Origin of the sequence: Paenibacillus sp. FSL R5-0378 (genome assembly GCF_038009285.1) — a bacterium.
GTDB lineage: Bacteria > Bacillota > Bacilli > Paenibacillales > Paenibacillaceae > Paenibacillus_AQ > Paenibacillus_AQ favisporus.
Genome location: NZ_JBBPAY010000001.1, coordinates 3,759,366 through 3,817,036, shown reverse-complemented (window position 1 = coordinate 3,817,036; position 57,671 = coordinate 3,759,366). Strand labels below are relative to the sequence as shown.

47 protein-coding genes (1 of these 47 only partly in view) are annotated in these 57,671 nt (G+C 53.9%); 9 read left to right on the top strand and 38 right to left on the bottom strand.

The features are described 5' to 3' along the window. Nucleotides 1-185 precede the first annotated feature (185 nt). The 10 genes from MKY74_RS17835 to MKY74_RS17790 all read right to left on the bottom strand — a co-directional run bounded on the left by MKY74_RS17835 (nt 186) and on the right by MKY74_RS17790 (nt 12,074). A complete protein-coding gene (locus tag MKY74_RS17835; RefSeq protein WP_076167114.1) occupies nt 186-1,646 on the bottom strand; it encodes an MDR family MFS transporter in 1,461 nt (486 codons plus the stop codon). Between the two features lie 151 nt (nt 1,647-1,797). After that, on the bottom strand, nt 1,798-2,535 hold the full coding sequence (gene pyrH / locus MKY74_RS17830) for a UMP kinase (RefSeq protein WP_076167116.1): 738 nt from the start codon (nt 2,533-2,535) through the stop codon (nt 1,798-1,800). A 694-nt stretch (nt 2,536-3,229) separates the two neighbouring features. Beyond that, nucleotides 3,230-5,551: an alpha-xylosidase gene (gene yicI, locus MKY74_RS17825; protein ID WP_076167118.1), complete on the bottom strand. Its 2,322-nt coding sequence runs from the start codon at nt 5,549-5,551 to the stop codon at nt 3,230-3,232. Nucleotides 5,552-5,592: 41 nt separating this feature from the next. Continuing rightward, complete coding sequence (locus MKY74_RS17820; protein ID WP_244169174.1) at nt 5,593-6,432, bottom strand: carbohydrate ABC transporter permease; 840 nt, start codon at nt 6,430-6,432, stop codon at nt 5,593-5,595. Next, the gene (locus MKY74_RS17815) at nt 6,429-7,355 is read right to left on the bottom strand and encodes a carbohydrate ABC transporter permease (RefSeq protein ID WP_076167121.1); all 927 of its coding nucleotides are present in this window, start codon (nt 7,353-7,355) and stop codon (nt 6,429-6,431) included. The genes MKY74_RS17820 and MKY74_RS17815 overlap by 4 nt, the downstream gene beginning before the upstream one ends. A gap of 24 nt (nt 7,356-7,379) precedes the next feature. Then, on the bottom strand, nt 7,380-8,603 hold the full coding sequence (locus MKY74_RS17810; RefSeq protein WP_167372833.1) for a sugar ABC transporter substrate-binding protein: 1,224 nt from the start codon (nt 8,601-8,603) through the stop codon (nt 7,380-7,382). Nucleotides 8,604-8,712: 109 nt separating this feature from the next. Further along, nucleotides 8,713-9,768 (bottom strand): LacI family DNA-binding transcriptional regulator, encoded by a 1,056-nt coding sequence (locus tag MKY74_RS17805; protein ID WP_076167125.1) that lies wholly within the window; start codon nt 9,766-9,768, stop codon nt 8,713-8,715. A 321-nt stretch (nt 9,769-10,089) separates the two neighbouring features. After that, on the bottom strand, nt 10,090-10,485 hold the full coding sequence (locus MKY74_RS17800; RefSeq protein ID WP_076167127.1) for a VOC family protein: 396 nt from the start codon (nt 10,483-10,485) through the stop codon (nt 10,090-10,092). Nucleotides 10,486-10,720: 235 nt separating this feature from the next. Further along, nucleotides 10,721-11,518 carry a helix-turn-helix transcriptional regulator gene (locus tag MKY74_RS17795; protein ID WP_076167130.1) on the bottom strand — a complete coding sequence of 266 codons (798 nt, stop codon included), beginning with the start codon at nt 11,516-11,518 and terminating at the stop codon, nt 10,721-10,723. A gap of 124 nt (nt 11,519-11,642) precedes the next feature. Then, entirely contained in the window at nt 11,643-12,074 is a 432-nt protein-coding gene (locus MKY74_RS17790) for a winged helix-turn-helix transcriptional regulator (RefSeq protein WP_076167132.1), read from the bottom strand. A gap of 178 nt (nt 12,075-12,252) precedes the next feature. Here MKY74_RS17790 and MKY74_RS17785 point away from each other — a divergent pair, with 178 nt between their 5' ends. Then, nucleotides 12,253-13,470, top strand: a complete 1,218-nt coding sequence (locus MKY74_RS17785) for an MFS transporter (protein ID WP_076167134.1) — start codon at nt 12,253-12,255, stop codon at nt 13,468-13,470. Between the two features lie 138 nt (nt 13,471-13,608). After that, the gene (locus tag MKY74_RS17780; RefSeq protein WP_076167137.1) at nt 13,609-14,451 is read left to right on the top strand and encodes an aldo/keto reductase; all 843 of its coding nucleotides are present in this window, start codon (nt 13,609-13,611) and stop codon (nt 14,449-14,451) included. Between the two features lie 107 nt (nt 14,452-14,558). Here MKY74_RS17780 and MKY74_RS17775 read toward each other — a convergent pair whose 3' ends face one another. The 5 genes from MKY74_RS17775 to MKY74_RS17755 form a co-directional block, all read right to left on the bottom strand. Then, nucleotides 14,559-15,353, bottom strand: coding sequence for a spermidine synthase (locus MKY74_RS17775; RefSeq protein WP_244169175.1), 795 nt, complete (start codon nt 15,351-15,353; stop codon nt 14,559-14,561). Between the two features lie 32 nt (nt 15,354-15,385). After that, nucleotides 15,386-16,105: a YebC/PmpR family DNA-binding transcriptional regulator gene (locus MKY74_RS17770; RefSeq protein ID WP_076167139.1), complete on the bottom strand. Its 720-nt coding sequence runs from the start codon at nt 16,103-16,105 to the stop codon at nt 15,386-15,388. Between the two features lie 98 nt (nt 16,106-16,203). Next, on the bottom strand, nt 16,204-17,154 hold the full coding sequence (locus MKY74_RS17765; RefSeq protein ID WP_076167141.1) for a glycoside hydrolase family 43 protein: 951 nt from the start codon (nt 17,152-17,154) through the stop codon (nt 16,204-16,206). A gap of 233 nt (nt 17,155-17,387) precedes the next feature. Continuing rightward, nucleotides 17,388-17,804 (bottom strand): VOC family protein, encoded by a 417-nt coding sequence (locus MKY74_RS17760; RefSeq protein WP_076167142.1) that lies wholly within the window; start codon nt 17,802-17,804, stop codon nt 17,388-17,390. A 260-nt stretch (nt 17,805-18,064) separates the two neighbouring features. Beyond that, nucleotides 18,065-18,985: a DMT family transporter gene (locus MKY74_RS17755; protein WP_076167144.1), complete on the bottom strand. Its 921-nt coding sequence runs from the start codon at nt 18,983-18,985 to the stop codon at nt 18,065-18,067. 104 nt (nt 18,986-19,089) lie between these two features. On the opposite strand from MKY74_RS17755, the gene MKY74_RS17750 reads away from it, so the two are divergent. Next, nucleotides 19,090-19,986 carry a LysR family transcriptional regulator gene (locus MKY74_RS17750; RefSeq protein WP_084203728.1) on the top strand — a complete coding sequence of 299 codons (897 nt, stop codon included), beginning with the start codon at nt 19,090-19,092 and terminating at the stop codon, nt 19,984-19,986. 30 nt (nt 19,987-20,016) lie between these two features. Here the strand turns inward: MKY74_RS17750 and MKY74_RS17745 are convergent, their stop codons facing one another. The 5 genes from MKY74_RS17745 to MKY74_RS17725 form a co-directional block, all read right to left on the bottom strand. Further along, a complete protein-coding gene (locus tag MKY74_RS17745; protein WP_076167148.1) occupies nt 20,017-21,414 on the bottom strand; it encodes a helix-turn-helix domain-containing protein in 1,398 nt (465 codons plus the stop codon). Between the two features lie 26 nt (nt 21,415-21,440). After that, nucleotides 21,441-23,183 carry a cache domain-containing sensor histidine kinase gene (locus tag MKY74_RS17740; protein WP_076167150.1) on the bottom strand — a complete coding sequence of 581 codons (1,743 nt, stop codon included), beginning with the start codon at nt 23,181-23,183 and terminating at the stop codon, nt 21,441-21,443. A gap of 111 nt (nt 23,184-23,294) precedes the next feature. Further along, entirely contained in the window at nt 23,295-24,815 is a 1,521-nt protein-coding gene (locus MKY74_RS17735) for an ABC transporter substrate-binding protein (RefSeq protein WP_076167153.1), read from the bottom strand. A gap of 39 nt (nt 24,816-24,854) precedes the next feature. Further along, entirely contained in the window at nt 24,855-25,754 is a 900-nt protein-coding gene (locus MKY74_RS17730; RefSeq protein WP_076167155.1) for a carbohydrate ABC transporter permease, read from the bottom strand. 73 nt (nt 25,755-25,827) lie between these two features. Continuing rightward, entirely contained in the window at nt 25,828-26,697 is an 870-nt protein-coding gene (locus tag MKY74_RS17725) for an ABC transporter permease (RefSeq protein WP_244169230.1), read from the bottom strand. A gap of 327 nt (nt 26,698-27,024) precedes the next feature. Between MKY74_RS17725 and MKY74_RS17720 the strand changes: the two genes are divergently transcribed. Next, complete coding sequence (locus MKY74_RS17720; RefSeq protein ID WP_076167160.1) at nt 27,025-27,876, top strand: alkaline phosphatase family protein; 852 nt, start codon at nt 27,025-27,027, stop codon at nt 27,874-27,876. A gap of 15 nt (nt 27,877-27,891) precedes the next feature. Next, nucleotides 27,892-28,869, top strand: a complete 978-nt coding sequence (locus MKY74_RS17715) for a metallophosphoesterase family protein (protein WP_076167163.1) — start codon at nt 27,892-27,894, stop codon at nt 28,867-28,869. A gap of 63 nt (nt 28,870-28,932) precedes the next feature. On the opposite strand, the gene MKY74_RS17710 is transcribed toward MKY74_RS17715, so the two are convergent. The 5 genes from MKY74_RS17710 to MKY74_RS17690 form a co-directional block, all read right to left on the bottom strand. Continuing rightward, nucleotides 28,933-30,198: an MFS transporter gene (locus MKY74_RS17710; protein ID WP_076167165.1), complete on the bottom strand. Its 1,266-nt coding sequence runs from the start codon at nt 30,196-30,198 to the stop codon at nt 28,933-28,935. Nucleotides 30,199-30,472: 274 nt separating this feature from the next. Beyond that, nucleotides 30,473-31,012 (bottom strand): superoxide dismutase family protein, encoded by a 540-nt coding sequence (locus MKY74_RS17705; RefSeq protein WP_076167168.1) that lies wholly within the window; start codon nt 31,010-31,012, stop codon nt 30,473-30,475. A gap of 185 nt (nt 31,013-31,197) precedes the next feature. Beyond that, nucleotides 31,198-32,286, bottom strand: coding sequence for a Gfo/Idh/MocA family protein (locus MKY74_RS17700; protein WP_076167171.1), 1,089 nt, complete (start codon nt 32,284-32,286; stop codon nt 31,198-31,200). Between the two features lie 15 nt (nt 32,287-32,301). Continuing rightward, nucleotides 32,302-33,249, bottom strand: a complete 948-nt coding sequence (locus MKY74_RS17695; protein ID WP_076167173.1) for a helix-turn-helix domain-containing protein — start codon at nt 33,247-33,249, stop codon at nt 32,302-32,304. A gap of 38 nt (nt 33,250-33,287) precedes the next feature. Beyond that, nucleotides 33,288-34,289 carry a Gfo/Idh/MocA family protein gene (locus tag MKY74_RS17690; RefSeq protein WP_076167175.1) on the bottom strand — a complete coding sequence of 334 codons (1,002 nt, stop codon included), beginning with the start codon at nt 34,287-34,289 and terminating at the stop codon, nt 33,288-33,290. Between the two features lie 322 nt (nt 34,290-34,611). Between MKY74_RS17690 and MKY74_RS17685 the strand changes: the two genes are divergently transcribed. Then, entirely contained in the window at nt 34,612-35,229 is a 618-nt protein-coding gene (locus MKY74_RS17685; protein WP_076167178.1) for a DedA family protein, read from the top strand. Nucleotides 35,230-35,301: 72 nt separating this feature from the next. Then, nucleotides 35,302-35,838, top strand: coding sequence for a phosphatase PAP2 family protein (locus MKY74_RS17680; RefSeq protein ID WP_244169176.1), 537 nt, complete (start codon nt 35,302-35,304; stop codon nt 35,836-35,838). 110 nt (nt 35,839-35,948) lie between these two features. On the opposite strand, the gene cysI is transcribed toward MKY74_RS17680, so the two are convergent. From cysI to MKY74_RS17645, 7 genes are all read right to left on the bottom strand, one after another. Beyond that, entirely contained in the window at nt 35,949-37,673 is a 1,725-nt protein-coding gene (gene cysI, locus MKY74_RS17675) for an assimilatory sulfite reductase (NADPH) hemoprotein subunit (protein WP_076167181.1), read from the bottom strand. Nucleotides 37,674-37,710: 37 nt separating this feature from the next. Further along, complete coding sequence (locus MKY74_RS17670) at nt 37,711-39,567, bottom strand: assimilatory sulfite reductase (NADPH) flavoprotein subunit (RefSeq protein WP_076167184.1); 1,857 nt, start codon at nt 39,565-39,567, stop codon at nt 37,711-37,713. Nucleotides 39,568-39,809: 242 nt separating this feature from the next. Beyond that, nucleotides 39,810-40,964, bottom strand: a complete 1,155-nt coding sequence (locus MKY74_RS17665; protein WP_244169177.1) for a serine hydrolase domain-containing protein — start codon at nt 40,962-40,964, stop codon at nt 39,810-39,812. A 443-nt stretch (nt 40,965-41,407) separates the two neighbouring features. Then, nucleotides 41,408-43,678: a glycoside hydrolase family 3 protein gene (locus tag MKY74_RS17660; RefSeq protein WP_244169178.1), complete on the bottom strand. Its 2,271-nt coding sequence runs from the start codon at nt 43,676-43,678 to the stop codon at nt 41,408-41,410. 29 nt (nt 43,679-43,707) lie between these two features. Then, nucleotides 43,708-46,008 carry a beta-glucosidase gene (locus MKY74_RS17655; RefSeq protein ID WP_076167188.1) on the bottom strand — a complete coding sequence of 767 codons (2,301 nt, stop codon included), beginning with the start codon at nt 46,006-46,008 and terminating at the stop codon, nt 43,708-43,710. After that, on the bottom strand, nt 46,005-47,303 hold the full coding sequence (locus MKY74_RS17650; protein ID WP_076167191.1) for an MFS transporter: 1,299 nt from the start codon (nt 47,301-47,303) through the stop codon (nt 46,005-46,007). Before MKY74_RS17650 ends, MKY74_RS17655 begins: the two co-directional genes overlap by 4 nt. Before the next feature lie 171 nt (nt 47,304-47,474). Next, nucleotides 47,475-50,006, bottom strand: coding sequence for a GH39 family glycosyl hydrolase (locus MKY74_RS17645; protein ID WP_076167193.1), 2,532 nt, complete (start codon nt 50,004-50,006; stop codon nt 47,475-47,477). Nucleotides 50,007-50,253: 247 nt separating this feature from the next. Here MKY74_RS17645 and MKY74_RS17640 point away from each other — a divergent pair, with 247 nt between their 5' ends. Then, nucleotides 50,254-50,952: a hypothetical protein gene (locus MKY74_RS17640; RefSeq protein ID WP_076167196.1), complete on the top strand. Its 699-nt coding sequence runs from the start codon at nt 50,254-50,256 to the stop codon at nt 50,950-50,952. Nucleotides 50,953-51,058: 106 nt separating this feature from the next. On the opposite strand, the gene MKY74_RS17635 is transcribed toward MKY74_RS17640, so the two are convergent. The 3 genes from MKY74_RS17635 to MKY74_RS17625 all read right to left on the bottom strand — a co-directional run bounded on the left by MKY74_RS17635 (nt 51,059) and on the right by MKY74_RS17625 (nt 54,563). Next, the gene (locus MKY74_RS17635) at nt 51,059-51,958 is read right to left on the bottom strand and encodes an NAD(P)/FAD-dependent oxidoreductase (protein ID WP_076169429.1); all 900 of its coding nucleotides are present in this window, start codon (nt 51,956-51,958) and stop codon (nt 51,059-51,061) included. Nucleotides 51,959-52,014: 56 nt separating this feature from the next. Continuing rightward, complete coding sequence (locus MKY74_RS17630; protein WP_076167199.1) at nt 52,015-53,409, bottom strand: MATE family efflux transporter; 1,395 nt, start codon at nt 53,407-53,409, stop codon at nt 52,015-52,017. A gap of 239 nt (nt 53,410-53,648) precedes the next feature. Then, nucleotides 53,649-54,563 carry a CPBP family intramembrane glutamic endopeptidase gene (locus tag MKY74_RS17625; RefSeq protein ID WP_208629243.1) on the bottom strand — a complete coding sequence of 305 codons (915 nt, stop codon included), beginning with the start codon at nt 54,561-54,563 and terminating at the stop codon, nt 53,649-53,651. Between the two features lie 338 nt (nt 54,564-54,901). Here MKY74_RS17625 and MKY74_RS17620 point away from each other — a divergent pair, with 338 nt between their 5' ends. Then, nucleotides 54,902-55,696 (top strand): SDR family NAD(P)-dependent oxidoreductase, encoded by a 795-nt coding sequence (locus MKY74_RS17620; protein ID WP_076167201.1) that lies wholly within the window; start codon nt 54,902-54,904, stop codon nt 55,694-55,696. Nucleotides 55,697-55,805: 109 nt separating this feature from the next. On the opposite strand, the gene MKY74_RS17615 is transcribed toward MKY74_RS17620, so the two are convergent. The 3 genes from MKY74_RS17615 to MKY74_RS17605 all read right to left on the bottom strand — a co-directional run. Beyond that, nucleotides 55,806-56,591 (bottom strand): arylamine N-acetyltransferase family protein, encoded by a 786-nt coding sequence (locus MKY74_RS17615; protein ID WP_076167204.1) that lies wholly within the window; start codon nt 56,589-56,591, stop codon nt 55,806-55,808. Nucleotides 56,592-56,830: 239 nt separating this feature from the next. Then, the gene (locus MKY74_RS17610) at nt 56,831-57,574 is read right to left on the bottom strand and encodes an SDR family NAD(P)-dependent oxidoreductase (RefSeq protein ID WP_076167207.1); all 744 of its coding nucleotides are present in this window, start codon (nt 57,572-57,574) and stop codon (nt 56,831-56,833) included. A 42-nt stretch (nt 57,575-57,616) separates the two neighbouring features. Beyond that, on the bottom strand, nt 57,617-57,671 hold the 3' end of the coding sequence (locus tag MKY74_RS17605; protein ID WP_208629271.1) for an SDR family NAD(P)-dependent oxidoreductase. 701 nt of this gene lie beyond the right edge of the window; only the last 55 of its 756 coding nucleotides appear in the window; the start codon falls outside the window, past its right edge; its stop codon occupies nt 57,617-57,619.

Genomic DNA, 57,671 nt, shown 5'->3' with positions numbered 1-57,671 from the left:
TAGAACCTCGCTAATATCTATGAAAACTACGTCTGATTAACAGAAAGAATCCGCTCCCTCTTCGGGAGCGGATTCTTTCTGTGCAGCGAGATGCACCACCATGCAGAAGGAACATAAGTCCCTTCACTCACGGCTATGTAATTGGATAACCGGACGGAAACATGGCTGGGAGGGGCATCAACCGCTTAGGATTCAGCAGGACCTTTGGTCCGTTTGAAGAACAATGCCAGAATCAACGCTACGATGGAGAAGCCAAATCCGATGACAAACGCGTTATGCACGCCGGCTACCATCGCTTCGGCCATTTGCCCAGGCGCGGTTGGATCCGAAGAGCCCTTCAGGAAGCTGGCTTGGCCGTTGGACATGACGCTGATAAAGAAGGCCACACCAATCGCACCCGCCACCTGCTGGAGCGTATTCAAGATCGCCGTACCGTGCGGATAATACCGGGCTGGAAGCTGGTTCATGCCGTTTGTCTGCGCCGGCATCATGATCATAGAGATGGAAATCATCATGCAGATATGCAGAATGAGCAGCGTGACTTTGCTCGTTTCGACCGATACCTGCGTAAAGAACCACATAATGATCACCAGAGCAGCCGTTCCCGGAATGATCAGCGCCCGCGGACCGAACTTATCAAACAGTTTACCGGTAATCGGCGAGATCAAGCCGTTGAGCAAGCTCCCCGGTAGCATCAGCAGACCGGAAGCGAACACCGTCATGCCGAGTGCACCCTGAAACAGGAACGGCAGCAGCGACATGGAGGAGAACAGCGTCATCATCATAATGATCAGCATGATCGCCGTCAGGGTAAACGCCGGGAATTTGAAGGACCGGATATCCATTAAAGGATCTTTCAGCCGGAGCTGACGAATCACGAACAGCAGCAGGGCAACCGCGCCGACAATAATGGTCCAATACACTTTGGGATGCGACCAGCCCGCTCCACCTTCACCCAGACTGCTGAAGCCATAGACGATTCCGCCGAATCCGATCGTTGACAGAATGATCGACAGAACGTCCACTTTGGGTTTGGTAGGCTGCGAGACATTTTTCAAATACACAAACGCGATGATGATCGAAATGATGGCAAACGGCAGAACTAAGTAGAACAGCCATCTCCATTCAAACGAATCGAGAATCAATCCCGACAACGTCGGTCCGATCGCTGGAGCGAACATAATAACGAGACCGATACTGCCCATGGCGGCTCCGCGTTTTTCCGGCGGATACAGTATCAGGATCGTATTCATCATAACCGGAAGCATCAAACCGCTACCTGCGGCCTGAAGCAAACGGCCGATCAGGAGGAATTCAAAGCCAGGGGCAAAGGCACAGACAAACGTTCCCACCGTGAAAATGATCATGGCTCCCAGGAACATTTGCCTCGTCGTAAACCACTGGACCAGCAGCGCTGATGCGGGAACCAGAACGCCGACGACCAGCATGTAGCCTGTGGCCAGCCATTGCAGCGTAGAGGCCGAGACTTTGAGCTCAACCATCAATTCTGGGAAAGCGATATTGAGCAGCGTCTCATTTAAGATGGAAAAGAACGCTCCCACAATTAATGAGACTAATATAGGCAGCTTCTTGATATGGCTGATATCAGCCGGTGCAGATGCAGCTGCGGCACCTGATGGATTCATATATTCTCCCTCCTGTTTCATGCAATATGTCTATATTTGGCATCAGCGAGCCTATTTTACCACATAACTTCATGAAAATGTTTCTTATAAATTGCTTTTTTTAAATGATTTATTATTTTAGTCATTTAAGTATTATTCCACCGTTTAGAAGTTACTCATAAGCCAGTACAGAATCGCGGCTGATGATCGTACCTTGATGCTTCCCTTCGCACAATTCTCTCATTGAACCCGGCTTGTCAAAGTTGAATACATGAATAGGCAGATGGTAGTCCCGGGCCAGAATAAAGGCCGATTGATCCATGATTTTCAGATCGTGCCGGATAACGTCGTCATAGTGCAGCGACTTGAATTTTCTGGCGGAGGGATCCGTCTTCGGATCGGCGCTCAGCACACCGTCCACTCCCTGCTTGGCAACGAGAAGCGCGTCGCAGTTCACCTCGATCGCCCGCTGCACCGAAGGGTAGTCGGTCGTGACGTACGGCTGGCCGTTACCGCCGGCGAAAATGACGATATAGCCTTTCTCCAGATGGTGTATGGCGCGCAGTCGAATATACGGCTCGGCCACCGAAGCGATGGGGAGCGAGGTCATGACCCGGACCTCCTTGTCCGTCTTCGCTTTGAGAACACCACGCAGCATCAGGCTGTTGACGACGGTGGCCAGCGTGCCGATATTATCGGCCTCCGCCCTTTCGATGCCCCAGGTTTCCGCCATGTTTCCCCGGAATATGTTGCCGCCGCCGATGACCAGGGAAACCTCCACTCCCATAGACACAACGGATAAAATTTCGTCCGCAATATGCTCCAGCCGGCCCGGATCAAAGCCGAACTGGCTCGTTCCTGCCACCGCTCCGCCGCTTAGCTTAATTAACACTCTTTGGTACGCCGCCATGGATCAAACACTCCTTTCGGTTCCGAAAAAATGACTATCGTGATACGCCCACTTAGATAAATAAGCTTCCTCAGTGTTGATTTCGAAACATCCAAATTCCTTCAGCCAACACCGCTAATCAGAAGTCCAAAAAGAAAACACTAAAGCCGCTAATGCCTTAGTGTTCAACGCTTCCTACATATGCCGTTTTCTCAATCATGGGATGTATGCACCGCTTGAACACCAGGGATCCTCCTTTGAAATCCGTTTTTTACCAAGCAGATTATATCCTGAAAGGTTCGTCTGAATCAACTATGGCTGCAGAGAGGGGGTATGGCGGAGTGGACAGACCTACCTTGTGACCAGTGAGCAGTGTATAGGTTGTACGAAAAAATGGGTTTGCAGGTCGGAGATAGGTGCGGATTTTTTCGGCTTTCTATTGTGAATTTTTCATATATTGCAATATGGGTATCAGCGGTTGTTGATTCGCTCTTTTTCCAAAGGTTGGCGTCATCGTTGACGTAAACGTTAACGTTATAAGTAGATAGAATGAACATAAGAAAATTAACGTTAAAGTGACGCATCGCGCCATTATAGGAGGAAGCTCAATGTAATAAAAGTAAACGTAAAAACTCCCGAAAAACCGGCCCAAGGCGGTTTTTCGGGAGCCTGATGTCAGTATGGCTCTGGATCCCTTTTGCTTATGGCAAACCCATTACAATTGAAGCGATATCTGCTTAACGCCCGCGTGTGGCGTTAGAAGTACTCCCTGCCCGGTCACGGAAGAATCGGCGCCTGCGATTTGAGCGATCTGGCTTATGCCGCGCAGAAGCAGCTTCCACGGCTTCGTCCCTTCCGCCTGGACATCGATGCGCTCCCCGTTCCGGGTTACCGCGACCTTTAATTCTTCCTTGCCGTTCGTCCCGTTCACGACGCTTGTCGTTTCCGTCCCATCCGCAAGTTCAAAGGCGTGAAGGATCACGCCGTCCGCGTAGTCGTAATCCGGGCGCTGGTCATTGTCTCCGACCGGAATGATGCTTCCGGCCCGCGCCAATAGCGGAACCGTAAAGTAGTCGACCTGCCGGCTGATCCACCGGCCTCCCTCTACACTCTCTCCGGTTACGAAATCGGTCCAGCGTCCCTCCGGTACATAGTACCGTGCCAGTCCCTGGTCGTTCATGACCGGTGCGACGAGAAGCGCATCCCCGAGCATATACTGGCGGTCCAGCACATGGCAGTTCGGATCTTCGGGGAATTCCAGCACCATGGCCCGCATGACGGGCACCCCTGTTGCCGCAGTCTGCACGGCGGAACGGAACAGATATGGCATCAGCGTGCATTTCAGCTTGGTAAAATAGCGCAGCACATCCACCGCTTCCTCGTCGAAGAGCCAAGGCACCCGGTACGACTGGTTCCCGTGCAGCCGGCTGTGCGTGGACAGCATTCCGAAAGCGGTCCAGCGCTTATATAGGTCGGGTGTGGCGGTATTTTCAAAGCCGCTGATATCGTGGCTCCAGAACCCGAAGCCGCTGAGCGACAAGGACAAGCCGCCGCGAAGCGACTCGGCCATCGATACGTATGAGGCGGAGCAGTCGCCGCCCCAATGCACCGGGAACTGCTGGCCGCCGGCCGTGGCGGAACGGGCAAACACCGCCGCTTCATTTTTACCGAGCGTCTCCTCCAGCACCTCAAATACCGTTTGGTTGTACAGGAACGTGTAATAGTTGTGCATTTTCACCGGATCGGAGCCGTCGTAATAAACGACGTTCGTCGGAATCCGCTCGCCGAAGTCGGTTTTGAAGCTGTCGACGCCCATGTCGAGCAGCTCCTTCAGCTTCCCCTGGTACCAGCGGACCGCTTCCGGATTGGTAAAGTCCACGAGCCCCATGCCGGACTGCCACCGGTCCCACTGCCAGACGCTGCCGTCCGGATTTTTCACCAGATAGCCGTTCTCCTTGCCTTCCTTGAACAGGTACGACTTCTGCCCGATGTACGGGTTGATCCAGACGCAGATATGAAGGCCTTTGTCTTTCAGCCGCCGCAGCATCCCCTGCGGGTCCGGGAACACGTCGGGATCCCATTTGAAATCGCACCACTGGAACTCCTTCATCCAGAAGCAGTCAAAATGGAACACATGCAGCGGAATGTCCCGCTCAAGCATGCCGTCTACAAAACTGTTGACTGTGTCCTCGTCATAGCTGGTAGTAAACGAGGTCGTCAGCCACAGGCCGAAAGACCAGGCAGGCGGAAGCGCCGGTTTCCCGGTCAATGCCGTATAGTTTTGCAGAACCTCTTTCAGATTGGATCCGCCAATGATGTAATACTTCAGCTTTTCGCCGGGAACGCTGAACTGCACCTTCGAGACGTTCTCAGAGCCGACTTCATAAGAAACGCGCTCCGGGTGATCCACAAACACGCCGTATCCTTCGCTGGAAACGTAGAACGGGATGTTTTTGTAGGCCTGCTCACTGCTGGTCCCCCCGTCTTCGTTCCATAGATCCACGACCTGACCGTTTTTCACAAAAGGCGTAAACCGTTCGCCAAGCCCGTACACATATTCGCCGACCCCCAGGTCCAGCTGTTCCCTCATATATACATCCGCCGATTCGGAGGATTTGATGTAAGCCGGTCCTTTATAGCCGGTGCCGGTGAGGCGGCGTCCGTCATAAGCATACGCGACGTTCCACCCTTCGTCTGGGCGAACGGTAGCGGTCAGCTTGCCGCTGGTGAGTGTAACGGCGCCGCCGCGCTTCTCGACCTGAACTTTCAGGTCCGGCTGCTTGTAGATTTGGAAGGCTGGGCCCTTGTCGTCCATGCCGTCATGATGGATGTATTCCACGCAGATGACGTTCTCCATCGGGGAAGAATAGCGGACCGTAAGCAGCGTCGTATTCAGCGTATCGCCTTTGTGGACGATTTTTTTGGTGGATGCATACACCGTCATTTCGTCTTCGCGGGTCTCGATATCCCTTACCTCAACCGGATACAATACCTGCAGCCCCTGCCGCACATGCCAATAGCCGTCTGTAAATTTCATAGTGGGTCTCTCTCCTATCTATATCTTCTATTAAAAATTCGTCAGTCTTTCATGGAACCGGCGGTAATGCCGCCCACGACGTAGCGCTGCAGGCCGATGAAAATGATAATGATCGGAAGAGCAGCCAGCGTGGCGACCGCCATCAGGTTGTTCCACTCCGTGCCGTACTGCCCGATAAAGCGGTACAGTCCAAGCGTCAGCGGACGTACGCTGTCCTCGGTCGTCAAGGTCAGGCCAAAGATAAAGTCGCCCCAGCCAAAAAGGAAGCAGAACACCGCGACTGTCATCATGCCGGGCACAACGAGCGGCAGAATGATTCGCGTAAACGCCGTAAACTGGTTGCAGCCGTCAATCTTCGCCGCTTCCTCCAGCCCTTTGGGCAGTGCCATGAACGACGGCCGGAGGACGAGGACCGCAAACGGCAGCGCATGGATCATGTCCGCCAGGATGAGCCCGAAGTAGCTGTTCACGAGATGAACCTTCGAGAACATGATGAACAGCGGCATCGCCATCATAATACCGGGCAGCATCTGGATCGCGAGAAGCAGAATCATGATCAGTGATTTGCCTTTCAAATCCAGTCTCGCCAGTGCATACGCCGCGGGCGTGGCGAACAGCAGCGACATGATCATCGTCCCGATGGCGATAATAAAGCTGTTGCCGATATACCGGAGCATATCCGTGTTGTGAATGAAGTTGTCATAGTAAGCCGTAAAGGTCGCGTTCAGCACTCCAAAATGGGGCGGTGACGAGAACAGGTCCGTAATTGGGGTTATCGACGTTTTGACCATCCAATAGACGGGAAACAAAAACAACAGGGTGATGACGGCACCGATCACAGTCATGCCGGCACCCTTCCATTGAGCTCGCTGGTTCATCATGCAGCCTCCTCCTTACTGGACATCCGGAGATAGATCACGGCCAGCACGGTAAGAATCGCGAACATGATCATGGATACCGATGCGCCCTGGCTGAACTGGAATTTGGTGAAGGACATCTGGTAGGCGTAAATCGGCAGGACGTTCGACGAGTTTACCGGTCCGCCCGCCGTCATGATGAAGATCATGTCAAACACCTTGAACGTGTTGATGATCCCCAGCATGAGCAGAATCAGAATGGTCGGTCGCATGAGCGGCAGCGTAATGTGTCGGAACTGCAGCATTTTCCCTGCGCCGTCCAGCTTGGCCGCCTCATACAGCTGCTCCGGCAGACCTTGAAGTCCGGACAGCAGGATGATCATGTTGAACGGAATGCCGACCCAGATGTTGGCGACGATCGTGGAAAGCAGCGCCGTACCGTTTTCGCTGAGCCAGCTGTGCGGCTCGTGAATGATCCCAAGGCTTTGCAGGATGTAGTTAACGACCCCGTAGTCGCCGTTCAGCATCCATTGGAATACCGAGGCCGTGATGACGACCGGAAGCATCCAGGCGAGCAGCATAAGCGAACGCATCAGGCCCCGGCCCGGGAAACTGCGGTTGAAGAACAGGGCCAGCGCAAAGCCGATCGAAAACTGAAACACGAGGCTGAGAACGGTGAACAATACCGAGTTTCCGAGCGCGGTGTAAAAGACCGGATCTTTGAATGTCTTGATATAGCTCGCCAGACCCGCAAAAGCATGATGCCCCTTAAAGTTGTATACCGTCACATTTTGAAAGCTGAGAATGAGGTTGTACACGATCGGGAAAATAATGAACACCAGCAGGAACAGGATGACGGGCAGAACGAACAGATACCGGGTCCATGCTGTACTTCTTAAACGCTTGGACGTTCTCGGCGCTGCCGCGGAATAGGATTGGTCAGACATGTGGTTCCTCCTCCTTCTCAATATTTAGGGTGCAAGCGGTTTGATCTTGCCGGCGGCCGTTTGAACGGCCTGTTCGGGAGAAGCCTGCCCGGTCAGCACCTGCTGAAGCATCGTCTGGATCGCTTCGGAAATTCCCGCATAATCCGGGCCATAGGCACGTGCCTTGGCCACCTCCATCGCATCCGCAAACACCTTCATCTGCGGATCCTTCTGCCAGAACGGGTCCTGCAGCAAATCTTTGCGGCTCGGCAGACGGCCGTTGGTCTGAAGAAGCTTCTTCAGCCGGTCCGGCTCGTTGGCGAAACGAATGACGTCAAAGGCAGCATCCTTATGCTTGGAGGCTGAAGAGATCGCCCAGTTTTCACCTCCGAGTACAGTCGCTCCCGTTTTGCCCTTCGGCAGCGGCACGACGCCCCAACTGACTTTGCCCTCCTTCTGCAGGAATGGGATCTGCCACGTTCCGTTTACCATCATCGCCACTTTGCCTGCGGCGAACTGCGTCGCGGTGTCGGATTGCTTCTGCGTGATCACTTCCCTGGACATGTAGTTGTTTTTAGCCATATAGTCGTACAGGTTTACCGCATCGAGCGTGCCCTGACTATCAAAGTCGGGAACGTCCGAGCCGGCCTGCAGCAGGAACGGCAAAAACTGAAATGTCCCTTCTTCCGTCTTGACCGCACTCACCGCGAAACCGTATACATTTTTTTTAGTGAGCAGCTTGGCGTCTTCCTTCAGCTCATCCCAGTTGGTGGGCGGTTTGATGCCCGCTTCATCAAACAACTCATTGTTATAAAACAGCGCCAGGTTGTTGCTTCCGACCGGAACGCCGTAATTTTTGCCGTCGTACACCGTGGAGGACCATGGTCCGTCATAATATTGATCCGCCTGGCCCCACGCTTTAACCTCGGAGGTGATGTCAGCCAAAATGCCGGCAGCTGCGAACGTCTGATGGTCTGCGCTGTCGATCCATACGATATCCGGCCCCTGATTGCCGATCGAACCAAGCAAAAGCTTGTTTTTGATATCGGAAGAAGATACGTATGTTCGTTTGATCTTCACATTCGGATGAGCCTGTTCATATTCGCTGATGATATTGTTGATCGCGGTTACGCTGCCATCCGTCGTCATCGTATCCCACCAGGTCAGGGTGACTTTTCCCGAATCGGTACCGGAACCTGCCGAGCAGGCGGTCAGCGTCAGGGCAAACAGCGAAAAGGCGAGAAAGAGCGCTTTCATTTTGCCGCGCATAAGCATGTCCTCCTTCGAAATGATCTAGTATTTGGGTGTTTGATTATAAATATCACAAAATGATGTACGTACATCATTTTTCTCGTGAGAAGCCCGGCATCCTATACCCTTAGATATAGTACCGTGCGTTCTCCCTCGTAACCAGTTCCAACTTGGAAATGTTCTCCCGCAAATTCACCTTCTCGCCGCTGGCCGTATGGTTAAACAGCGTCTTGACCGCCAAATAGCCCTGGTTTACCGGGTCCTGGCAGATCGTCGCCGTGACCGTGCCGCGGTCCAGATCCTGATAAATATCCTCCGTCATGTCATGGCCAATCAGAGCCACGGTGCCGCCAAGACCCGCTTCTTCGAGATGGCGCGCAATAACATGCAGCTTGGCGCTCGTGACATAAATGCCGTCGACCTGGCGGAAGTATTCACCAAAGTGGTCCGGATGATCGTATTCCTCATGCTTCAGCTTCAGCGGCGGTGCCATTTCGATGTTCCCCTGCTCGGCAATGACTTCGCGGAAGCCGGTAATTTTCTGCTGCATCTGAAACGTAGTCGCCGAGGGCAGGCTGCTGGCATCCGATGTGATGAGTCCGGCTCTGCCGCCCTTTCCGATCAGCTTGCACAGCATGTCGGCAGCGAGTCTGCCGGCGATCCGATAGTCGCAGCCCACGTAAAACAGGCGCTTGCTGAGCGGCGCGTCGTTATTGAATGTGCATACCGCCATTCCTTTATCGATCGCCTGGTCTATGGGATCCTCCATCTGCTGCGAGTCGTTGGGAGACAAGGCCAGCGCATCGTAGGCGCCGCTGTCCACGATCTCCTGCACGATCTGTCTCTGCTTCTCCGTGTCGTAGCTCTCCGATTTGAAAATTTCAATCCGCAGGCCGTAATCCCGCAGCTCCTCATACGCAAGGCGGATGCCTCGCTCAATCTGTGTCCAGAAATAATCCGGATGCTCCGGAAACACAATCGCAAAGGAAATTTCAGTCCCCCGTGACAGGAATCTCGCCGATTTGTTCGGCGTGTATTCCAGTTCCTCCAGCTTCTCCATAACCTTCCGGTACGTCTCTGGCTTCACATTGCCGCGATTGTTGAGGACCCGGTCCAGCGTGGCGACCGAGATGCCCAATTGCTGGGCGATTCCTTTTAACGTCAGTCTTTTATGATCCTTCATAAGTATACCTCTTGTCTTATTCTGCAGAATGAAAGACGTTTGATCTTTCAGGCAGGTTTATTGTAACTCCGCGGCTTCCCGCGTGTCAACGCTTTCATGATGGTTTAGGACAAAAAATGATGTTCGATAATCATTTTATCTCTTCTGGTCCTTCTAAATCGCCTTCCTCTTTGCTCCAGCCGGGATCATGGTTATTTAACTTACAAGCTCCCGTTGTTCCATTGCAAAAAGGGATCTCCGCATGAGTCCCGGAAGTCCCCTGTTTGCTTACAAATTCAACTGATATCGTTAGTTAGCCGGGCTCTGCTATGGAGAACGACGTTAAGATCCGGTCGTAATCATCCAGCGGATGCCAAACTTATCTTCCAATTGGCCGAATAAAGAACCCCAAAAAGCCGGTTTGATCGGGTCGCGAACCGTTCCACCTTCAGACAGTTTCTCAAATGCAGCATACGCTTCCGGCTCCTGTTCAAATTCCAGTACCAGGTTGATCGCTGTTCCTTGCTGCACCGGTTCGAATACCGCGTCTGACATTAGAATATTCACGCCGGCGGCAACCAGGCTCAAGTGCAGCACCTTATCTTTGTATTCTTCCGTAGCGTGAGGCAATTCCCCATGGGTCTGTACCGATACAATTTCTCCTCCGAGCGCCTGAACATAAAACTCGGCCTGCGCTCTGGCATCCTCAGAAAAAATGTAAGTCATGTGTTTGGCCATCGTCATTCATCCTTTCCTGTAATGGTTCATTTAGAAGCAGGAATGGTACCCTTGACATGTGACATGGCAGCCGCGGATGAAAATATGCTTGTCCCTTCCAAGAAAACAAACCGCAGCCGAAAAAGCTCGGGATAACGGAGTCCGAAAAGGCGCAACATTGTATGAATCGTTATGTACATGGATAACTTCCTGCCCCGCTGTCTCTACTATAACACCGCGATCAGGAACGGATTTCTTACCGATTGCTGAGTTGATTGTTGATATGAAGAAAATTGTTCATCAACAACGGCAGCGATATCAGGATGGGCGGATCGTCCGGATGCGGAACCCGCATGTTTACCCGTTGAAACGGAACCGATTTATCAGGACCGACGACGATTGGGACCTTATGCTTGGCGCGAAGCGTCGTTTGGGGCACCAGAAAATCGGCCGCCCTCATTCCCCATGAGACCGAAGTCGCTAATAGATAGTAGGTTCCAGGCTTCACGCCGGTAAACCGGAATCGACGTGCCGCCGAAGAGATAAGCGTACCGTAAGGAGGCAGCCCTTCAGGGATCGGTTTGGCGAACAATCCAATGAGGATGACCCCTTCGAACGGTACTTCGAAGGATATGGACCCTTCCACGGTTCCCACAGGTGACGTCAAAACCGGCAGATCATACCAGCTTTCGAGCGCTTTGAGAGAGTTTAAATGGTTGTCCGCGATGTCCCTGGAATTGCGGAATAGGGAAGGTGTAACCCCAACCTTCTCCGTAAACCGGGAAGTAAACGTGCCGAGGCTCTGCTGGCCGATTTCCAGGCTGATGTCACGAATGCTTAGATTGGTGCTCAGCAGCAGCTCTTTGGCTCGATGCAGCCTTAGTGATGATACGTAATAGAGCGGCGGAAGCCCCATCCGCGCTTTGAAAATCCGGGCAAAATGGTACGGGCTGTACCCTGCATACTTCGCCAGCATGTTCAGCTCCAGCGGTTCATCCAGCCGGTTCTGAATATAGGCAATGACTCCATCCAGTTCAGGAAACTTGTTGGTCATACCTTACCTCCCTTGAGTCCCGGATGGATGCGGGCGCGATGAGCATGGGCCAACCCTCGCCAAACCAGGAACAACTGTTCCCGTTTATATTACCATATTCTACCCTTCAAATAAAAGACAAATTTCAGTTTTTGGACAACGAAGTTTCCTCTTCTTTCGCAGTTTGATCCATTTCTGTCGCAAGGCCGATGTCCTTGTTGTTCAGAATGTTATCCTCAAGCACGGCAAATTTGTCACCATACTCTTTAATAATATGATGCTCCCCCCACGCGCAAAGGGAATCCAGAATCGGCTTCAGGCTCCAGCCGTATTCGCTCAGCTCATACTCCACTTTCGGCGGAACCTGATGATAGATGATGCGGTTTACGATTCCGTCGTCCTCCAGCTCACGAAGCTGCTGGGTCAGCATTTTCTGTGTGATGGACGGCATCAGCCGCCGCAGATCGCTTGTCCGCTTCTTTCCATGCGTCAAGTGGCACAAAATCACACACTTCCATTTGCCGCCGATCACTTCCAGCGTTGCTTCAACCGAAATGTTATATTTCTTTTTTTCCATCCAAGACCCTCCTCAACATCTATGGGCACTTTTTGGTGCCTATCGTACTAAAAAGTACGTACTGTTCAAATTTACTTCACGGGTACATAATAACATTCACCGGCCGGTAATGACTACCCTGTAGCTAGATCACAGCATCAAATAGATAGAACAACATATATAGGAGTGAGATCATACCATGTCTTTGGATAAAAAACGCGCAACCTTTGCCTTATTAGCTTTAGCCATCAGCGCGTTCGCGATTGGTACCACTGAATTTATCAGTGTGGGGCTGCTTCCCCTGATCGCCAATGACCTGCACATTTCGGTAACCCTTGCCGGGTTGACCGTTACGTTATATGCGCTCGGTGTCACCTTTGGAGCGCCGATTCTAACCTCTTTAACGTCAGGTGTGCCGCGCAAAATTCTGCTTATCGGCATCATGCTGGTATTCATTGTCGGCAACAGTCTGGCGGCCGCATCCACCGGGATCGGTCTGCTGCTTACGGCGCGAATCATTTCGGCCTTGTCCCACGGCGTGTTTATGTCGATCGGGTCGACGATTGCCGCCGATCTCGTCGCGGAAAACCGCAGGGCCAGCGCCATTTCCATCATGTTCTCCGGACTGACGGTGGCGACCGTCACCGGGGTGCCGCTGGGAACATTCATTGGTCAGCAGCTCGGCTGGAGAGCCGCGTTTGTGGCGATCGTGATCGTCGGTGTTATCGCGCTGATTGCCAACCTGATCCTTGTCCCAGGCAACCTGCGTAAAGGCGTCCGGACGCCCGTCCGTGATCAGGTCAAAATTGTGGCGAACGGCCGCCTGCTGCTTGCTTTTCTGATTACTGCGCTTGGCTATGGAGGAACCTTTGTGGTATTTACCTACCTGTCGCCGCTGCTGCATGATGTTACCGGCTTTAAAGAATCAACCGTCGCCCTGATCCTGCTGCTCTACGGCATCGCCATTGCCATTGGTAATGTGATCGGAGGCAAAGCGGCCAACCGCAAGCCTTTATCCGCCTTATTGTATATGTTCCTGATCCAGGCGGTCATTTTGCTTCTTCTCACATTCACGGCTCCGTTTAAGGTCGCCGGGCTGATTACGATCTTCGGCATGGGGCTCCTTGCATTCATGAACGTGCCTGGACTTCAGGTGTACGTCGTCATGCTTGCGGAACGGTTTGCGCCGAAGGCCGTCGACGTCGCTTCGTCTGTGAACATTGCTGCATTTAACGCCGGCATAGCGCTCGGCGCGTATTTGGGCGGAATCGTGACCGATCATCTCGGCTTGATTCATACCGCATGGATCGGCTCGATCATGGTTGCCGCAGCCGTTCTGCTCACCTGGTGGAGCCGTACCCTCGAACGCAAGGATACGGCGTCATCCGTTAGTGACAACAACATGCTCAGTGCGTAATCTTGATGCTTTTTTAGCTATCGTATCTAATGCGGATAAGTTCTATACAGTTCCGGTAATGATAAGCGAATGGGTTTCGAATTGCGGAGGTAAGACAAATTTATATCATGATAAACAACATCTAGGAGGCAATTTATAATGACTCAACATGTACAAAGCAAAACGCGATTGAATAACGGCATCGAGATGCCTTGGCTGGGCCTGGGCGTCTTTAAAGTTGAGGAAGGCAGCGAGCTCGTCGAAGCCGTGAAAGCTGCTGTGAAGCACGGTTACCGGAGTATCGACACCGCTGCGGTTTATGCCAACGAAACGAGCGTTGGTCAGGGAATCCGCGAGGCGCTGGCCGACAACGGACTGAAGCGGGAAGACCTTTTCGTTACTTCGAAAGTGTGGAACGCAGACCTCGGTTACGAATCGACCATCGCCGCCTACGAGACAAGCCTGAAAAAGCTGGGTCTCGACTATCTGGATCTGTACTTGATCCACTGGCCGGTTGCCGGCAAATATAAAGAAGCGTGGAGAGCGATGGAGCGGCTGTATAAAGACGGCCGCGTCAAATCGATCGGTGTCAGCAACTTCCAGGTACACCACCTGGAAGATTTAATGAAGGATGCGGAAATCGTACCGGTCATCAACCAGGTGGAATTCCATCCGATGCTGACCCAAAAAGAGCTTCGCGACTTCACGAAGCAGCACAACATTCAGCTCGAGGCGTGGTCTCCGCTGATGCAGGGCGAGCTGCTGAACCATCCGCTGTTAAAAGAAATCGCGGACAAATACGGCAAATCCATCGCCCAGGTGGTCCTCCGTTGGGACCTGCAGCATGAGGTCGTGACTATCCCTAAATCGACGAAAGAGCACCGTATCGTCGAAAATGCATCGCTGTTTGATTTTGAACTGTCCCAGGAAGATATGGACCGGATCGACGGGCTCAACGAGAACCGCCGTGTAGGTCCCGACCCGGACAACTTCGATTTCTAATTTTGCTTTATCATTCACCATACGAAAACGCCATCCCTCCGGATTCGGAAGGATGGCGTTTTTTAAATTCCATCGTTTTTGCATACTGTTCAAACCATGCTCTGGCATTACACGCGGTCTCTAAGAATGTATCCTTGCTCCAGCTTCACCTGCATAAAACCTTCCAAACCATTGACATCCGCTGCGGCCGGCGTTTCCGAGCCCAGGAACAACACGTTCCGTTCTGCATCCCGTTCCCCTTCTGTCAGGGCGAAAGCTCGAACTGAAGCAAACACCTGCTCCATTGTGGTATGAATGGCACTTAGCACGGGGTCACGCTGCAGCTTGCCTGCTGCGTTCATGATCAGCATCCCGCCTGCCTTCAGCTTTTGCCGGGCCAGCGCAAAAAATTCCTCGGTCGTCAGATGATGAGGCGTCCCTTCGCGTGTAAACGCGTCTAAGATCACATAATCGAAGGAGCCGTCGGCCTGCTGCTCCAGCAGGGCCCTTCCGTCTCCGATCTCGACATTGTTCCAGCCGTATTGAAAATAGCTCCTGCTCAGCTCCACGATCTCCGCGTTGACCTCGGCCACGAGGCATTGATCTTCGCGAAATTGGCCGGCAATCGTTCCAATTCCGTGTCCGATCATAAAAATCCTGCCGGTTTCGGGCGTCCGCTCACGAATTAGCCGGACAATTTCGCGCGGATACTCCAGCACTATGCGGTCCGGATCTCGGAGGTCGATGGCACCTTGAACCGCGTTGTCTCCAAATTGAAGTACACGGAAGCGGCCTGTTTGACCAAACAGCTCATGCGCTTCGTAGACGACGATTTCCTGACTTCCGTTCGATTTTCTCGCCAATTCATACAATTCCGTCTTCTCCTTTCCTACCGAAAAGAAGGCCATCGTCTTCTCAGACAATGGCCTTCTTCCGGCAAATCGCGTCACGCTGATTAATCTTCAAGCTCCACGTTGTGGTACACATTCTGGACATCCTCCAGATTTTCGAGCGCATCGATCATTTTCTCGAATGCCGGCTGGGACTCGGCCGGAAGCTCCACATAGTTCTGCGCGATCATGGAAACCTCGGCAACCGAAAATTCGGTTACGCCAGCGTTCTGGAAGGCTTCCTGCACAGCATGAAACTGCTCCGGATCGGCATATACGATGACGGAATCGTCTTCCTGGATGATGTCGCGAACGTCGACATCCGCTTCCATCAGCAGCTCCAGAACTTCTTCTTCCGTCTTATCTTCGACGCCGATGACTGCGGTGGAATCGAACATGTAAGCGACCGATCCGCTGACGCCAAGGTTGCCTCCGTTCTTGCTGAATGCAGCCCGGACCTCTGAAGCGGTGCGGTTGACGTTATTCGTCAAAGCATCCACAATCACCATGGATCCGTTCGGCCCGAAGCCTTCGTACCGCAGCTCGTCATAGGTCTCATCAGAGTTGCCTCTCGCCTTCTCCAGCGCTCGGTCAATGATGGCCTTCGGCACATTGTACGTCTTGGCGCGTTCAAGAACGACCTTCAGCGCCCGGTTGGATTCCGGATCCGGCTCGCCCTGCTTGGCGACGACATAAATTTCCCGCCCGAAACGGGCATATATACGACTAGTGTTTGCGTCCTTCGATGCTTTCTTCTCTTTAATGTTATTCCACTTACGACCCATACGATCCGCTCTCTTTCACTAATATCAGATTCTATCGTTCCTTGTAGAAGACGTGTTCTATTATATCGCAAAAACGGTCTATTGAACAAGCTTCTGCCTTACGAATCGCTCTTCTCATGTGTCGGCAATGTTCTTGGCGGCACCCCTTCAAAGGTCAGCTTCACCGGCCTAATCCGGCCTTCGTGGTCAAACTCCATCCGGTCGATGCAGACTTCACGGTGATTCGCTGCGGTTTCGCTCAGCGGACGGCGGTGGTAAACGATGTACCACTCGTCTTCACCCGGAATCTGAATGACGCCGTGATGTCCCGCTCCCGTAGCCACCTCGGGATCCTGCTGCAGTATTTTGGCCTCCCGCACAAACGGTCCCAGCGGCGAATCCGAGACAGCGTACCCCACCGAATAATCCGGACCTCCCCAACCGCCTTCGGCCCACATAAAGTAATACTTGCCTTCGCGCTTGATCATGCACGGTCCTTCCACGAAATTCTCCGGTGTTATCTCCTTATATACCTCTCCGTCTGAAAAGGGAGCGATGCTGACCATGTCTTCGTTCAGCTTCACGACGTTGCAGTGCTTCCATCCCCCGTAATACAAATAAGCCTGACCGTCGTCATCGATAAAAACATGAGGGTCGATCGGCTGGGCGCCATGGTAAAACTGGTCGATCAGCGGCTTCCCCAGAGCATCCCGGAAAGGTCCTTCGGGCCGGTCAGCCACGGCAACACCGATGCCGCCCAGCTCCTCATTGCTCTGGATGTCGTTCGCCGCAAAATAATAATAGTAGCGTCCATTTCGCTCGATCGGGGAAGGGGCCCACATCGCCCGTCTTGCCCATGAAATGTCCTTCATCTCCAGAATCTGTTCAACCTTGGTCCAGTGAACCAGATCATCGGAATAGAACGCATCGAAAAATGTCTGGTCATCGTAAGCTGCCGAGTATGTAGGATATACCCAGTATCGGCCCTCAAAAATTCGGGGTTCAGGATCGGCATACCATCCGGGAAAAATCGGGTTGCCTGAACGGCGGTCGTTATCTTTAAGATTCACAATGCTGCTCCTCTCCACAAGTGACTTGTCCTGTATTTCATTTTACCAAACTATGGAACCGTTTTCCTATGAAAAAAGTATATCGACGTACCTTCAAAGAAGGCAGACTGCGTCTAAAAGAAGTTTCTCTTGCGAGATCAGGAAGCAGAGGCTCCAAAACTTATACTTTCTGATCTCTTCAAAAAAAAGGCACAGGCTCGGCAGCCTGCACCTTCTTTTCTATGATATCTGGCTTACTGCTGCTGCACGGCACTTGGATCCATATACATGACTTCCCACAAATGGTTGTCAAGATCCTGGAAGCTCCAGCCGTACATAAATCCGTGATCCTGCTTGTCATTGGACGGCTTGCCGCCCGCTTCCAGCGCCTTGTTGACGATTTCGTCCACCTGCTCGCGGCTGTCGGCGGACACGCTCACGATGACCTCGTTCGTCTTGGAGGCGTCGGCGATTTCTTTATTGGTGAACGTTTGATAATACGGCTCAACCAGAAGCATGACATAGATATGATCACTGATGACCATGCAGGTTGCATTGTCATCCGTAAATTGAGGATTAAAGGCAAATCCGATTTTGGAGAAGAATTCGATCGAGTTTTTCAGGTTTTTAACCGGGAGATTCACGAAAATTTTGTCCAATTGCAGCGCCATTTAAAATTACCACCTTTTCTCGGAATATTCACGGTAACCTGAGCATGATCAGGCTCAACATTCGCTCCGCCAAGCGGAGATTTCTGAGTCTAGTCTACCTTCACAGATCGTGATACCGTTTGACTTAATTGCATTCTATCATGGAAAGGACGCCTGCATTTCTTATAAATTGCTATCATCGCTGGTTTTCTCGCAAAAAAATAAAAAAAATCCGCGATAAACGCGGATTTTGCTTTAACTTTTAGCCTCGTGCTCCCTCTTCATCGGGATCCCGGCCCTCCGTGTCCCTCAGGCACCGCAGGCAGCGCCGTCGCTCTTCTGCGCTGGAACCGTACGTTGACGAGCACAATGCTGGCAAGAACCAGAATCAGGCCGGCTACAAGATTTATCGTCACTTTCTCGTTCAGAAAAAGCACGCTCGAAAAGATCGAAACGATCGGAATCAGAAACGTAAACGAACCGATTTTGCTCGCTTCCCCTTCGCTGATCAGTTTAAAATAGACGAACCATCCTGCCGCGATGACGAAAACGGCGATAAACAGCGTATCCCAAATGAACGTCCCGTTCCACTGGATCTTCGACCAGTCTTCCATTCCCGAACCGGCCAGCAGCAGAATGACACCGCCGATCGTAATTTGCATCGCTGTCAGCCAGGTCGAGTCGACCTTGGGTCCTATCTTCTTGACATAGGCCGTGCCAAGCGCCCAGGAGAGGGCTGTGACCAGCGCCAAAATAATACCGACGGCGGAAACATCCCCTGTGAACCCGCCGGCGCTCATGGTGGCGACGCCGGCAAAGCCGACGATCAGGCCAAGCATCTTCTGCTTCGTCATGGCCTCTCCCAGCCACAACCACGAGAACAGCCCAAGCAGCACAGGCTGGAGAAACACGATCGCCGAGAACAATCCGGCCGGCGTATACTGCAGTCCGATAGTTTGGACACCATAGTATATAACGATGCTGAGAAGCGCGGAGGTCAAATAGATCGGCCAGGTCTGACGCAGCCGCAATTGCTTCGCTTTAGGCAGAGCCACCAGCACGAGCAGCACGCCGCCGATCAATGCCCGCAAGCCGGCGAACAAGATTGGCGGCGCATAGTCCAGAGCTATTTTGGATAATGGCCAGTTGATTCCCCATACCAATATTAAAAAGATTAATAGTAACAATGTATTCTTCTGCATTCGCACGGAAGGTCACTCCTTGAATCATGGTCAATAACCATGATACAATACGTTGAACTATAAATAAAATGCATATTCCTCATAGGAGGTATAACATATCCGTTATGAATGAGACGCAGATCAGACTATTCGTGGCTGTCGCGGAAACGGGAAGCTTTACGAAAGCGGGCCAGATGATGAATATGACCCAGCCGGCGGTCAGCCGCGCCATATCCAGCCTGGAGTCCGAGCTCGGAGTTACCCTCCTGAACCGCCATCCGCGAAACGGTGTCGTCCTGACCGATATCGGCAAACGGATCGTGGTCACTGGCAGGGAAATTTTGCTGCAATACGAAAAAATTTCGCAGGAGGTTGCCGCCGAGAAAGGGCTGGAGACCGGCAGCATCCGTGTCGGAGCCTTTCCGGCCGCCGCTTCCTTTTATTATCCGAAAATCGTCCGGGCCATCAACGACAAGTATCCGAACATTAATATTCAGATGTATGAAGGCACCGTGGAGGAAGTCCGGCATTGGCTCGATGAGCTGGTCGTGGATGTCGGCTTCCTCATTCCGCCGCTGAACGATCTGGACACAAGGCTGCTGCGGAACGAAGCGCTTCACGTCGTTTTCCGCGACGATCACCGCTTTCGCAATTACAAGGAAATCCGGATTCAGGATCTCTCGGATGAGCCGATGCTGGTCTGCAAGGGCGGCTATGAGCTGCCGGTTATGGAGCTGTTCCGCGCCGGGGGAGCGAATCTGAACGTGAAGCATATTACGACCAACTATCCGACCGCCCTGAACATGATCAACGAAGGACTGGGCATCTGCATCATGTCGGAGCTGTCGCTGCAGAGCGTGCCTGAACATGTCATGAGCCGAGAGTTGACTCCCAGAGCGTACCGCAAGCTGCATCTTGCCGTTCCGTCCTTCAAACAGGCATCCATTGCCGTCAGATTGTTTGTGGATACGGCATTCCGGCTGTTCCCGCCTGCAGCAGCGCATCCCGACGAGCAAACTTAGGCGGCGGGATGCTGTACGGCATCCACGCCTTCAAACCGACTTTCGTCTGACCTGCTGGGGTGAGGCGTGATGCACCTTTTTGAACATTTTGGAAAAATGCGAAAAATTGTAGTATCCGAGAGACTTGGCCACATCAGAAATCGGCATGCTGGACTCCCTGATCATCTCTTTGGCGGCCTCCATCCGCTCACGAAGGATGTAATCCGTAATGGACTCTCCCGTTTCCCGCTTGAACAGACGGGATAGGTATGCCGGGTTCAGATGCACACAACAGGCGAGCTGCTCCCTTGTGATCGGTTCATGCAGATGCTCGGCAATGTAGCCTTGGACGCGTTGAATGACCGAAGGATGGCTTTCTTTCTCGGACATTACGGGGATAAGACGCTGGGCGGCGAGGCAGGTCTTCAGATCCCGCTCTACATCCTCAAGCTTTCCCAGCTCCAGCAGCTGTATCCAATTCCGGAGCTTGGCAGCAGGCACCTGGCCGCTCTCCGGTACGAACCCCGCCAGCCGGTACACCTCATTCGATTTGTTCAGATTGCCATACTCCATCTCAAGCAGCTTTTGATAGGTTTCGCCAATTTCAAATAATGTCGACGGCTCCCCGATGTAACAGGATAAGGTGCAGTGAAAATAACGCCGGCAGGACTCCAGGTAGGCCATGCAGCGGTCATACAATGTATCTTCGCGTATTTCTCCATCTTCCGGACCGTACAAAATAACAACGTTGACCCCCTGCTTGGTTTGGATCACCTCACCGCGGCCGGGATCGAGCAGCATCTCCTCCGCTGCTTTGCGGATGTTGTATTCCATCATTTCCTCATCACGGGTGCTGTACTCCCGCATCCACGATTCCACGCTGACCAGAACAGGCATGAAGGTCGTCCCCGATAAAGCAAGCAGCTCATGTTCCTGCAAAATTTTTAGCGCGTTATCCGGTGTGCAATGGATGCGCCGGGTAAGGACGTCGTTCCAGAATTTCTCGGTGATCAGTCCTTTTCTCTTCTGCCAGGTCTCATTGTACCGTGCCCTCAGCTCCGTCATCTCCCGTTCCTGCCTGACAGACTCCAGCGCCCTGGCGATCGACGACTTCAGCACGTCGTACTCGATCGGCTTCAGCAGATAGTCAAATCCGTCGAGCTGAATCGCCCGCTGCATAAAATCAAAATGGGCGTGAGCCGTCAAAAATATCGTTTCGGTTTCCGGCGAAATGTCATTAACGCGCTCCAGCAGCTCAATTCCGGTTCCTTTCGGCATTTCGATATCACAGATCATCACGTCGATCGCCGAACGCTCGAACACTTTCAGCGCGTCCCTGAGATTATAAGCCTCGTAAATTTCTGAAACCTGCAGCGCCTCCCAATCGACTCCGCTCTTGATTCCCATCACGGCATACATCTCATCATCCACGATCAGCACTTTATACATCAGGTTCCCTCCAGTTCTGTTCAAGATTAGGAAGCGAACTCCTCCACTCTCCGGTGGGGAATCGTCAGCGTGACGACAGCGCCGCCCTCAGGAGCATTCCCAAATGACAGTCCCGCGTCGCTGCCAAAAAAATGCTTCAAGCGGTACAGGACATTCGTCATGCCCAGATGCTCGCCGCTTCGACTCTCCATATATGCCCCTGTCCGCAGCAGCTGCAGCGTCTCTTCGTCAAACCCGGCGCCGTTGTCGGCAATGACGACCGTCAGCTCTTCCGTTGCTGCGTGATCGATACGGATATCGATATGAAACGGATGGTCCATAAAATCAAAGCCGTGTTTGATCGCATTTTCGACAAACGGTTGAATGAGCAGCGGCGGAACCGCCGCCTGGGCAAGCTCCTCCGGCAAATGGCAGGCGTATGTCACCTGGTCCGGAAAGCGGACCTGCTGAATCCGGATATAGCTCTCCAAATGTTCCATCTCCTCTGCTATCGTCACCGCCACCTGGTTCGTCCGGGTCGCAAAGCGGAAATATTGAACGAGATTCAGGCACATCAGCTGAATGACGCCGTAATTTTGTATTTGGGCCAAATTGTATACGATATTGATGGAGTTCAGCAGAAAATGGGGATTGATCTGAAGCTGCAGATGCTTCAGCTCCGCTTTGTGCGCCTTGATCTGCTCCTCATACACGCTGATTTTCAGCTCTTGAATTTCGGAAGCCATATTGTTAAAGGTTTCATTGATGATCATAAACTCCTTCGATTTGGAAGGCTTCAGCCGGTAAGCCAGATTGCCGTTCTTGATGCTCCGCATACCACGGATCAAGCTGTTCATCGGCTTCAAGATGATATCGTTCAAGTAGATCAAGTAAATGATCAGGACGATGACCGCCAAGACGGAAATCATCAGAATCCCCCGCCTGAAGTGGTACAGATTCTGCAGCATGCGGGCTTCCGGAATAAAGGCGCCCAGGCTGAGTTCCGTACTCTGGATCGGGTGCTGGACCACGATATACCGTCTTCCTTCCGCCTTTACGGCCTGATAGGTATCGGTTGGATCTTCGACCGGCGCGATGTCCAGCTTGGGCGAATCGGGGGACGCCGAACTGGTGATCAATTCGCCCGCTTCGTTCAGAAAGCCGGCGTAGCCGTCCTCCCCGAGATGAACCAGATCGAGCGGGACCATCAAATTTTTCAGCTGAACAAACGCCCCTAAATAGAAACCGTCACCCGCATCCACAAGCCGGATCAGGGCGTATTTGCCCTTGCTGTATGGAATCGCCTTCCACTGCATGAACTCAGGGCTGCCCGGACGGGCATTTTTCACCACTTGCTGAATAGCCATTTGAATCGACTGCAGTTCGTCATAAGACTGCGTCTTGATCGGCGTATTGAACAAATCATGGTTCTGCACCGAATAGATGAACTGAAGGTCCACGCTGTTATCGAACCGGTGATAGCGCGTAAGGCTGTTCAGGATCCGGGCCTTGGCCAGAACATATTCGTCTCCATCGTTCAGCAGCTGGGACAGCGCAGCAATGTTGGGATCCTCGACGGCAAAGTTGTACAAAAACTTGATCTCCTTGTTGAGCGCCGCCTCGATCTGGCTTGAATACAGGATGATCGAGTTTTTGTTCGAATCGGCCACCTGTTCCCGGACCGTGTTCATCGCGTAGTAATTGTTATAGAGCAAAAGCAGGAAGAGCGGAAGCGTAATGGCAATGAAGCCGATCACTAATTTGCTGCGCAGCGAACGTTTGATATTCATAGCTCTGTCGGTCCTTTTTGTCAAAATAAAGTGTTTCAGGAAGGGGAATAGGGAATCCCCATCCCCGGTTTAAAGCTATACCGGTTGGAGATTCCCTCGTAACTGCCGATGTTATGGATTCGCCTTCGCCCATTCGGCGAGCTGTTTGTCTACTTCCGCCTTGACCTTGTCAAAGCCGGCCGCCTTGCGTTTTTCCTTCCACTTGGCGATGATTTTCTCCGGATCCGCGGCACCGGAGCGGAGCGTGGCGTCAAACTCTTTTTCCACGTTGGCGATGGAGGCCAGCTCCGATTTGACCGGCTCCTGGTCAAAAGCAAATCCGAGGGCGATCGACCGTTCCGCCCGCTCGTTGAACTTCTCGAATTCCTTCCACTTGTTCGGATCCTCGTTCGCCCACAGATAAGAATTGAACTGGTTGCCGAACATCCAGCCTCCCGGATTCGGGTAGGTTTGCGTGTCCGCATTGACGCCTTCCGGATAATCGATGACCTGGTCGGATTTTTTCACGTAATGCTTGCCCTCAATGCCCCAGTCCAGCATGTTGAGCAGTTTCGGATCGTTGTACAGCAGATCGAGGAACATCATGGCCCGCGCCGGATCCTTGGATGTCCGGGAAATGCCGAGCATCGCCCCCTGCGCATCTCCCGTCGTCGTGAACGGCTCCGCCGTCTCGACCTGTACCAGGTCCACGCCCGTCGTGACGCTCATCTCCTTATCTTTGCCCGGTTTCAGGGATTGGGCCACGGCGAACGCCTTGCCGGCTTTAATCATATTCATTCCCTGGTCGGCGTCAGAGGTCAGAATGTCCTTGTCGAACCAGCCGTTCTGATACCACTGATGCATCCGTTTGAAGAAGTCGATGAACTTGGGATCCTCCAGCGTATCGATCGCTTTAGGTTCCTTGCTTCCCCGCGGAACGGCTAGATTCGCCACGATCCCGTCGTAATTGGCCGCACTCCAAATATTTGTGAACTTGCTGGAGACGACCGGGGTCACGCCAGGCTCGTTGTCTTTAATCGTTTTGAACATCGCTTCCATATCTTCCAGCGACTTGACGCCATTGATATCGAATTTGTATTTGTCCACCAGCTTCTTGTCGAGCAGGAAACCGAAGCCCTGTCCGAATTCCTTCTTCGTCGGCAGCGCGTACAATTTGCCGCCGATCTTCGAGCCCTTAATGAAGTCATCTCCGAGAATTCCCGGAATGTCCTTGCCGTACTGCGCCATCAGTTCATCCAGTTCCACGAACTGGCCTTTGGCCACATCCTTGGCATACGAGAACCAGCTTGCCGTAAACAGCAGGTCGAACGGCTCGTTGGAAATCTTCATCAGGTTGGTCTTGTCATCCCATGACGCCCATTCAATCGGCCTCAGCTCGATCGTCGCGTTGATTTTTTCCGTCAGGTATTTGCTCATCTCATCCTGGACCAGCTGCAGATCCTTGGGTGCGGACGCCGGATATACCAGCGTAATTTTATAAGGCTTCAGACCGGTGCCGCTGTCCGAACCGGTGCCGCCGGCGGCCGTGCCTGAAGCTTCGCCGGAGTCACCTGCACCTCCTTTGCCGCAGCCCGTCAGGGCAAGCATTCCGCACAGCATCATGATCAGCACCAAATGGTAGGCTTTTTTCATTGTCGACGCTTCTCCTCTCAACGATTAAATGATGTAGAGTCAGCCCTTGACGGCGCCGCTCGTTATCCCGCTGATGTAATATTTCTGGAAGAACGGGTAAGCGAACAGCAGCGGGGCAATCCCGACGATGGCCAGCGCCATCCGGACCGTTTCCCGGGGCATCTTGGCCAGCAGCTCGCCCACCTGGGCGGAGCTTCCCGATTTCATCAGCAGGTATTGGATATTGGTTAACGTTTTGGTCATCAAGTACTGAATGTTGTACAGCTCAGGCTTATCAATAAACAGCATGCAGTTATACCAGTCGTTCCAATAAGACAGCGTGTTGAACAGCCCGATGGTCGCCATGATCGGCAGCGACAGGGGCAGGACGATACTGAAAAATATCCGGATTTCGCTGGCTCCGTCAATGGTCGCCGACTCCACGACCGACTCCGGAATAGTCGATGAGAAGAAGCTTCGCATCAAGAGCACGTTGAAGGCGCTCAGCAGCAGATTGGGAATAATCATGGCAAAAATCGTATTTTTCAGGTCAAACATGTTGACGTACGTCATATACCAGGGCACCATCCCCCCGCCGAACAGCATCGTAAAGAAAATATAAAAGGATAACGTACGCCGCAGGGGCAAATCCGGACGGGACAACGGATAGGCGAACAACGCGGTCATGAGCAAACTGACCACCGTTCCGATCAGTGTCGTCAGGATGGTGACGCCGTAGGCCTTAGCGATTTCCGAGAAATCGTTAAACAAAAACTGGTACGCAGCAAAGCTGATTTCCTTGGGGAACAAGGAATACCCCTTTTGCAGGATCGAATCCTCACTCGAGATCGACACCATAAAAATCAGTATAAAGGGAATCAATGATGCCAGTGTAAAAGCCCAGAAAAACAGGTGGATCAAGGAAGGGCCGATGATTTTTTTCACGCTAGCTGTCCTCATGACGTTCCTCTACCTTTCTTGGAAAAATCAATGTACGCTTGCACACATCCCTTGCGACGAAAAACGCGGCTCCCTAAAACAAAGCGTCGCGCTTGTTGATCCGCCGGACGGCTGCGTTAGCTGCCAGAATCAGGACAAAGCAGACGACCGATTGATAAAAGCCCGCCGCCGAGGACATCCCGATGTCGCCAGACTGCGTCATCGCCCGGTACACGAACGTATCGATCGTATTCGTGGTCGGGATAAGCGCGCCCGTGTTCATCGGCACTTGGTAGAACAAGCCGAAGTCGCTTCTGAGGATTCCGCTGACCGCAAGCAGTGTCATCGTAGTAATGACGGGCGTGATCAGCGGGATCGTAATCCGCGTCATCTGCTTCCACTTGCTGGCGCCGTCGATGGTTGCCGCCTCGTAATACTCCTTGTCAATCCCGATAATTGCGGCGAAATAGATGACCGACAAGTACCCTACGTTCTTCCACGCGTTGACGATCACGAGGATATACGGCCAATAGCGGGGCTCGCCGTACCAGGAAACGGCTTCAGATCCGAACCATTTGGCGATAAGCCGGTTCACCAGACCGCTTTCAACATTCAGAAAGCTGTAGACCAGGTACGCCACAACGACCATGGAAATAATGTGCGGCAGCAGAAAGGTGCTTTGGTAGAACCGGGTGATGACCTTGTCCCTGATTTCGTTAATCAGCAGCGCTGCGAGGACGGCCAGCACCAGATTCAGGACGATAAACACGAAGTTGTATAGAAAGGTGTTTCTCGTAATGACATAGGCGTCCTGGGAGTTGAACAAAAATTTAAAGTTGTCCAGTCCCGCCCATTCGCTTCCCCAAATGCCGTCGACATAATTGTAATTTTTGAAAGCCAGGATGACGCCGTACATGGGGATATAGTTGTTGATGAATAAATAAATGACTCCCGGCAGTGTCATCAGCAGCAGCCATTTGTATTTCTTCAGTTGTCTCCGGAACGTGGAAACCCGCCGGATCTTTGCCGGGCTCACCGCATTCCGGTCAAGCTGCACCGCCTCTTGCATGATCTCACTCCTTTTTGTCGTTTCGTGACCTGTAACCCCTTACAATTCCGATTCTATATGGTGCAAGCAAAGTCCGGCTACCACGATGATGACTTCCTGCTAACGCTCTGATGACTTGTTTGCTTATTTCCCAATCGGTGGTTGACACCCCGTACGGGAATCTTTATGCTAGGGGCGTGATCGATCCTATGAAAGCGAAATCATCTTTGGGGAGGTTGACCCATGAGCAATGCAAATGCCGTTTCGCGCGTGTTCATTCTGGGAATGGACGGCGCCGGCAACTTTATTCAGCACACGGCCACACCGGTCATTGACGCTTTTCTGGCAAAAGGGGCCGTCACCTATGACGCCCAGGCGCAGTCGCCGACAATCAGCGCGGAATGCTGGGGCTCTGTGCTCCACGGCGTCGTGCCGGAGAAGCACGGACTAACGAACGAGGTCGCTGCGAGCGAGCCTTATCCTGCCGAATCGCGTTACCCTTCCGTATTCCGGCTTGCAAGGAAGGCATGGCCCGAGGCCAAGCTCGCCTCCTTCACCAGCTGGAGCCCGATCAATGACGGGATCGTTGAGGATGGCATCGGAATACATAAGGAATCTCTGCCGGATGCCGATCTGGTTCAGGCCATCCAGAACTATCTGGAACAAAACCCGGACGTCAAACTGCTGTTCATGCAGCTGGATGAACCCGATGCAGCCGGACATAAGCATGGCTATGGACCGGACTCGCAGGAATATTTGAATGCGATTACACAAAATGACGTCCTGTTCGGTCAGGTCCTAGGTACCCTTGAGCAGCTGGGACTTCTTGAAGATAGCCTGGTGATTTTATTGACCGACCATGGCGGCGGCGGCGACGACAAATTCAGCCACGGCAGCGATCATCCAATGGACAAAAATGTGTTTTGGGGCTGCGTAGGACCGGGAATCGAGCCGGGAACAACCATCGGGGAAATCTCGATTGTGGACACCGCGGCTGTCGCCGCAGCCGCTCTAGGCCTGGATATTCCGGATGCCTGGGATGCCGTTGTCCCTGCCGGCTTGCTCCAGACCCGGTCCATGCCGGAAAACGCATAGCGGGAGGATAGGCAGATGAGGAAAACATTGCGGTTTCGCGAGGACGGCACGTTCACCATTGTCCAATTTACGGATACGGAGTTTTGCGAGCCTGATGATGAAGACCTTCAAATGAAGGATATGATGCGAAGGATTATTGAGGCGGAACAGCCCGATCTGGTCGTCTACACCGGTGACGTGATCGCCAGCAATAAAAGCCCGAATCCGGCCGCAGCGTTTCGGGATGCGGTGTCGGTTCCGGAGCAGATGGGCATCCCCTGGGCAGCCGTCTTTGGAAACCACGACTCCGAGGCTCCCGATATGACGCGGGAACAGCTTCATGCCCTGCAGCTGTCCCACCGATACTGCTATGCGATTCCAGATCCGCCCCACGTCAAGGGCACCGGCAACTATTGTCTGGAAATCCGGGATTCACACCGGGACAACACGGAGGCCGCCCTTTACTTTTTGGATTCGGGCAGCTATTCGCCGCTGGAGCATCTGCGCGTCGGATTTTACGACTGGATCCGCCGCAGCCAGATTGAATGGTATACACAGCAGTCCTACCGTCTTACGGCAGGCAACGGCGGAGTCCCGCTTCCATCGCTAGCCTTCTTCCATATCCCGCTGCCCGAATATAACGATATTTGGGATTTCTCGGTCTGTTATGGGAACAAGCTTGACTGTCACTGCTGCGCGCCCTGGATCAACACCGGTTTTTTTGCGAGCATGGTTGAGATGGGCGACATTCTCGGTACCTTTGTCGGCCATGATCACGGCAACGACTTTTGGGGAACGCTGCACGGTATCCGCCTGTGTTACGGACGGACCACCCGCAACGCTTATCTGGATCAGCCATTCATGCCCGGCGCCCGGGTCATCCGGCTCACGCAAGGGGAGCGAAGTTTTGACACCTGGCTGCATCTGCAGGACGGTTCCGTCCTTCGCGACCAGCCAGTTCATGCACCGACAGGCAGACCCGTCCAGGCGGGAATGCCGGCAGCAGCCGAATAACAGCCTAAAAAAGCCGTTCAAGCGATGCGGATTGCATCCGCTCTTGAACGGCTTTGTTTGGGTTCAACCTGTGATTTCGGCTTTCCTCTCGTAGTAGCTTGACGGAATGATTTTAAAAACCTGAACATACAAAAGCGAGCTGAGGATCGTAGCCAGGAGGATGAAGCCGAACACGACCACCGGCGGAAACCACGACGACAGCATAATCGTGACCGGCGCGATAAACCGGCCGACTGAAAACTGCAGATTCGCCGCCCCCATGTATTGCCCTCTCGCGTGTTCAGGCGCATATTTGCTGATAAAGCTGTCGGTGACGGGGCTCCGCGACAGCTCGCCGATCGTAAACACAAACGTAAACACCAGCAGCAGCCACACCTGCGTCGTCAAACCGATCAGGAACATTCCCCCGCCAAACAGCAAGGCCGACATGATCAGGATGTTCCGTTCGGACCAGCCTTCGAACAGCTTGGTTACGGGAAGAACGCACAGCACGAACAGCAGACCGTTCAGACCCAGCATCAACCCGAATACCTGCGCGCTGCTCAGGTTGAACGTCCAGCCGCTGAAGGACAGCAGCGCCTGTCCCGGCACGTATTCTTTGACATACATCGCAAGATACATATCCAGCTGCATAAAAGCAATCGTCACCAGGATGCCCGCGGCAATATAGAGCGCAAATACCTTGTCCTTAAAAATGACGCCGTAACTCACCACCTGCTCCTTCAAGATAGCGGTCAGCTTGCTGCGGGTACGATTCATCCTTGCCGATGCCGGAAGCGTCTCCCTGCTGAACAATAAAATGGTCAAAAAGTACAGAAGCGTTACCGACGTGCAGGTCCACAACAGCTCGTGCCGGTACTGGAAGAAGAATACCGAACCCAGCGCCGGGCCAAAGACCGCCCCGATATTTCTGCCCGTCACGAAGGTTGCGAATACCATCCGCCGGTCCTTTTCCGGAGTCACGTCGGCTACCATGGCCGAGCTTCCCGGGGAATAGATCGCCCCTCCCAGCCCGAGTCCGATATATGCGGCATAGTCGAGCCAATGGGACGGGGATAGCGCAAAGACGGCAAACATGCAGGACTGCATGCAGGCCCCGAGCAGCATGGCAGGCCTCCGGCCGAAGCGGTCCGCCAAATACCCGCCGAACAAGCTCCCGAGCAGGCTGACCAAGGGGGGAACAGCCATCAGCATACTGGCCGCGGTCTTGCCGAATGCGTCGCTGAAAAACAGGGTGATGTAAGGAAAGTACATCCAAAACAGCAAATTGAAGAGTGTGTCGCCGATCAGCCGGATTTGCAGGTTCAAATCCCATTTAAGCCAGTTCACAACAGAGGTTCCTCCTGTTTTATGATGGGGTCGTTTCTCTTCCTGGAGAATCATTGGCGGTGAAATAGCCGGTCATGTGGAAAAAATGGAAGGAGTTTTAATATATCACAGGAATATGGAGCCGGGCAACGTTTTTTTTGCAAGCGATAACAATCCCGTTCCGATATGTGCTTGTGACACGGCGAGAACACAAAAAAAACTCCTGAAGGCATCTTTCCTTCAGGAGTGTATATCATCGCTATCGGCAGCCAGGAATGCTGACGGCAGGCCGCAGCTATTCAATCCGCGCACAGGCGATCCGGTTGCCGGAGTTCCCCGACGGGTCGGTCACGTAATCGTCCGCTTTCTCATGGATGATGATCGCGGTTCCGCCCGGCTTCAGGAGCGAATTGGCGGCTCCCTTGTTAAGCGTTACGGACTGGGTTTCCAAATCGGCGGTTACCGTCCCGTCCTGCTTCACCTGAATGTTCAGCAGGTCTCCGGCATGATAGCCCTTCGGATTATGGAAGCCGTGCTGCTTGCCGGTCGGGTTGAAATGGGCTCCAGCTGTTTTAAAGTCAGGCGGATCACACTTGCCGTTTTCGTGGAAATGAATGCCGTGCTCACCTGGCGGCAGATTCGCGGCTTCGATATGGATCTGAACTGCGGCTCCTTTTTGAGTCAGAAGCGCCGTCCCTACTTCTCCGCCTTTGGAATCTACGATTTTCACCTTCAGCTGCGGCTCTTCCGAATTGGCATAAGCAGCCGGTGTTACGGCGGCGGATCCGAGCAGAAATCCGGCGCTGAGGCAGACGGACATCACCATTTTTTTCATACTTGCAATCGTCCTCCTGTATTCTGGTTTTAGGTCTCCCAAAATCAGGTTTGCCTATTTCCCGAAAAAGATAACACCTGTGCCGGACGGAAATCCGAAAAAATAAAAGCAGCCCGAAGATCCCAGAGCGGGAAATTCGGACTGCTGTAACCATGCGGGTTAAAGTAATGGACTGGTTAGCGCAGTTACACGAGATCAGGAATATGAATCTCGACTTCCTTCTTCGTCTGCGCGGAGCGGATAATGCCGTCAATAATGGCCTGATTCCGCAAAATTTCCTCGCCCGGAATCGGAGCCGGCGTGCCTTCACGCAGCGCGCGGACAAAATCCTTGATTTTCTCCTCAAACACATTGATTTCATGCTTGATGAGCGGAATATTGCTCTCGGTATGATGTCCCTGGATGTCATGGAACAGCGAGATGGAGCCGACATGCCCATCCCATACCCCGCTCCAAGGGCCGCTGCCTGCCGGAAGCACCTTCATGCCCGCATCCGTGCCGAGGAACATCGTCGCACCAAGCGTATCCATATGCATCGCCCAGGACGTCTTGAAGTTCAGGACCAGGTCTCCTTCGAACCGGACCATGGCCACGCCGAAATCCTCAACGTCAAATTGTCCGGCTTCCGCGTGGTATTTCGGATTGGTGCCAAAATAGTTCGAGGTATAGGCAGAGACGGTCAGCGGCTTCGGATAGCCAAGCGTGTTGAGCGCCAGGTCCAGCGAATAGCAGCCGATATCGGCCATCGCGCCTGCTCCGGCGATATCTTGGCGGATAAACGTTCCGCCCGGCATGCCGCGGCGGCGTCCGCCCCCGGTTTCCACGTAGTACACTTTACCCAGTTGTCCGTTCTGGACCATGTTTTTAATGATGGCCATGTTCGGGTCGTAGCGCGGCTGGAAACCGACGTTCAGCATTTTTCCGGTTTTCTTGGATACCTGCACCATTTCGACCGCTTCGTCCAGCGTGACCGACATCGGCTTCTCCAGCATGACGTTTTTGCCGGCCGACAGGGCGTCCACCGTTGTGCGGTAATGCGCCACGTTCGGCGTACAGATGCTTACGCCGTCCAGATCCAGCTCGAGCAGCTTGCGGTGGTCGTCAAAGCCGGTCGCATCCGGCAGGTCCCAGCGCTCAATGAATTGCTGCGCCTTGTCTGGCAGAATATCCGCCACCCCGACGATTTGAACATCCTCGATTCCTTTGTAAGCCCGGGCATGCGCTCCGGCGATGCCCCCGCTTCCGATAATGCCAATCCGAATTGTTTTTCCCACGAGATCGTAATCCTCCTATACTTTCGCGTTCTTTCTCCGGTATTCCGACGGCGTGTAGCCGTACCTCTTCCGAAAAACGGTATGCAGATAGCTTCCGCTGGAAAATCCGCCCTGAACGGCGATTTTCTCGATGGACCAGCGCGTCTCCACCAGCTGGCGGCACACTTCCTGCAGGCGGAAATCCTCCAAAATTTCGCTGAAGGACCGCCCGCCCCCCTGATCCTTAATGATCCGCTGCAGCTGCCTCGAGCTGATATGCAGCTTGTCGGCCACATCCTCCAGCACCACTTCGCCGGAAGAGTTGGCATGAATGTACTCCAGAGCCAGCTGGTACCGGTAGGCCTTCATGTCCCGGGACGGAAGCTCCGCCTCCCGTGGTTCCGGCTCGTAAGCGCGCACGGCACGGAGCAGAATTTGAATGATGCAGTTTTTGATCGTTGTATACAGTCCTAAATATTTTTGCTGTGAGGCGTTGAAGGCCTCCAGGAAAAACGGCATCGCCCGGTACGTATCCATCACGGGCTTCAGCGGCAGCGTCCGCAGCTTCTCGATGCAGTCATGCGCCTCGGCTGCCTCCCACGGATCGGCGTATGGACGCGGCGACTGGCCGGAATCCGGGACCTGCGACAGGTCCCGGATATCCACATGCAGACACAGCTCATCCATCGATTCCTCGGGATCCGCTTCCTGGTAATGGAGCACCTCCGGCCCCGTCAGGTAGAACATGCCCTCCTGAAGAGCATAGGGTTCATCCACCAGGATCACCGTTCCCTTGCCGCGCGGTATAAAGTGAAACTCAAACTCGGCATGCTTGTGAAAGGACACGATTTTCCCCGGAGGAAAAGAAGTCAAATGAAAACGTATCACCCGAATCTCATAATTTCCCCAATAGATGCGTAAATCCAGACGCTCCAAAGCATCCTGGCGTCCCTGCATAGTTTCGTATGGAAAATTATTCATCATTGCAGCAACATCCTTATGTCTGATAAGTTCTGTGATGGTTAGCCTTGCAGTTCGTTCAGTTTAACGGCGCGGCGCTCGGCGTTCGACAGATTGGCCGCTTCCATGAGCTTCGTCAATTCGATCGCCATCGCGATGTTTTCGTCGGCAGTTGTGCCTTGTTCGATATGGCTGATCCACTGCTCAAACGCGCTTTCGCGGTTGGCCGGAACCGGAATCTCGACCCAGGCATCCTTGTATTCCTCATTGCGGGTCGTACGAAGCAGCAGCTTGCTGTCCGGCGTTCCGAACAGGATCGTTCCTTCGGTGCCGTGCACCTCCACGGTAAACGGCGAAAAGTTGTTCACGAATCCGGCTTCTACGACGCCTACTGCGCCTGATTTCGTAGACAAAGTCGCAACCGCGTTGTCTTCCACTTCTTTTCCGGTTATGTATCCAAATTGCGCGCTCACGTCCACAGGCTCTTCTCTCAAGAAAAGTCGCGTCAAATACATTGGATGGCAGCCAAGATCGATCAGGGCGCCGCCGAGCGTCTCTTCCTTCTTATAAAAATGCGCAGGCAGCCAATTGGCCGTCGCCCCGTTGTGGGACAGCCGCACACGTACATATGTTACTTTGCCCAGGAGCTCCTGGTCCAGAAGTTCCCGGATCGCCAGCGTATAGCCGTCGTTCAATCGGGGAAGGGATACGGTCAGCTTCACGTTATTTTTCTCCACAGCCGCAATAATGTCGTTGACCTCGCTAAGTGTTGCGGCAATAACCTTTTCCGTAAAGATATGCTTGCCGGCTTCTGCGGCTTTGATCATGACTTCGCGGTGCATGTTCGTTGGCGCATCCACAATGACCCCATCGATATCGTCACGGCTGAGCATTTCATCTAATGATGCGTAAAAAGTCACGCCCTGCTTATCGGCGGCTTCTTGACCACGCTCCGGATTTTCATCCCACACAGCCACGATTTCCGCACCCGGATGAGCCTCAGCCTGTTTCGTATAGTCCCATGCATGCACATGCCAATAGCTTATTTTACCGATTCTGATCATATCCAGCGCTCCTCAGTATTTAATATTAAGACATCATGCCCTTAATCTAACACATGAAAAACCGTTAATACAGTATAATATTACGACAATTTTATATAAAATCGCGCCGCAAGAAAAACCTGGTCTTAAGACGGGTTTCCGCCCCAACCGGAGACGGTTTTGTTCCGGCAAAAATTTGCGTATCATGGGAATACAAGTTCTTCCGGACTGTTAAGAATTCGGGCAGACGGCTTAATACTTTCTTAAGCTTTCTGTTCATCCGTTCTTAATCTTTGCTAATTAAAATGGAAAGCACAACTACAATCACGATAAGGAGATTTTTATGGATGTGCTGGGATATATCGAGCGGCTGTTCGGACAGTACGGTTATTGGGTCCTGCTTCTCGGACTTCCGCTAGATGCCATCGCTTTGCCGATCCCCCCAGGCAATACGACGCTTACCTACACCGGGTATTTGTCCTATAAAGGCGTACTGGACCTGCTGCCGGCTTTAGGTGCCGCCTACCTCGGCTCCATCGTCGGGCTGACGGTTACTTACGTGCTAGGGTACAAGCTGGGTCAGCCGCTGATTGAGCGCTACGGGAAATGGCTGTTTCTCAAACCGGAGCATGTGGAAAAGACCGCCAGAGTATATCACAAATACGGCAACAAGCTGCTACTGTTCAGTTATTTCATTCCGGGAGTCAGGCAGTTTATCGGCTACTTTACAGGGATCATCCGCGTCCCTTACCGCACCTTCGCCTTGTACGCCTACACGGGATCCGCGCTCTGGGTAACCGTCTTTGTCGGGATCGGCTACATTTTCGGCAATCAATGGCAGCTGGTCTTGACCTGGACAGAGCATTTTTTGAAATACGTCGTGGCCGCCGTGTTCGCCATTCTGGCCGTATACATTTACCTGAAATGGCGCAAGCGTACCAAGGTTCATTCGAGGCAATGAGGCAATAGGGTTAAGCTTCGGACGCTGACGACCATTCGATGCAAAAAACATATTTTTGAGGAGGACCGTTGCATGATCATCACCCGTTATATGGAGCAGGCGCACGGCTGGGACCGGCGCATATTCCACTGGATTAACCGCACTCAGAATCCGACCATGCTCCATGCTGCACTGCGCATGCTGACCCACCTGGGCGGCGCGCTGTTTACGATTACCCTGACGCTGTCCGTGGCGCTGTTTGCTCCCGAGCCGTGGCGGACAACGAGTCTGCAGAGCTTTGCCGCGCTGGCCATCAGTTTTTTGATTACGACCCTGATTAAACGCAAGGTCCAGCGGATTCGCCCCTACCTCGCTCTCGAAGGCGTTAGGGTTGGCAAAAACCCGCTGAAGGATCCCTCGTTCCCGTCCGGGCATTCGACGGCCATCTTCTCCATCATTACGCCGTTTCTGTTTATGGGCTCTTGGGTCGCCGTCCTGCTGCTTGTTATGGCACTCATCGTCTGTATTTCCCGGATTTATCTCGGACTGCACTACCCTTCGGACTGTCTGGTCGGAAGCTTCGTCGGCGGCGTGACGGCGGTGCTCACAGTCGCCGTGATCAATCTATGAGCTTATATACAGCATAAAAAGTGCAGTCCGCTGGGGACTGCACTTTTTTGAGCTGCCGTTATGACCGCCAGCGGCGTACCGAGCCACTGCCGATTCGGCTGCTTATGCCATCAGGCGTGGAAAAATTGTCCCGAGCGGACTTCCTTCACATAACCGGCGCGGATAGTAAAGTCACCGAAGTGCTCGCCGTCCCGGCGTTCCTTGGCATAATGGAAAATAATCTGCTTCAGGGAATCCAAAATTTCGGCCTCGCCGATATTTTCCTTGTAAAGCTTGTTGAGCCGTTCTCCGGCAAATCCGCCGCCGAGGTACATGTTGTATTTGCCCGGCGCCTTGCCGATAAAGGCAATTTCCGCCAGGGCCGGTCTTGCGCAGCCGTTCGGGCAGCCTGTCATCCGGATGACGATTTCTTCTTCACGGAGCCCCGCTTCCTCCAGGATCGGCTCGATTTTGCCGAGCAGCGTTGGCAGGTAGCGTTCGGATTCAGCCATCGCCAGACCGCAGGTCGGCAGGGCCACGCATGCCATCGAATTACGGCGCAGCGCCGAATAATGGATGCCGTCGGTCAGACCGTACTGCTGCACCAATTCGGTGATCTTCTTCTTTTTCTGGCTGCTCACGCTGCCGATGATCAGATTCTGGTTTGGCGTGAGCCGGAAATCCCCGGTATGAACCTTGGCGATTTCGCGCAAGCCGGTCATCAGCTCATACCCTTCTTCATCCTTAATCCGTCCGTTCTGGATAAAGAGGGTCAAATGCCACTTACCGTTGCTGCCTTTGACCCAGCCGTACCGGTCGCCGTTGCTTTCGAAATGGAACGGTCTTGCCGGCTCCAGCTCCCACCCGAGACGCGCGGTCAGCTCCTGGATAAACCAGTCGATGCCGCGGTCGTCAATCGTATACTTGAAGCGCGCGTGTTTCCGCACGGAACGGTCGCCGTAGTCGCGTTGGATCGTCACGGTTTTCTCTGCCAGATCGATCACCTGCTCCGGCGTGCAGAATCCGATGACCTGCCCTACCTGCGGGTACGTGGCCGGATCGCCGTGGGTCATCCCCATGCCGCCGCCGACCGAAACGTTGAATCCGGCCAGACGTCCGTCCTCTACAATGGCGATCAACCCGAGGTCCTGCGAAAATACGTCGACATCGTTGGAAGGCGGGATCGCCATGCCGATCTTGAACTTACGCGGCAGGTATACCGGACCGTAGATCGGCTCCTGTTCCACGTCATGATCGTGGCTGTCCACCACCTTTTCTTCGTCAAGCCAGATCTCATAATAGGCCCGGCTCCGCGGATCCAAATGGGCACTCAGCTTGCGGGCCCAGTCGTACACCTCCGAATGAATCTCCGACTCGTACGGATTCGGATTGCACATGACGTTCCGGTTCACGTCGCCGCAGGCGGCCAGTGTGCTGAGCAGCGATTCGTTCACCTCGCGGATCGTGTTCTTGAGGTTCCACTTCAGCACCCCGTGCAGCTGAAACGACTGGCGTGTCGTCAAGCGGATCGTCCCGTTCCCGTACTTCTGGGAAATCCGGTCCATCATCAGCCATTGCTGCGGGGTAACCACGCCGCCCGACGCGCGCACCCGGAGCATAAACTGGTAAGCCGGCTCAAGCTTCTGCTTCTGCCGTTCGTTGCGCAGGTCCCGGTCATCCTGCATGTAGCTGCCGTGATGCTTCATCAGCCGGTTATCGTCCTCGGGGATCGACCCGGTGATCGGATCCTTCAGCGTATCCACCAGGCTTCCACGCAAATAGTTGCTTCTGCGTTTGATATCCTCCACATCGCTGTGGGGCGCGCTGTTTGATGACATCAAATTGTTTTCAGACATGTTTGCTCTCTCCTTCTCGCTTGCCTATCGGATGCGCTTAATAGACATCCCGCTGGTAACGTTTCTCCTGCTGCATGCGAATCATATATTCGGCAGCTTCCTCAGGACTGAGACCGCCTTCCTGTTCAAGGATCGTAATCAGCGTGGAATGGACGTCATGGGCCATTCGTTTCTCGTCGCCGCACACATATACCACAGCGCCTTCCTGCAGCCACTGATACAGTTCCCTGCTCTTCTCCAGCATGCGGTGCTGGACGTAAACCTTCTGATCCGAATCCCGCGAGAATGCCACGTCCATGCGCGTCAGGACGCCGTCCTTGAGCCAGCGCTGCCATTCGATCTGGTACAGGAAGTCGGTCGCGAAGTGCTGGTCGCCGTAGAACAGCCAGCTCTTGCCTTCGGCTCCGGTCTCTTCCCGCTCGCTCAAAAATGCGCGGAACGGAGCGACGCCTGTGCCCGGGCCGATCATGATGATCGGGGTATCCGGATTTTGCGGAAGCTTAAAGTTCGGATTATGCTGGATATAGACCGGCAAAGCCGAACCGGGTTCGCTTCGTTCAGCCAACTGTATGGAGCAGACGCCGTACCGCTCTCTTCCGCGGTTCTCGTAGCGGACGGTCCGGACCGTTACATGCACCTCGTCCGGCGACGCCTTCAGGCTGCTGGCGATCGAATACAGACGGGCCGGAATTTTGCGCAAAATGGCTACGAATTCCCTGGCCGGGATGCCCTTCAGGGAATAATCCTGCACCAGATCGAGCAAATCGCGTTCCTCGATGTAGGCTCTCAGCTCATCATGACCCGATGCGAGCAGTTCGTTCAAAGCACCGTTAGAAATGAGCGCGGCTGTCTTTTCCAGCAAAGGCTTGGTAAGCACCGTGATTTCATAATGGCGGAGCAGCGCCTCGCGCAGCGCGGCCTCATCGCCGTTTTTGTTAACCGGTACGGATTCTTCGCCGGACCAGCCCATCGCCTCGATCAATTCATCGACAAGCCGCGGATGGTTTTCCGGGTAGATGCCCAGACTGTCTCCGGGTTCATACTCCAGGTTCGATCCCTCCAGCGAAATTTCCAAGTGCCGGGTTTCGCGGTCGGAACCGCGGCCGTTCAGGTTGATATTCTCCAGAACCTCGGCCTGGAACGGATTGGTTCTGGAATATTCCGATTCCGCGGATGCGAGCAGCGAATCAGCCGTGACAGGCACGGCCTGCGGTGCAGCTCCGGCTCCTGCTCCGGCAAGCTCGGCAAACGCACTGGCCACGCTGTTGATCCATTCCGCCGCCGGCTCGTCGAAGTCCACGTCGCAATCGACGCGCGGAACGAGCCGCTTGCCGCCCAGTTCTTCCAGCCGCTTGTCAAAATCCTTGCCTGTCTGGCAGAAGAACTCATAGGAGGTGTCTCCCAGCGCCAGTACAGAAAACGGCATGCCTTCAAGCTGCGGCGCCCGCTTGCTGTGCAGAAACTCATAAAAGGATATAGCGTTGTCCGGCGGATCCCCTTCGCCATGCGTGCTGACCAGAATCAGCAGGTTTTCCACCTTTTTCAATCCGTTCGGTTTAAAATCGCTCATCGAAGATAGCTTGACCTCAAAGCCCTGATCCTGCAGTCTCTTGGTCACCTTCTTGGCCAGCGACCCGCAATTGCCGGTCTGCGACCCGTACAGGACGGTAACCTCTTTCGGCGCAGCCGGTGCCGTGCTTACCGGAGACGCAGCCGGCGCATTTGCGGCAGCCGCCATGGGGGCGGTTCCCAGCACAGCGCTACCCGTTACGGCGGCCGCTGCGATATATCCGCTCAACCAGATTCGCTGGGCATCGGTTAATGTGGGCAGCAGACGGTTGAGCAGCTCGACCTGCTCTTGGTTAAAAGGGCTGTTCGTTACTTGAAGTTCCAACAAATATCCACCTCGCGTAGCATGCATTAGTGATAATTCCTAGTAGATTACTCATATTTTCTCTCTTGAACCTATCACAGCAGGGGGGAACGGTCAATTAGAATGATCTTATAGGTTTTATCAGCTTTGCTGATAAAGTGGCTTCGTGCCGATTATTCCTCTTGAAACCGCCGTTCGATGACAAAAAAAGGCCCGACCGTAAAAAAAGCCGGGCCCTTCATAAGGAAGGAATAGAATTCAATTTACGTATGACAAAGTTTCTCGCGGATCAGATCCGTTACCAGCCGATCCGGAGACCGGTCTCCCCGCCCAACCTTCATCCGGTTGCACAGCACCGCCACGGCAAGGCCGTTCGACGGATCGGCGTATCCGATCATGCCGCCCAATCCGGCATAACCGAAAGCCGCCCGGCTGCCGCCCATGGCATCGCCGTCTTGGCTAAGCGAGTAGCCCAGCCCCAACCGAACGGGAGCGAGCGCAACTTCGTCGATCCCTTCAAATTGCAGCTGTGCTGCCTCGGTCATGGTGGTCGGCTTGAGCAGGCGTCTGCCGTCCACGCCCTCGCCAATCAGTGAAGCATACATGCGCGCTAACGCCTGAGCATTTGCGACGGCATTGACGGCTGGTACGGCTGCTGAATGGAAGCAAGCCAAGTTCCATTCCGGATTGGCAACCGGAACCAGTGCCGGAGGCAGCACCCGCTTGAACAGCATGTCATCGGGCATGGAAGCAATAGGTACGGCTTCGCCGCTAATTTCGGCGATCCGGGTTTCCGCTTCCGCTGGGGCTCCTAAATACAGATCCCCCTCCATTCCTAATGGCTTGCAGATCTCGTCCTGAATGATCCGGCCAATCGCTCGGCCATCCGCTCTGGCGGCCGTTTCCCCTAGAATCCATCCAAAGGTCAAGCCGTGATAACCTGCCTTGGTGCCAGGCTCCCAAATAGGTTGTAACTGCTCCATCTCGTGCACCATCGCTTGCCAGTTGGTAACCAGCTCCATATCCGCGTGCGCAGGCATCAAAGGAACTCCTGCCGTATGAGTCAGGACCTGGCGGAGCGTAATCTGTTCCTTCCCATTCGCCCCGAACTCGGGCCAATAATGAGAAATCCGCTCATCATACGCCAGCTTGCCCTGCTCGGCGAGAATATGAATCGCCGTGGAAATCAAACCTTTGGAGCAGGACTGCATCACGAAGAGCGTATCCGGATGGACGGGATTTTGTCCTAAGGCATCGGCGCTGCCTGAAAAGGCATTCACCACCAGTTCACCGTGCCAGTAGGCTGTGGCTTGGAATCCTGCACCGATATCGTCTTTCGCAAGTTCATCCAGCAGCCGCTGGACCTGTGTTTGAAGATTGATGAGATGCTGACGTTTGTTTATCCATGGATTGGTCAATGCATTCAACTCCCTTATGATTTAAATTGAAAAAATAAGGTGCAAAGCCCATCCAATAAAACGTCCTGAGGGCGAACTGTTAAACTGATCGTCCGCCCATGCAAAGGTTCGCCCTATGAATAGGCTTTGCATGAGCCGCTTGGCATACTGGCAAATTGATTTGCCATCGAGATCGACCGCCTTTCTGCTTGGAATTGTAGCAGAGAATTCCGGCCACCTCAACGCCAAAAATAAATATAGCCAAACTTTATAAAGACACGGAAAGCATAAACCAGAGTCTAATCAAGCAGCTATTGCGGGGTTGGCGTTGAAGGTCCGAAAAAAAAGCCCGCTTCATCAGCGGGCGATCCTTAGCTATTGTGTGCTTTTCGTGATATCTATTCTTTTCGCTGGAGGGATTCTACTATTTATTTGTCGAGGATCCCTCTCAACGCTTCATTGCTTCAACGCTTCCGGTATTTCCGCGTGCGCTCGTCTTCGATAACGCCGCCCCAATTCAAGCCAAAGCCATAATCGTAAGTGTTGCCTTCAGAGTCCACATGGCATTCCATATCATGAGCCACGTCCTCCAGCTGCTCCTCAACCGTCTTCATATGGGCCGGCATCTGCATCGGCAGCAGACCCGAAGGCTCCGCACTGCCAGTCAGGATCTCCATGATCACCTGCGCCTGAACGCCAAAATCGGCTACAATCGCATCCGCTTCGGACTCGAATTCGTTCACCACCGCTGGATTCGAGAGCATCATCGACACGATAACCGGCTTGCCTTTCATCGCCTTCCGGGTGTCCAGCACCGCGTCCAGGTCTGACGTATTCTGAGGCGTGACGCTTTTCCCCTTATAAGAACGGTTCAGCACATCTTCCGGACGCGGGTCGCCGGCCAGGCTTACATCCCGTGCATGCTCGGCCGTGTAACTCCGGTACTGCAGGCTGATCGGTACATAGCCGCTTCCCCCTTGCTCCGCGTCCTCCTGGCTGTAACCGAAGCCCGATTTCGGGGAGGTGATGAAGACCAGGCCAAAGTCCGCCTCATCCGGTTGATCCGTCACCGTAAAATATTTGGATACCAGCTCCAGACTGACCGGATACTCCAGCTTCTCCGGGGTTTGGTTGCCAAACCAGTCGGTTCCTGCCGGCGTATAGCGCTTCGGAATATATACCTTTTTTCCGGCCGCAAGCGGCAGCACCGCATTTTTATTTTTCAGCAGCACCACCGACTTCAGCTGAGCCTCATACCCCTCGCGCATAAATTCGGCGTTTCCGACAACTCGGGCGCTCGTATCCGGGTCAAGATACGGATTCTCGAACAATCCGAGCCGGAACATATTGACCAGAAGCCGGACGGCGGACTGCTCGAACCGCTGCCGCATCCAGTCTTCTCCGTGCTCGCGCACCCCGATTTCGTAGGCTTCCAGCACCGGTCCGATTTCGTTGTTGCCGCCGAACTGGTCCACCCCGGCCATCAGCAGCTTGTAATGCCGTTCACCGACGGTCAGTTCCTCCACGCCCCACGGCTTGCCGCTGAGGAAAGAATCCTTGGCAGGGGACTCGTCGGCTGTAATCATCCAATCGGTGCACACAACGCCATCGTATCCGTACTGATCGCGAAGAAGATCTCCGATCAGACAGGCGTTATAGGAATTGCCTACATTTTCACCGTTCACGGTATCCTGGTTCGCCGAAATGGTGTAATACGGCATAACGGCCGAGGCTTTGCCCGTTTTGCCGGACAGCTTGAAGGCGCCTTCTGTAAACGGGATCAGATGCTCGCCGAAATTATTCCCGGGATAGACCGCATACTTGCCGCAGCCGAAATGGGCGTCTCTGCCGCCTTCACCGGATCCGCCCCCCGGCCAATGCTTCACCATGGCGTTGACGCTGTCATAGCCCCAGCCTTCCCGAATTTCGCGTTCTCCTTCCGAAGTCTGGAAGCCGTCGACGTACGCCCGGGCCATATCGGCCGCCAGCGCCGAATCTTCCCCAAACGTTCCGTTGAAGCGGAACCAGCGCGGGTCGGTGGCGATATCGATCTGCGGGGACAACGCCGTCGACAAACCCAATGCGCGGTATTCCTTCGAGGCGATCTCCCCGAATTTCCGCGTCACCTCCGGGTCAAAGGTCGCCGCCAGGCCCAAGGTTTCCGGCCACATGGAGATGGCGCCGCCGGAGCCTGCGTTAAACTCCGAACTGGAGTCGGAGCCGTGCCGCGGATCGGAGCTGTTGTTGGCCGGGATGCCGAGACCATGCCCTTCGGCAAACGCCTGCACCCGATTGTTCCACTTGGCAGCGGTCTCCGGGCTCTCCACAGTGGTGACCAGGATATGCCGCACGTGATCCTGAGCCAGAAAATGGAGCTGTTCATCGGTCAGCTCCCACGGCTTGACGCCGCTCTCTTCAAAGGCTTTGCCTCCGTAGGTTGCGGAGAACCAGCCTCCGCTCGCCGCAGGCACCGCCTGATGGCGGCTGTACAGCATCAGACCGGCAATTTGCTCGGTCGTCATCTTGGACGCCAGATCTTTGGCCCGCTCTACAGGCGACAGCCTCCAATCCTCATAAGGATCCAATTGACCGTCCCTGCTCAGGTCCTTGAAATAAAGGCCGTCCTGTTCCAGGATCTTTACGCCCGAGGCGGCCGAATAGCCCAGCGTCGGCCCCTCGGGATTGTTCACATAACGAATTTCTTCTATATTTAGTGCAGCTTTTGTATTCGACATATTCCCTTTCCCCCACTCCATCATCCGGATTACGAATTTAGTTTCAGCTTGGTGTTCAGATCGTCGATGATTTTCGATAAATCCGCTTCCGACGTTCCCCCGCCCATCATGCCGGACAGCGAGCGCAGGGCGTCATACTTCCGCCACTTCACCACGGCCTCAAACAGCTCGGCGATTCCGTCGTCGCCCATGCTCTCCGCAAACATAGCTCCCATCTGTTTCAGGCGCTCCAGGCTGCCCTCCATTGCTTCCTCGGCAAACGCAGCCGTTTCGGGAATGGCCATCAGCTCGTAGAACTTGGTGTTGCGCCCCACTTTGCGGAAAGGAATCCCGGTCGATTCCAGGCTAAGGGTGACTGACAGGGGCGTATCCGCCAATGATGGACCTGCAACGATGTCGTAAGCCCCGGATTCGGCGAACCAGTCATGAATATCGGTATTGAAGTAGGCAAAAGCCCGTTGATCCAGCGCAAAATGGACCGTCTTCGCTTCACCCGGCTGCAGATGAACCTTGGCAAACCCCTTCAGTTCCTTGACCGGTCTGACGACATGGCTCTCCAGCGGCTTGACGTACAGCTGCACGATTTCCTTGCCCGCAACCGCACCAGTGTTGCGAATGGTAACGGACACGTTGACGGTGTCGGTATCCTTCATAGACGTTCGGTCAGCCCTGATATCTTCATAAGCGAAGGTTGTGTAACTAAGACCGTAACCGAACGGGAAAAGCGGCTCCTCTTTTTTCGCTTCATAATACCGGTAGCCTACGAACAAGCCTTCCCCGTACGTCACTTCGCTTTTGCCCCCCGGGAAATTCAAGAACGCCGGCGTCTGTTCCAGCCGAACGGGAAACGTCTCCGCCAGCTTGCCGCTTGGATTCACCTTCCCGTACAGCACGTCGGCCGCTGCGCTTCCCGTCGCCTGCCCGCCCAGATAGCCTTCCAGCACCGCTTGGACTTGCGGAAGCCAAGGCATCGTCACCGGCGATCCGTTGGACAGCACGACAACCGTGTTGGGCTGCGCCGCCGCGACCGCTTCGATCAGGCGGATGTGCGAGGAAGGCATATCCAGCCGTGTGCGGTCGACGCCTTCGGATTCGAACGAATCCGGCAGACCGGCGAAGATGACGGCCACGTCTTTGCTTTGCGCCAGCTTCACGGCTTCTTCGATCAAGCTGTCGTCGGCCTCGCCGCCTTTGAGAAGATAGCCCAAGGCAAACGCACAGTCAGCAGACATTCCCGCAATTGCATCGAACGGAGCATCCATTCGTGTCGGAGTAATGTGCGAGCTGCCGCCGCCCTGGTATCGCGGATGCTTGGCGAACGCGCCGATGACGGCGACCGATTGTTCCGGCTTCAGTGGTAGCAGGCCGCCTTCATTCTTTAAGAGAACCATACAGTCCGCGGCCGCGCGCCGGGCCAGTTGGTGATGAGCCTCTGCGTCGTAGGCGAAGGCTTCCTTTTTACCATCGTATCCTTTAAATATGACTGTGAGCAGACGGCGAACCGCCTCATCCAGCACGGCCTCGTCCAGTTCTCCGGACTGGACAGCCTTCACGATCATCCGGTCATGCTCCGGACCGACATAAGGCATTTCCAGCTCCAGTCCGGCCTTTAGTCCTTTCACCCGTTCGTTAATGGCGCCCCAATCGGTCATGACCAGTCCGCCGTGGCCCCATCTTTGCTTCAGCACCTGGTTCAGAAGGTAATCGTTCTCCGAACAGTAATCGCCGTTCACCTGGTTATAGGCGCACATCACGGTCCAGGCATCACCTTCGATAACCGGACCCTCAAAGCTGCGCAGATAAATTTCGTTCAATGTCCGCTCGTCGACCACGGCGTTAATCGAGTTGCGCAGCGTCTCCTGATTGTTGGCGGCAAAATGCTTCACCGACGTTCCGACGCCTTGGCTTTGGACGCCTTTCACATGGCTCGCGCCCATTTCCGAGGACAGGTACGGATCTTCCGAGAAATATTCAAAGTTTCTGCCGCACAGCGGTGACCGCTTAATATTGACCGCAGGCCCGAGGATAATCTGCACGTCCTCCTGCTGGCACTCCTCGCCGATCGCGGCGCCGACCTCACGGATCAGCTCACGGTCCCAGGAAGAGGCCAGACCCGCTCCGCTCGGGAAGCAGGTGGCCGGCACCGTCTTGCTCGACATGTCCCCCGGATTGGCCTGCTTGCGCAGGCCGTGCGGACCGTCCGTCATCACAATGGACGGAATGCCGAGGCGCTCAATCGGTTTCGTCTGCCACATATTCAGCCCCGAGCATAGGCTGGCTTTTTCTTCCAAGGTCATTTGAGAGATGATGTCTGTCAGATTTCGTTTCATGATACGCTTCTCCCCATTTCCAGATTGGTTGGATTACTTTCACCGGCGTGCTCCCCGACTTCAGGCAGCGGCTTGAGCGCGGCTACCCCGGCCACGACGCAGACCGCAAGCACGATATAGAAGAAGGACCAGCCGCCGATGTTCAGCAGCAACGGTGCGATGGCCGGCACGATCGACTGCGGCAGCGCGTTGGCTACGTTCATAATGCCAAAGTCTTTGGCCGCGTCTTCCTTGTTCGGAAGGATTCGCGAAACCAGTGCCATATCGACCGCCGTGAAACAGCCGAACCCGAGTCCCATCACGGCGGATGCTACGATAAATGCCGTGTTATGCGCGATAAAGGCATAGATGAGAATGGCTGCGATAATGATGAGAGCCGAAATATACAGGAATGGCTTTTGCTTACGGAACTTATCGGATAAGACGCCGCCAAAAATACTCGTGACCGCCATCGCCACCATGGACACGATGTTAATGGTAGCCACGGCTGCGGTTGCAGCGCTTTCACTATAGCCCATGCGGTTAACCAACATAACGGTCAGATACAAGCTGCTGCAGTACCCCATCATTAACAAAAACTTGGATACCACCGCCCAGCTGAACGCCGGAAATTTTCGCGGGTTTGGGTAGACTCTGCTCAGCTTTTCGCCAAGCGTCATCTTTTCCTGCGCCATGTGTTCGACCTGCACTTTTCCGTCCTGGATGATAAACAGGCTGATGATGGGCCCCACGATCCCGATGGCCGCAAGAAGGCTCCATTTCGTCGTCGAGGAGGCGTCCGTCATGGCCGTCATCAGCACCATGCCCAGCGCCATAGCTACCGGTAACACGGTACCCAGCAGCCCGGAGATCGTTCCCTGCTTCTCTTCCTTCACCTGATCGGGAATCAGCGCTGTGTACGCGGCCATGCCGAAGTTGAAGAACAATTGGGCGATCGCCCAGCCGATGATGATTTGCCAGATCTGCGTGGACATTCCGACCCACAGCAGTGCGGCACAGCCAAACAGCGGGCCGAGCAGAATCCATGTGCGCCGGCGGCCGAAGGAGATGTTTGTCCGGTCGCTGATCGCTCCGCCGAGCGGGTTGCCGATCAGGGCAAAGAAGGCGCCAATCCCGGATACCAAGCCGTAGGAGGAGGTATAGCCGTTCGGATCGATTTCGACCATTTTAAAAGTTAATAGAAGCGTTGCAGGTGTCATGAGAGCCAGCATCATGCACGCATATCCGAACATGATACCGAAAGTGAGCCGTTTGAATGGCGTGATCGTTTGACCGATAATTTTTGCCTTAGCCATATGGGTTGACCTCCTCATTATCTGAAAACGTTTACAAACCAATTATAAAACAAACCGCCCAGCTCAGGAGAGGCGGCGGTTTGCAGTCTTTTATGGCCATTTTTAATTCATTTGTAAGCGTTTCACTCCACACCGCAAAAATTCAGGTTAAAAATTGACACAACCCCCGCGTCAAATGACAGGAATCAGCTCGACGAGCTCGACAGCGTGCGGTTCCAGCGTAAATGTACAGGTCATATGGCGGTTATCCACATCGACTTGGGTGATATGGCGACCGGGCTCTGATCTCTGCTTGATGAAATGCAGATCCTCCCCGGTCATGATAGACGGTGCACCCATTTCCACCCACACGTCAAAGCTGCTCCCGCTCGACCGGTTCAAGGAACGGCGGACGATTTTATACCTGCCGCTGTCTACTCCATCCAGCTGGAATTCCAGCTTGACGGTTCTCTCGTTTTTGAACCCGCTGTACCGGCTCGTCGGTGTTACGAACGAAGTATCCCCCAGGGCATACAGGTCATCAAAGTGGCAGTAATTGTAGCACAGAATCTGATAGGCATTCGCGCTCTTCGTCACAATATAGCCTTCGCCGCGTTCAATCAGCTGATCCCCCAGCTTGGCCAGCAGCTCGTAGGCATACATAGCCGGCTTCGGAATCCCGTATTGGGCGATCAGACCCAGCCCGCCGTGGAACAACGCAGGGGATGCCGACGTTTCTTCGATATTGTCGCTGAGCACCCAGTAGCCGAAACCCTGAATCCGGTCGAGATTATCGATCAAATTCTTCGCGATATATGCCGCCTTGTACAGCGTATCGTTGGTCAGCTCCCTGTGAAATGCCGTGGAATTGAACTCCGTCAGATATATCTCGCGGTCCGACAAGCCTTCCTTTTCAAGAAGCTGCTTCTCCCGGGTCAGCATGTCCCGTAAATAATCCGGGTTCGGCGAAATGCCCCGGAACTCCTCCAGCAGGATGCGGTACGGCTCCAGTTTGCGCAGCTCGCTTTGTTCCTCATCCGGCTCGAAAAACCCCTCCAGATTTTCATGCGGATAAAAATGGCATGGGATAAAATCGGGCAGGCAATCCCGCTCCCGGCAAAAGGCAAAAAACCGCTCGCTGAACAAGTTGGAGCGGAGCGTTATAATCCGCCCTGGCGCCCCGATCCGCAGATTCCGCGAAATGTTCTTCATCGTATGGAAAGTCCGGGAATACAACTCGAAGTACTCTTCATCCGTTCCCGGCCAATACACCTCGAGCTCCGGCTCGTTCCAAAATTCGAACATCCAGCTCTCGACCTCCGCCGGACCGTACCGGTTCATACAGTGCCGGATAAAGCGGTCAATGAGTTCGCACCAGGTGTCGAGTGACTTTGGCGGGCTTGTATAGCTTCTGCGAAAATAGAGCCCTTTCTCCGGATCCGCCGCGAGCGCGGAGGGCATAAACCCAAGCTCCACAAACGGCTTCAGATGAATGGAGAGCAGAAAATCAAATAATTGGTCGACGAGCCGGAAATTGTAGGCGGGCTGCCCGTCCTCCCTCTCATGGTAAACCATCATGCCGTCATCAAAAATGCCGTGAAAACGTAAAAAGCGAAACGGGCACCGCTCCTGAACGTAACGGAGCTGCCGCTGAACGTCGGCATGAAGCCCTTCCTTGGCTTTGCCGATCGTGATCAAGTTTTTCCACGTATGCGATATCGCCTGGCTCCTCACGGCTGCATCCACCTGACGGGTGAGCGTTGCCAGCGAATGCACCTCCCTGCCGCCCGGCGATGCGCCCCGCTCCAGGTATTGATTGATAATCCCGAGAGCGCTGGATTGATTGAACTCCATATAATTCGAAGTCGATTTTTCCTTCTTCTTTCCCGGCTCCGGCCGGTACTGTTTCCGATATTCGTTCGGCGTCACATGATATCTGTTCTTGAACGCGGAATAGAACGACTTGGCGTTCGGAAAACCGTGAAACATGGCCAAGTCGGCAATGGGGATTTCCTCTTGGCGCAGCAGATCCTCTACGGCATTTTTTAACCGAATGCTGGTCAGATAAGCCTGAAAATTCAGTCCGATATTTTCGCTGAAAAATTTCGATAAATAAGGCACGGACAGAAACTCCCGGTCCGCTATGGACTGAAGGGTAATGGGCTCACGGTAATGGTTATCGATATACGTAATAATCCGCAGCATCCGGTCCATGTACCGCTCACTGATACCGCCTTCGGACAGCGGGACCTTGAACTGCTTGACCAGGATGGAAAGAACGCCAAGCATTGCAGCCTGCATCTCCAGTTCGTACGTCTCTGTCTGCTTGTATTTGAGCTGGACCATCTCGGCAAGCAGCCGGCGCAGCCGGGAAACGGCATCGCGGGATTCCGGCCCGGACTTACTGGCCTGAAATGCAAAGGAAAAACCCTCAAAACCTGCAATATGTTCTTTCAAATAAGCGGTTGGAATTTGGTAGGTGGCGATAATGTTCATGTCCAGGCCAATGACCTCATGGACATGCTGCTGGTTAATCAGCAGCACATCCCCTTCTTTGAGCGTATGGCTGACCGTGTCAATCGAAACCTCAAGCGTTCCCCGCAACACAAAAATGATCTCAACGCTGTTATGCCAGTGGCTAGGCACGTAATTCACGCTGTGCAGGGATACGTCAAACGGAAGGCTGTCATCGATCTCGAGCAGCTCAAAAACTGAATTCGCCATACTTGGGCGGCCTCCTTAACGCATCATTAGACCTAATTATAGCAGATGATCATAGTTCATAAGTAACGCTTGGTTTCTGACTATGGCAAATGGGTTGTCAAAAGGCCTTGCTGACGGATGCCGATACGATAATTTTCTCATCCTCTGCTGTATAAATTTGTTAATTCCCCCGGTCAACAGCAACTTTTATCTCTATGTAACGTCTGGAATATGTATCCAGATATACAAGAAAGGGTTGAGATTTCGGATGAACCACAAATTTGCGTTGTTTGCCGTGTGTGCGATACTGTGCGGATCGCTCAGCGCCTGTGCCGATTCTTCGGATTCGAATCACGTTGCTACAGGGTCTTCGCCAAGCAGCTCCAGCACTTCCGGGCAGCAGCCTACCGCCGATTCGGCCGGTCAATCCGGGACGGACGGTTCCCCGCAAGCGGCCGTCATTCCGAAAGGAGGCGGGAAGATCTCCGCGGAAAAAGCACTGTACGAAATCTATTCCCGGACAGACATTGGTGATGAGGAGAAAGTGGCTCAAATGATGCGGCAAATTGCGGGGATCAATTGGACGACGTATAACCGGATCAGCGGCCAAAAGTCGCTTGAGACCGTTGAGTATCTCTATAAACAATTGGATAAGATCGAAACCGGAGATTATCCTAACATCGTAAGAGCAGATAACGGTACGGACGGGGCTTCTGCCGAGAGTTATGCGGCCATTCTGGCCGAGCTGTACACGCGGGAACCATCCAAGTTCATCGAAGCGCTCGCAGGATTGGAAACTCCATCTCAAATCGAGTCCGTAGTATCCCATCTGGCTTATGGATTAAGTTATCAGGATATCGCCCAGGTCAAGGCGAAATTGGAGCAGTTGAAGCAAACCGGCAGCCTGTCCGAGGGCGAGCGAAAGGTGGCGGATCAATTGCTTGACCGGTTGGATCATCCCTACTAAAAAAGGCCGTATTCCCAAGTAGAAACCGGGAATATGGCCCGTGGAGCTGATACGATGTATGATTTTATACATGCTGAGATTGGTTCTACAGTGAGCATCGTCCCCATCAAAAATCCTCATCGATCAGATCCGCATTCACTGCCATGGCGGCTTTGCTCCCCTGACCTGCGGCAATGATCAGCTGCGAAGGCCCGAAACGGGCGGTATCGCCGGCAGCGTACACACCCTTTACGCTCGTTCTGCCCAGTTCATCCACGGCAATGCCGCCCGCCCCATCGGGCCGGCAGCCCAGCTGCGCCGCGAAGGGAGCCTTCTGTGACCAATGGGGTACGATGAAGCCTCCGGCTCGCGGAATGAAAGCACCGCTGTGAAATACAACTTCCGTTAACTGCCCCCCGTCTCCCCTGAACGAATGAATCGGCTCCTCCACAACAGGCAACCCCTTGACTTGGAGCCTTTCCTTTTCCCCGGACGTCAGAACAGGCTTGCCGTTCGTCAGGACGATTAAATCCCGGCTCCAATGGTGAACCGTCTTGACGAAGTGATACAGTCCCGGCTGCTCCGACAGCACAAACAATGGCCGGTCCTGCAGCTCATAGCCGTCGCAATAAACGCAATTAAAGATGCTTTTACCATACAGCGGCTCTAGGCCGGGAATGCGGGGCAGCGTTTCGTGCAGCCCGGTAGCCAGAATCAGCGTTCTGGCCCACACTTCTTCCCGCATCGAAGTGATAACGCGGAAAGCACCGCGGGCCGAATTCACCTCCAGAGCCGTTGCCATGAACCGGCGAACGGTAGGATACCTCCCGATCTCCTCATATGCCAAGTTTCGGAATTGTTCGGGGCGGACGCCGTCCCGCGTCAGATAGCCATGCGATACCCGTGTGACCCGGTTTCGCGGCTGGTCATTATCGATCAGCGCCGCCGTCCTGCGGGAGCGCCCCAGCACCAATGCGGCATTCAATCCGGCGGGTCCTCCGCCGATGATCACGCAGTCCCATATCATCTTAAGCGAATCGCTCCTTCCCTTTAGGCCGCCTGCCGGATGGTGATCATCCTGCATCAGGTCGCGACATTGCCGCCGGCGTCCTTCGGCTTCCCGCCACGCTCGTCAAATACCCGGATCCAGCGGTATCTGTTCACTTTTACGATCGCAACAAAGCATTTCAGGATTTGATCGCATTTGAGGCACATAAACGTAATAACTGGCGACAGATCAAACACAAACGCACACAGCGCCGAAGCTGGCAGCACAATGAGCCACATGAAAATGAAGTCGTTGTACAGGACGAACTTGGTGTCTCCTCCGCTGCGGACAATGCCGGTCAAGGCAGGCATCTGGTATGCCGTACCGACGACTGTCACCGACAGAATGGTCATGAACTGCAGGGCAAGCGTTTTGGAGCTCTCCGATATTGCATACAAATCGAGGACGACGTCCTTCACGGCAAACAGCAGGACCGCGGTCAGTACGCCGATGATCAAGTACAGCAGTTGCAGCGTCTTGCTGTAGGAAATGACCTTTCCCGTATTCCCTTCCCCGATCGTCTTGCCGATGATGACCGCCGTCGCGCTGGCCGATGCGTAAGTAACGACCGTGACCAGCTGAAAAATCGTGTTCGCCACGCTGTTGGCGGCGATCGCCGCCTCGCCCATATGCCCCAGGATGGCGGTCTGGGCACCCATCGATACGGCCCACAGCAGGTTGGCCATCAGCACAGGTGATCCGATCCGCAGATACTGCTTAAACAGAGACTTGTCGATGCTGTAAAAATCTTTCAGCTTAAAGCGGATCCGCTGATCGAACTTCTTCACGAAGGTGAGGACGATCACGCATTCGATCACCCTTGCGGTCAGTGTGGCGATGGCCGAACCGCTCACCCCAAGGCGCGGGAAGCCCAGGTGGCCATAAATCAGCAGGTAATTCAGGCACACATTAATGATCAAAGTGGACAGCGAAACGAGAAAGCCGATCCGCACGACCTCGACGCTGCGGAGCGCCGCCAGCAAAATGTTGGTCACCGCAAAAAATATGTACGAAAAACAGATGATCTTTAAATACTTCGCCCCTTCCGCGATCACGTTCTGCTCGTTCGTAAACAGCGACAGGCAGCCGTGCGGGAAGAAAAAAACGACCGCCCACATGATTACGCTTACAGCCAGGGCGATCCGCATCCCGATGCTGGAAGCCCGTTTGATGGCGTCTATATTTTTGGCGCCCCAATTTCGGGAGGACAGGATGACCAGCCCTTCAGCCGCGCCCATGACCAGCATATGCAAAATAAACTGGATCTGGTTGGCCAGCGCAACTCCGGACAGCGCGGATTCGCTGTATCCTCCAAGCAGCAGATTATCCGACAAATTGACGCCAAGCGTGATGATATTTTGCAGTCCGATCAGCACGGTTAACCGGATAAACATGCTGTAAAACGACCGTTCACGCACCCATATTCCCATGACTTCTCCTTCTTCGATATGTCGTGTAATAAGCTGATTATATTCTCAGCCAAAAGAAGCGCACAAGGCAGGAAAACGGTGGAAATGTACAGGAAAACCATGCCCGGAATCCTCCCAGCCCGCCATTCCCCCGGATTGCTCACAATACCGCACGTCTACACCGTTCTGCACGAATGACAAAAGCGGGCTCCCACAGAGCCCGCCTTCCATCGGTTTTTCTTTCCGGATTATGCTTGTACTTAACTTACCTGCTTAGCGTCTTCCGGCTCAACGCGGTTCCAGTCCACCCTGTTTTTCTTGCGTAGCGACCAGGTAAGCAGCACGATGATGCCGATGACGACCGAGCCGATATTGACCAGGTATGCGCCGAGCGGAGAGTTGTACTGCACCTCGATGAGCGCCGAAGAAGACGGGACGACGACGTACCGGACCATTTCGAGCCATGCCACGTGGAAGCCGATGTTCATCCACAGATTGCCTGATAGAATACGGCACATTTGCAGCAGCGTGCCGAAGGCAATCAAGTTGATGATATAGTCTGCCGTAATTTGATCCCATGTGGCAATCCCAGCAGCTACCATGATTGCGGTGAGAGCGACCGGCGCAAGCACGAACAGGGAGACCTGCAGCAACAGGGCGATCCAGCGCGGGAACCGCGTGTTCAAATTGCGGAACAAATAGCCGCGGAAAGAAATCTCTTCGGGAAAAGCCTCATAGAAAAAAGCGATGGCCGTATTGATCAAAATCGCAAACAGCGTAGGCACGGGAAGATGCAAAGCGACGACTTCGAGCCAGCCTAAGGCGCTGCCGATCAGCAGGGAGGCTGCGGTAAGGAGCGCCAGGAAAGCTGCTCCAAGGAGAAAGTACGGCAGGCCGGTCGGCGGAGAACTTAGCCCGAGCCCGCTCCATGGCCGTCTGTCGGCATACCGCCTCAGCAAATAGATCAGGGGCACACTTATGCCTGTGGTTACGACGGCCAGAATCACCTGCAGGCCCAAAGTAGGAAAACCATAAGAGCCTGCAACCGTTGCAGCGGCCACGGCCAGCCCGAGCCCGACGACAAACGCCAGCCAGCCGAGCACGATGCGCCAGATCAGCTGGATTCTGCCCTCTTGATCGCGGAAAAACCGCAAAATGGTCTCTTTGCGGGACATGCCGGTTGATCTAAAAATGGCGGATCCTCCTTTCTGAGTAAACCGTTGTCTGTCAGAATGCTTCTATCTGACATTGATATATATAGTAAGCTCAGGAACGATGTGTTCCTCGTAAGAGACCCATTTTTTCATAGATCAATGCCATTCTGCTAGAAACGTTGCTCCGCTCAAAGGCAAACACCTCCTCTGTTCCGGCCGGCAGGTGACGGATGTCTGAAGTTTTGAACTTTTGATGTGAGGCAGACTTGACAGTTAGAATGAAGAACTGGAAACTAGTGGTATAAAAGATTAAATTGTAGGGATCCTATTTAGGGATTCTTATGGAGGAGGGTATTATTATGGAGCTTCAGCTATCTGGACAAACCGCGCTTGTCACCGGCTCCACTTCCGGCATCGGCAAGGCGATCGCGTCTTCACTGGCTGCAGAAGGGGCCAAAGTTCTGATTAACGGCCGCCGTGAAGACAAGGTCTACGAAACGATCGAAGAAATCCGGGGGCGGCATGCCGGGGCGGAACTTGTTCCCGCAGTCGCCGATCTGGGGACGGAACAAGGATGCCGCACCTTGATGGAGCAGCATCCGAATGTCGATATCGTGGTGAACAATCTGGGCATTTTTGAGCCGGCCGAATTTTTCGATATTCCGGATGAGGAATGGTTCCGCTTTTTTGAGGTCAACATTATGAGCGGTGTCCGCTTGAGCCGGCATTATCTGAAACGGATGATGCAGCAGGACCGTGGAAGAATTATTTTCATTGCCAGCGAAGCCGCCGTCATGCCGTCGCAGGAGATGGCGCATTACAGCGCCACCAAAACGATGCAGCTGTCGATCTCCCGCAGCCTTGCCGAGCTGACCAAGGGCACAAACGTGACGGTTAATACCGTGATGCCCGGCTCCACCCTGACGGAGGGGGTTGAGACAATGCTCGATACCCTGTATCCTGGCGAGTCGTTAACGATCCGGGAGGCGGAGCAGCGCTTCATGCGGGAAAACCGGCCGACCTCGATCATTCAGCGGTTGATCCGGCCGGAGGAAATTGCTCACCTCGTCACGTTTATCAGCAGCCCCCTCTCCTCTGCGATCAACGGGGCCGCGCTGCGGATTGACGGCGGGTTAGTCCGGAGCGTATTTTAGTGTGAACCTTCAACCTCAAAAAAGTGCCGTTGTCCCTTCCAAAGGGAGACGGCACTTTTCATTATGATGCGGCTGCCCACGCCCAATCTTGATGGGAGCCGCAGTCATTTTATTCAGGGAGGACAATGCCAAAATACTGCCTGAACGCATCCCGCTTCTCTTCCGGTGTCCGGGGAGTGAGAATGCGCACCTCCTTGCCGGCAAAGATTCGGAATTCGTCGCCAGCGACCGTGTTTCGCCCTTCCGGTGTGCGGATAAACACCATCGGACCCTGTCTGAAAATCGATTCCGGAGCATGCTCGCACCAGAACGAGGCCATCACATAATCCCGCGGCAGCTGGGGCTCTTCGGCAAAAGAATAAATGAGCCGCCAATCCTCCCCTTTCCGCTCCATCAGCTGCCAGCCGAAGAACGGATCCCGGTCAAGGCGGTAGCTTTCGGTTCCCTGCGGCTGTTCCAAATGCTCCTTGATCAGCACAGGCCTGCCTGGGACATTTCCGCCTACTCCGACATCGCACAAATACCGGGCGCCTTCTGCTTCGACCTGAAGCACATGATGCCTTCGCTTCGGAGGCAGGTTATCCTCATCGCGCCAAAATCTGGCGAAATAGTGGGTCACGGGAAATCCCAGTTCGCCCAACAGCCAGCCAAACAGCGCATTGAGCTCAAAGCAGTATCCGCCGCGCCGGCGCACGACGATTTTGTCGTATAGGTCCCGAATGTCAAGCGATAGGGGCACACCGTTTAAAATATCCAAATTTTCATAGGGAACGCTGTAAATATGGCAGTGCTGCAGTTCCGCCAGCGTGTCCGCCCCATTGTCCAGCTTGCCTTGAAATCCGATCCGGTCCAGATAAGCCTGAATTTCCGGCGTCGGCGATGGATGGTTAGTCACAACGAGCTACCTCCCTGCTGTTATAGTGCTGCGCATATCCATGCCGCTTCATGCAAGCATCGGAATATCAGCCATACAGCTAATTTCTATAGCAGAGCTTGGTTCACCTTCTGCTGCTTACGATATTTACTCTGTTTAATACAAAAAAGCGCAGAACAGGAGCATTACGGGGGTTGCCCCCACTCCATATTCTGCGCTGTATCGGTTTAGTACTCTATCATGCCCAGCAGGCACTCCTCTTATACCGCCGTGTAACCCCCGTCGACCAGCAAGCTGGCGCCGGTGATGAAGGAAGCATCCTCACTCGCCAGGAACAGCACGGCTTTGGCGACTTCCTCCGGCTTGCCGAGCCGCCCCATCGGATGAAGGGCGGTCAAATGTGCGGTAATCGCTTCGTCCCTGCCCTGAATGAGCGGTGTGTCGATGTATCCCGGGCACACTGCATTGATGCGGATGCCCTTGGCGGCATAATCGGCTGCCATTGACTGGGTCAACAGCTTCACTCCGCCCTTGGCGGACGCATAGGCCGTGACACCCGCCTTGCCCACATGGCTGTGAATGGATCCGCAGTTCACGATCGCCCCGCCCGTTCCTTGGGCCAGCATCTGCTGGATCGCATATTTGTCGCTTAAAAATACACCCGTCAGGTTAATGTCGATCGTCCGCTGCCAGCTGTCCGACGATAACCGGTCCGCCGGTCCGTCCTTGGCGATACCCGCGTTGGCGAACAGGATGTCCAGCTTGCCGAACTTGGCGACCGTCTGCTCAACCATTCGCTGCACCTCAGCTTCTTGCGTCACGTCTGTTTTGACAAACAGCGTATCGTATCCCTGTGCGTTCAGCTCCTCGGAGAGGGTCTGGCCCCTGTCCGAAAAATCGGCGATAACAACCTTCGCCCCTTCGGAGGCAAACATCCGTACCGTCGCTTCCCCGATGCCGCTGGCGCCGCCGGTAACAATCGCTACTTTGGTATCAAATTTCATGATTAAACACGCTCCTATGAATTCACTTAAATGTACAGACTCTTAGATAGCCGTTGCCCCGCCGTCGATGACAAATTCGGATCCCGTGGAATAAGAC

Excerpts from the sequence above, each read along its gene's own strand:
- MKY74_RS17640 (WP_076167196.1), top strand. The coding sequence starts at position 50,254 with ATGAACCACAAATTTGCGTTGTTTGCCGTGTGTGCGATACTGTGCGGA.
- MKY74_RS17630 (WP_076167199.1), bottom strand. The coding sequence starts at position 53,409 with ATGGGAATATGGGTGCGTGAACGGTCGTTTTACAGCATGTTTATCCGG.
- MKY74_RS17780 (WP_076167137.1), top strand. The coding sequence starts at position 13,609 with ATGACTCAACATGTACAAAGCAAAACGCGATTGAATAACGGCATCGAG.
- MKY74_RS17625 (WP_208629243.1), bottom strand. The coding sequence starts at position 54,563 with ATGTCCCGCAAAGAGACCATTTTGCGGTTTTTCCGCGATCAAGAGGGC.
- MKY74_RS17730 (WP_076167155.1), bottom strand. The coding sequence starts at position 25,754 with ATGAGGACAGCTAGCGTGAAAAAAATCATCGGCCCTTCCTTGATCCAC.
- MKY74_RS17815 (WP_076167121.1), bottom strand. The coding sequence starts at position 7,355 with ATGTCTGACCAATCCTATTCCGCGGCAGCGCCGAGAACGTCCAAGCGT.
- MKY74_RS17635 (WP_076169429.1), bottom strand. The coding sequence starts at position 51,958 with ATGATATGGGACTGCGTGATCATCGGCGGAGGACCCGCCGGATTGAAT.
- MKY74_RS17760 (WP_076167142.1), bottom strand. The coding sequence starts at position 17,804 with ATGGCGCTGCAATTGGACAAAATTTTCGTGAATCTCCCGGTTAAAAAC.
- MKY74_RS17690 (WP_076167175.1), bottom strand. The coding sequence starts at position 34,289 with ATGATCAGAATCGGTAAAATAAGCTATTGGCATGTGCATGCATGGGAC.
- MKY74_RS17650 (WP_076167191.1), bottom strand. The coding sequence starts at position 47,303 with ATGGCTAAGGCAAAAATTATCGGTCAAACGATCACGCCATTCAAACGG.
- MKY74_RS17745 (WP_076167148.1), bottom strand. The coding sequence starts at position 21,414 with ATGTATAAAGTGCTGATCGTGGATGATGAGATGTATGCCGTGATGGGA.
- MKY74_RS17620 (WP_076167201.1), top strand. The coding sequence starts at position 54,902 with ATGGAGCTTCAGCTATCTGGACAAACCGCGCTTGTCACCGGCTCCACT.
- MKY74_RS17795 (WP_076167130.1), bottom strand. The coding sequence starts at position 11,518 with ATGACCAACAAGTTTCCTGAACTGGATGGAGTCATTGCCTATATTCAG.
- MKY74_RS17660 (WP_244169178.1), bottom strand. The coding sequence starts at position 43,678 with ATGTCGAATACAAAAGCTGCACTAAATATAGAAGAAATTCGTTATGTG.
- MKY74_RS17705 (WP_076167168.1), bottom strand. The coding sequence starts at position 31,012 with ATGAAAAAAATGGTGATGTCCGTCTGCCTCAGCGCCGGATTTCTGCTC.
- MKY74_RS17790 (WP_076167132.1), bottom strand. The coding sequence starts at position 12,074 with ATGGAAAAAAAGAAATATAACATTTCGGTTGAAGCAACGCTGGAAGTG.
- MKY74_RS17735 (WP_076167153.1), bottom strand. The coding sequence starts at position 24,815 with ATGAAAAAAGCCTACCATTTGGTGCTGATCATGATGCTGTGCGGAATG.
- MKY74_RS17785 (WP_076167134.1), top strand. The coding sequence starts at position 12,253 with ATGTCTTTGGATAAAAAACGCGCAACCTTTGCCTTATTAGCTTTAGCC.
- MKY74_RS17820 (WP_244169174.1), bottom strand. The coding sequence starts at position 6,432 with ATGATGAACCAGCGAGCTCAATGGAAGGGTGCCGGCATGACTGTGATC.
- MKY74_RS17610 (WP_076167207.1), bottom strand. The coding sequence starts at position 57,574 with ATGAAATTTGATACCAAAGTAGCGATTGTTACCGGCGGCGCCAGCGGC.
- MKY74_RS17805 (WP_076167125.1), bottom strand. The coding sequence starts at position 9,768 with ATGAAGGATCATAAAAGACTGACGTTAAAAGGAATCGCCCAGCAATTG.
- cysI (WP_076167181.1), bottom strand. The coding sequence starts at position 37,673 with ATGTCTGAAAACAATTTGATGTCATCAAACAGCGCGCCCCACAGCGAT.
- MKY74_RS17725 (WP_244169230.1), bottom strand. The coding sequence starts at position 26,697 with ATGACACTGCCGGGAGTCATTTATTTATTCATCAACAACTATATCCCC.
- MKY74_RS17740 (WP_076167150.1), bottom strand. The coding sequence starts at position 23,183 with ATGAATATCAAACGTTCGCTGCGCAGCAAATTAGTGATCGGCTTCATT.
- MKY74_RS17685 (WP_076167178.1), top strand. The coding sequence starts at position 34,612 with ATGGATGTGCTGGGATATATCGAGCGGCTGTTCGGACAGTACGGTTAT.
- pyrH (WP_076167116.1), bottom strand. The coding sequence starts at position 2,535 with ATGGCGGCGTACCAAAGAGTGTTAATTAAGCTAAGCGGCGGAGCGGTG.
- MKY74_RS17655 (WP_076167188.1), bottom strand. The coding sequence starts at position 46,008 with ATGAAACGAAATCTGACAGACATCATCTCTCAAATGACCTTGGAAGAA.
- yicI (WP_076167118.1), bottom strand. The coding sequence starts at position 5,551 with ATGAAATTTACAGACGGCTATTGGCATGTGCGGCAGGGGCTGCAGGTA.
- MKY74_RS17810 (WP_167372833.1), bottom strand. The coding sequence starts at position 8,603 with ATGCGCGGCAAAATGAAAGCGCTCTTTCTCGCCTTTTCGCTGTTTGCC.
- MKY74_RS17715 (WP_076167163.1), top strand. The coding sequence starts at position 27,892 with ATGAGGAAAACATTGCGGTTTCGCGAGGACGGCACGTTCACCATTGTC.
- MKY74_RS17835 (WP_076167114.1), bottom strand. The coding sequence starts at position 1,646 with ATGAATCCATCAGGTGCCGCAGCTGCATCTGCACCGGCTGATATCAGC.
- MKY74_RS17770 (WP_076167139.1), bottom strand. The coding sequence starts at position 16,105 with ATGGGTCGTAAGTGGAATAACATTAAAGAGAAGAAAGCATCGAAGGAC.
- MKY74_RS17680 (WP_244169176.1), top strand. The coding sequence starts at position 35,302 with ATGATCATCACCCGTTATATGGAGCAGGCGCACGGCTGGGACCGGCGC.
- MKY74_RS17755 (WP_076167144.1), bottom strand. The coding sequence starts at position 18,985 with ATGCAGAAGAATACATTGTTACTATTAATCTTTTTAATATTGGTATGG.
- MKY74_RS17645 (WP_076167193.1), bottom strand. The coding sequence starts at position 50,006 with ATGGCGAATTCAGTTTTTGAGCTGCTCGAGATCGATGACAGCCTTCCG.
- MKY74_RS17695 (WP_076167173.1), bottom strand. The coding sequence starts at position 33,249 with ATGATGAATAATTTTCCATACGAAACTATGCAGGGACGCCAGGATGCT.
- MKY74_RS17800 (WP_076167127.1), bottom strand. The coding sequence starts at position 10,485 with ATGGCCAAACACATGACTTACATTTTTTCTGAGGATGCCAGAGCGCAG.
- MKY74_RS17720 (WP_076167160.1), top strand. The coding sequence starts at position 27,025 with ATGAGCAATGCAAATGCCGTTTCGCGCGTGTTCATTCTGGGAATGGAC.
- MKY74_RS17750 (WP_084203728.1), top strand. The coding sequence starts at position 19,090 with ATGAATGAGACGCAGATCAGACTATTCGTGGCTGTCGCGGAAACGGGA.